The organism is Paraburkholderia domus (assembly GCF_905220705.1).
Classification (GTDB): domain Bacteria; phylum Pseudomonadota; class Gammaproteobacteria; order Burkholderiales; family Burkholderiaceae; genus Paraburkholderia; species Paraburkholderia domus.
On sequence record NZ_CAJNAT010000024.1, the window covers coordinates 56,431 to 112,813 of the forward strand.

The window sequence follows — 56,383 nt, forward strand, 5'->3', positions numbered from 1 at the left end:
AAGGTCCGTGGGGTGGTTGGCGGAAGACCGGAAGCGGCTGTGAAGCTGGCTTTGAAGCCCTGCTGCTACCGCTCTGCATTGCGTCTATTCTTGACGCTTGCCCCGCGCGCCAATTTACGAATTCAGACGCGTTCTTTGCCTTTTCCGCCATGAGCGTCCTTTTTCGACAAGTCGCCATGACCGTTTTAGAACGGTCGTTAGCCTTTCGCGTTTTTGCTGCACTGCAGCTGATCGTTGTGCGCAGTTCGGGTGCGTATCCGCGTGCCGGTAGCTCCGTTCTGGTGCCGGATGTTTAGCTATCCAACTTTATTGATGGGCAACCGAGGGTTTAGCCTGATGGCATGGTAGTTGCCCTAGTCCTCAGAATTACAGGAGTCGCCGCCCCCCACGGCGACGCGACATTACAGATTCGAAGGAATCATTTCCCCCATGTCCACCGATCGCACGGCGTCGCTGTCGCATTTCGCATTCATGCCGGTTCCGAACTTCACGATGATCGCGTTCACCAACGCGATCGAAGTCCTCCGCATGGCGAACTACCTGACGGGACAAACGCTTTACCGCTGGTCGATCGTGAGCCCCGAAGGTGGCCCGGTGACGGCGAGCAACGGTCTCGCCGTCGATACAGGTCCAGTCGAATGTGTCGGGCAGCCGGATATTGTGTTCGTGGTCGGCGGTATCGACGTGCAGCGCGCCACGACCCCGGCCCATCTCTCCGCCTTGCGCCGCTTCGCCCGCACGGGCAGCGTGCTCGGCAGCCTGTGCACCGGCACCTATGCGCTGGCGCGCGCCGGTTTGCTGGCCGGCTATGCGTGTGCGATTCACTGGGAGAACATGTCAGCACTCAAAGAAGAGTTTCCCGACACGCGCTTTCTGAAAGAACTGTTCGTGATCGATCGCGATCGCGTCACCTGTACGGGCGGCGTCGCGCCGCTCGACATGATGCTCAACCTGATCGCGCCGCGTGTCGGCACGGCACGGGTCACGCAGATCGCCGAGCAGTTCATCGTCGAACATGTGCGCGATACGAGCGCCCAACAGAAAATGCCGCTGGTGGCGCGGCTCGGGTCGGCCAACAAGTCGCTCTTCGAAGTGATCTCGCTGATGGAGAACAACATCGAAGAGCCGCTTTCACGCGAAGAGCTATCGCGGCTCGCCGGCATGTCGCAACGGCAATTGCAGCGCCTGTTCCGCGAACATCTGGGCATGACGCCGACGCATTACTATCTGACGCTGCGCCTGCGGCGCGCCCGCGAGTTGCTGCTGCAAACCGACATGTCGATCATGCATATCACGATGGCTTGCGGCTTCCAGTCGGCTTGCCACTTCTCGAAGAGTTATCGCGACGCGTTCGGCACCGCGCCGACGCGAGAACGGCGCAAGCAGGCGCCGTCGCTGGCTGCGATGCCGGTGCTGGCGGCCTGATTCGGTTGTCCCACCGATACACTTTGCGGCCCGAAAACATGACGCGTTGAGCAGGTGTCCGCTCAACGCGTACGCCTTGGCTGCGCTGCGCAGCCCGGCGCGACAAAGTCGGGCGAGACCGCGAACGCGATCCCGCCGCCTGCCAGCTTCAGGCCGCCTTCAACAGCCCGTGCGGGTCGATCACAAACTTCCTCGGCGCGCCGCCATCGAACTGCCGGTAGCCCTCAGGTGCCTCGTCGAGCGATACGACCGTCACGTTCACAATGTCCGCAATCGGCAACCGGTCCCACAAGATCGCCTGCATCAGATTGTGGTTGTACTTCATCACCGGCGTCTGTCCGGTATGGAACGAGTGTGACTTGGCCCAGCCGAGACCGAAGCGTATGCTCAGGCTGCCTTTACGGGCAGCGGCATCGGTAGCACCCGGATCATCCGTCACGTAGAGCCCTGGAATGCCGATCGCGCCGGCCGCGCGGGTGATTTCCATCAGCGAATTGAGTACCGTGGCCGGCGCCTCCTCATGCGAGCCGCTGCTGCCGTGACCGTGCGCCTCGAAACCGACGCAGTCCACCGCGCAATCCACCTCGGGTTTGCCGAGAATCTGCTCGATCTGCTCGCCCAATGTGGCGTCCTTCGACAGATCGATAGTCTGGAAACCCATCTTGCGTGCATGCGCGAGACGCGCCTCATTCATATCGCCCACGATGGTGCAGGCCGCGCCCAGCAGACGCGCCGAAGCGGCCGCCGCCATCCCCACCGGCCCTGCGCCCGCAATATAGACGGTCGCGCCGGGTTTCACGCCCGCCATCACCGCGCCGTGATAACCAGTCGGCAGAATGTCGGACAGGCACGTCAGGTCGCGAATTTTGGACATCGCCTGGGCATGGTCGGGGAATTTCAGCAGGTTGAAGTCCGCGTACGGCACCAGCACGTACTCAGCCTGCCCGCCGATCCAGCCGCCCATGTCGACGTAGCCATAAGCCCCGCCTGCGCGCGACGGATTCACGTTCAGACACACACCGGTATGCTGCGCCTTGCAGGTCGGGCAGCGTCCGCAAGCGACGTTGAACGGCACCGACACCAGGTCGCCGATCTTCAACGTTTCAACGTCGCGGCCCACCTCGATCACCTCGCCGGTGATCTCGTGGCCGAGTACCAGGCCGACCTCGGCGGTCGTGCGGCCGCGCACCATGTGCTGATCGGAGCCGCAAATATTCGTGCTGACCACCTTCAGGATCACGCCGTGGCCGATTGACCGGCCACGCGGATCGACCATCTTCGGAAAGTCGATCGACTGCACTTCCACCTTGCCCTGCCCTAGATACACGACACCGCGATTGCTGCTCATTTGCCTGTCTCCATGTCTTGTGAGCGGCGCGCCCGACTCGATGTGGCGCGCCGTTCAACGAGCGTAGCGCCCACTGAAACAAAGGACATGCACCGAACGCGACACCGGTTTGGCAGGAACCGACACACCAGTTGCAGCCGTGTGATCTGCTATTCTCACTTTCACCCATTGGCAACGCGTTTCGAGAATGCCATTGGCCCCGCTATTGCGTGCAGGCGACACGCTGGTCGCCTGGAAATTCGATCGCCTGGATCGTAGCGTCAAGGGCGATAGGTGCCCGCATCCGCGCGACCTTAATTGCCAGAGCCCAAATACGCATTTCCCACGAGGATCCCTTCATGCGTTTTCCATCAAGACGAGCGCTCGTATCCGTCATGTTGCTCATCGCCACGCAGACCGTGTGTGCTCAAACCCCGAAAACCGTACTCCTTGAGGACCTGACCTGGACCGAACTGCGCGACCAGATTCAGGCGGGCAAGACCACCATCCTCATCCCCATCGGCGGAACCGAGCAAAGCGGCCCCGACGTCGCGCTCGGCAAACACAATGCACGCGTCAAGGTGCTGTCGCAGCGTATCGCCGAGGGCCTCGGCAACGCGATCGTCGCACCGGTCATCGCCTACGTGCCGGAGGGCGGGTATGCTCCGCCAACGTCGCACATGCGCTTTCCCGGCACGATCACCGTGCCGGACGACGTGTTCGAAAAGACGCTGGAATCCGCCGCCAACAGCTTCAAGGTTCACGGTTTCACCAACGTCGTCTTTCTCGGCGACCACGGCGGCTACCAGAACGATGTCCGGCGCGTCGTAGCCCAGCTCAACAAGAGCTGGGCCGGCTCCAGCGCCCGCGCATTCGTGCCTCCCGCGTACTACGGCACCAGCTCGGACGGCTACGCGCAGATCTTGCGGCAGCACGGCGTCAGCGATGCCGAGATCGGCACGCATGCAGGACTCGCGGATACCTCGCTGCTGCTGGCGGTCGCGCCGCAGATGGTGCGGCTCGAGCGCCTGCGAAACGGTCCGAAACTGGGACCGGCCGACGGCGTCTATGGCGGCGACCCGCGGCGCTCGAGCGTTGAACTCGGTCAATTGGGCATTGACGCGATCGTGTCACGGACTATCGACGACATCAGGAAAGAGACCGCAAGCCGTTAAAGCAGTCGACAGCCCCCTGCTTCCGTCCCCGATCTCCCACTCACTCGATAACGGAATTCACCATGCAATTGTGCTCTCCCCGCTTCTCGCGCGTTGCAACGGCCGTCGCCCTCGCGCTGGCCGGTTTCTGCGCCGCCGGCGCTGCATCGGCTGCATCGGCTGTCGCAACGGTGGCCGGCATGCCGCCCGTGGTGAACCCCGACAACCTGTACAGCGAAACGGCCGCCGGCCATATGAGCGCCGCGGTCGCCGGCGCGTTGCCGCGCGTCTATGTGCCGAACCTGCGTTCGAACGACGTCTACGTGATCGATCCGGCCACGCTCAAAGTGGTCGACAGATTTCACGTCGGCTTCAGTCCGCAGCACGTCGTCCCTGCATGGGACCTGCAAACGCTGTGGGTGGCCAACAACGCCGAAGGCCGCCCCGACGGCAGCCTGACCCCGATCGATCCGAAGACCGGCAAGCCCGGTAAGGCGATCATGGTCGACGATCCCTACAACATGTACTTCACGCCGGACGGCAAAGAAGCGATCGTGGTGGCCGAAGCGCACGCGCGACTGGACTTTCGCGATGCGCACACGATGGCGCTGAAATCGAGTCTCGAAGCGCCGCAGTGCAAGGGCATCAATCACGCCGATTTCTCGATCGACGGCAAGTACGCGATCTTCACCTGCGAATTCGGCGGCAAGCTGGCCAAGATCGATCTCGTCAACCGCAAGGTCGTGGGCTACCTCGAACTCGACAGGAAGGGCATGCCCCAGGACATCCGCATCTCGCCGGACGGCAAGGTGTTCTATGTTGCCGACATGATGGCCGACGGCGTCCACGTGGTCGACGGCGACAGCTTCACGAAGATCGGCTTCATCAAGACCGGCGTCGGTACGCACGGCCTGTACCCGAGCCGCGACGGCACCCGGCTCTATGTATCCAATCGCGGTTCCAATCGCGTGCACGGACCGAGACATGGCAAGGGCAGCATATCGGTGATCGACTTCGCAACGCGCAAGGTCGTCGCAAACTGGCCGATTCCAGGCGGCGGCAGTCCCGACATGGGTAATGTCAGCGCGGATGGCAAGATGCTGTGGCTGTCCGGCCGCTTCGATGACGTTGTCTACGCGATCGATACGACGACCGGCTCCGTCAAATCGATTCCGGTTGGCGCGGAACCGCACGGGCTCACGGTCTGGCCGCAGCCTGGGCGTTATTCACTCGGCCACACTGGCAATATGCGTTGACCCAGTGATCGGCAACCGGGCCGCGCGGCCACGGTGAAATGCATTCCATCGATGCATAGCGAAGAGCGACGGCGCGTTAGGCGCCGTCCTTCCATAGCGCCCACGATTTCACCGATGCGCCCCGTTTTTTATTGATTGACCGTTCAATATAAAAAAACTAATATGGCCCATCGAATACTTGGGTGGCCGGCCTGCGCCTGTCACCTCTAGCACCATGCCCAAACTCGGAATGCGCGAAATCCGCCGCGCCCAACTGATCGACGCAACACTGCTGACCATCGACCAGACCGGTCTCGCCGGTGCGACGCTCGCCTCGGTCGCACAGCGCGCGAGCATTTCCACCGGCATCGTCAGCCACTATTTCGGCGACAAGGACGGTTTGCTCGAAGCCACCATGCGGCACGTGCTGCGCGACCTGTGGCAAGCCACGTCGAAACGGCGCCGCGCGGCAAAGGCAGATCCCCGCTCGAAACTGCGCGCGGTCGTCGCGGCGAATTTCGACGCGGAGCAGACCAGCAGCCCCGTGATGAAAACGTGGCTCGCGTTCTGGTCCGAGAGCATGCACAAGCCGCAATTGCGGCGGCTTCAGTACGTGAACACGCGCCGCCTGAACTCGAACCTGTGCGCGGACTTTTCCAAAGCACTGCCGCGCCCTGCGGCACGCCGTGCGGCGAGCGGTCTGGCGGCGTTGATCGACGGACTATGGCTGCGCGGCGCTTTGTCCGGTGAGCCGTTCGATACGAAGGCTGCACTGCGTGTGGCAAATGAGTACATCGACCTGGTGCTGGAAGCACGCAACTAGATCGGCGACATTTTCGAAAAAAGGAGCAAGTCATGGCGGTATTCGCAACGCAACGTCTCTATATAGGCGGCGCCTACGTCGACGCGACCAGTGGCGAGACCTTCGACACGCTCGACCCCGCCACCGGCGAAACGCTCGCGGCCGTGCAACAAGCCTCGGCGGCCGACGTCGATCGCGCGGTGCAATCCGCGCGTGACGGCCAACGCGAGTGGGCCGCGCTCACGGCGATGCAGCGCTCGCGCATCCTGCGTCGCGCGGTTGAGATCCTGCGCGAGCGCAATGACGAACTCGCGGCGCTCGAAACACGCGACACGGGCAAGGCGATTGCAGAAACACGGGCCGTCGATATCGTCACCGGTGCGGACGTGATCGAGTACTACGCAGGGCTTGCCACCGCAATTGAAGGGCAGCAGATTCCGTTGCGACCGTCGTCGTTTGTTTATACGCGGCGTGAACCGCTGGGTGTATGCGCGGGCATCGGCGCATGGAATTACCCGATCCAGATTGCGTGCTGGAAATCGGCGCCTGCTTTGGCGGCCGGCAACGCGATGATCTTCAAGCCGAGCGAAATCACGCCGCTGTCCGCGTTGAAGCTCGCCGAGATTTATACCGAAGCCGGTGTGCCGGCTGGTGTGTTCAACGTCGTACAAGGCGACGGACGCGTTGGTGCGATGCTCGCGGCGCATCCGGATATCGAGAAGATTTCGTTCACTGGCGGCGTGGAAACGGGCAAGAAGGTGATGTCGCTGGCGGGCGCATCGTCGCTGAAAGAAGTGACGATGGAGCTGGGCGGCAAGTCGCCCCTGCTCGTTTTCGACGATGCCAACCCCGAACGCGCAGCCGACATCGCGATGAGCGCCAACTTCTTCAGCTCCGGTCAGGTTTGTACAAACGGCACACGTGTATTCGTGCAGCGTAGCGTGCTGGAACGGTTCGAAGCGCTGGTGCTGGAGCGTGTCAAGCGGATTCGCGTCGGCGCGCCGACCGACGCCGACACCAACTTCGGTCCGCTGGTCAGCGCCGCGCAATTGCAGAAAGTGCTGGGCTACATCGAAAGCGGTGTGCAGGAAGGCGCGCGGCTCATTGCCGGCGGCAAGCGGCTAACCGAAGGCCACTTCCGCAACGGGCAGTACGTCGAGCCGACTGTTTTCACCGGCTGCCATGACGACATGCGTATCGTGCGCGAAGAGATCTTCGGTCCGGTGATGAGCATTCTCGTTTTCGACGACGAAGACGAAGCGATCTCGCGTGCAAATAACACCGCCTACGGTCTGGCCGCAGGTGTGGTCACCGAAAATCTGGCGCGCGCGCATCGCGTGATTCATCGACTCGAGGCGGGTATTTGCTGGATCAACACCTGGGGCGAGTCACCCGCGGAAATGCCGGTGGGCGGTTACAAGCAATCGGGCGTCGGCCGTGAGAACGGCATCACCACGCTCGAACACTACACGCGCATCAAGTCGGTGCAGGTCGAACTCGGCCCGTATCAACCGGTGTTCTAAGGAGTGTTGCAATGGCTTCGAACGAATACGACTACATCATCGTCGGCGCGGGTTCAGCGGGCAACGTGCTCGCCTCGCGTCTGACCGAAGACGCGGACGTGACCGTGCTGCTGCTCGAAGCAGGCGGTCCCGACTACCGTTTTGATTTTCGCACGCAGATGCCGGCGACCCTCGCCTATCCCTTGCAGGGGCGGCGCTATAACTGGGCCTACGAAACCGATCCCGAACCGCATATGAACAACCGTCGCATGGAGTGCGGGCGCGGCAAGGGGCTCGGCGGTTCGTCGCTGATCAACGGCATGTGCTACATCCGCGGCAACGCGCTCGATTACGACGGCTGGGCCGGGCGCGCCGGGCTGGAAAACTGGACCTATCTGGATTGCCTGCCGTATTTCCGCAAAGCCGAAACGCGCGATGTGGGTGCGAACGCGTATCACGGTGGCGACGGCCCGGTCCATGTAACGACCAGCAAGCCCGGTAACAATCCCCTGTTCGCTGCGATGGTCGAGGCCGGCGTGCAAGCGGGCTTTCCGCGGACCGACGATCTGAACGGCTATCAGCAGGAAGGCTTCGGTCCGATGGATCGCACGGTCACGGCGAACGGCAGACGCGCCAGCACCGCGCGCGGTTATCTCGATCGCGCGAAGACGCGTCCGAATCTGACCATCGTCACGCATGCCGTGACCGATCGCGTGCTGTTCCTCGGCAAACGTGCGATTGGCGTTGCGTATCTGCACCATGGCAACGCAGTGACTGCGCATGCACGCCGCGAAGTGCTGGTGTGCAGCGGTGCGATTGCCTCGCCGCAATTGCTGCAACGCTCGGGGGTGGGCCGCTCGACGTGGCTGCGCGAACTCGACGTGCCGCTCGTGCACGATCTGCCGGGTGTCGGAGAAAACCTGCAGGACCATCTGGAGATGTATATCCAGTACGAATGCAAGGAGCCGGTTTCGCTATACCCCGCCTTGCAATGGTGGAATCAGCCTGCCATTGGACTTGAATGGATGCTTAACGGCACGGGTATTGGCGCGAGCAACCAGTTCGAAGCGGGCGGCTTCATCCGTACTCGCGACGATGATCTGTGGCCGAACATCCAGTATCACTTCCTGCCCGTCGCGATCAATTACAACGGCTCGAACGCGATCAAGATGCACGGCTTCCAGGCGCATGTCGGGTCGATGCGTTCACCGAGTCGCGGGCGCGTGAAGCTTACGTCACGCGATCCGAACGCGCATCCGAGTATCCTGTTCAACTACATGGCCGATCCGCTCGACTGGCGTGAATTCCGCGACGGAATCCGCATTACGCGCGAGATCATGCGTCAGCCGGCGCTCGATCGTTATCGCGGTCGGGAATTGAATCCGGGCGCCGAGTTGACCACGGACGAGCAACTCGATACGTTCGTGCGGATGCGTGCGGAGACGGCGTTTCATCCGTCGTGCTCGTGCAAGATGGGTTATGACGATATGGCAGTCGTGGACAACGAGGGGCGCGTGCATGGGCTCGATGCGCTGCGCGTCGTCGATGCGTCCATCATGCCGCAGATCACAACCGGCAATCTGAACGCGCCGACGATCATGCTTGCGGAGAAGATCGCCGATCGGATTCGGGGGCGGGATGCGTTGGCGCGGGTGGAGACGCCTTACTTCGTGGCCCACGGTGTGGCGTCGAGGAAGCGGGAAGCGGCGGCGGTTTAGTCCGCGCCGGATCGAACCAGGTGCCAACGACAAAGCCGCGATAGATTCGCGGCTTTTTTACGCCTTGGTCAACTAGTAAGCGGTCAATCTGCGCGGTACTTAACACACCAGAAGCGACTTGCCCGCACGAGATCCGACCATCGCCTGGGCATTCACTCCCGCGCAGGACTCAACACGCCACGCGCGTCCGGTTCAACCGCTTCAGACACCAAGGTCTCCAGCGCCAGCCCACGGGTCTCGATGCCCATGATCCACACCGCCGCCGCCGCGATCACAAAACACATCGCGCCGAGTGAAAAAACACCACCTTGCCCGAACATCGGCAGCACCAAACCGACCACATAAGGGCCGATCAGCGAGCCCACGCGGCCGATCGCCGATGCAAAGCCTGATCCTGTAGCCCGCGCCCCTGTGCCATAAAGCTCCGGCGTATACGTGTAAAGCACCGCCCACATCGCAAACATAAAAAACTGCATCGCGAGCCCCGCGCAGATCAGCAGCGTCGGCGTCTGCGCGTGCAGCGCGGTTTGTCCATAGACATAGGCCATCACCGCGCTACCGGCCAGTGACGCGATACAGGTCGGCTTACGTCCCCATCGTTCGACCAACCACGCCGCGCAGATAAAGCCTGGAATCCCGCCGAGCGAGATCAACACCGTATACAACACTGACTTCGTCACCGCAAAGCCCGCTTGCTGCATCAACGCGCCGAGCCACGACGTCAACCCATAAAATCCAAGCAACGCAAAGAACCAGAGCGTCCACACCATGATCGTGCGGCGCCGGTAAGCCATGCTCCAGATCTCGCGAAACGCACTCGTGCCCTTCGCCGCCGGCGGTTCCTGCAACATCACCGGCGCGCGCAACTGGCTCAGGCCGGCCGCTTTCATCACCTTCACTTCGACTTCGGCGAGGATCTTGTCCGCTTCGGCGATACGTCCGCGATGTTCCAGCCAGCGCGGCGATTCCGGCACGACGCGGCGAACGATCAGCACGAACACAGCGGGAATCGCCAGCAGCGCGAACTCCGTGCGCCACCCGAACGTCGGCAACACGAAATACGACACCACACCCGCCGTGATGAAACCGAGCGGCCAGAAGCCGTCCATCAGCGCAATCAATCGTCCGCGCGACGCTGCGGGCACGAATTCGGACAAGAGCGTCTGCGCGATGGGAAACTCCATGCCCATGCCGAAACCGAGCAGCACGCGATAGAAAATCAACGCTTCGACACTCTGCGCGGTCGAGCACAGATACGACGCGAGTCCCCACAGCACCATGCTCCACTGAAATACGGGGCGCCGTCCGAAGCGATCAGCCAGTAGTCCGGCGACGGCCGCGCCGATCACCATGCCGAAGAAGCTCGCACTTGCAACGAGCCCCGCCGTCGCGGTCGATAAATGGAATTCAGTCTTGATCGAGCCGAGTACGAAGGTCATCGTGCCGAGATCGACCGAGTCGAAGAAAAATGCGATCGCGATGATGATAAAGATGGTCCGGTGATATCCGGAAAACGGCAGTCGCTCGAGTCTGGCGGCTGCGCTCGCGCGTGGCTGAAAAGCGGTAGACATGTGATCCCCTCGTTGGTGCGGCGACGGCCGCGTGGACGTTCCGATCAGTGCATTTCAGTAGACGCCGACATAAATCGGCCACATAGAAGAAATGCGTCATGGGGATGGGATGGGAGCGTCGTCCCAGTGCTTTGGGTTCACCACCGCGCACCGACGAATGCGAGTCCTACGGTCGCAACCGCGCACGCGCAGCGCCGGCGATACGCGCGAGCGCATCCGCACTCAAGCGAGCGGCGATTTTTTCAACGTATTCGTGATGCCGCGACTGCAGCGGTGCGCCCAGCTGCTGCGCGAGGAGATAGCGGATCAGCGCGATGCGCCGGTGCCGCAACACGATGCTCTGATCGAGCAGCGCGAGCGCGGCATGGGCATCGCCCTGGTGGCACGCACGCTCGGTGAGACGCGCGGTGGCTAGACGTGTCGATGTCATGTCAGTCAGCGGCCGGGAAAGCCACGAGAGGTGCCTTGCTGAGGCACCGCTCGCCGCGCTTCACGACATCAGCGGCGCAGCCGCATCGAGCATGATCTTGACGAAGTAGTCCGCAAAACTACGGCGCACGACGATATCGAAACTGTCCGCGCCGGTGGGCAACAGCGTCATCGATGCCTTGAAGAAGTGACTCTGTGCGCACTGCCCTTCCCCGAACAATTTCGGATGCAGATCGAGCGGGCAACCCCGCGCCAGCACGTCACGTGTGTGCGTACCGCTAATTTCGAGCACCGTATAGCCACTGCCGATATCCACCGCCGACGCGAACACACCGGCAAACGCTGCACCGAGTTTCGCCTGCAGCGGCGCAGTACGTGTCGCGTCGTGCGCCATTGCCGAGCGCACCAGCCACTCGTCCGGACCGAGCCACAGCATGTCGTAGCCGTTGCCGCGGGCGATGGTGTTCGCTTTCTCCGGTGGCCGGCAGCCGATCACTGTCTCTATCGCCTTCACGAATGCCGCATCGCGCGTATCGCCACGCACGTTCACGAGTTCGAGAAACGGCCGCTCGCTCAGCCTGAAGAGCGCCGACGCCGTCGTCTGATGCTTTTTCAGCAGCGCATCCGTACCGACCAGCGGGGATTCCTGCCACACGCCCGTTTGCTTTCCGACAGCGCGATCCACCGCCGACACCGTCCCTCTTGTTTCATTCCACATGTTGACGTGCTCCTTCGCTGTCGTAGAACACCGAGCTGGTGACCTTGGCTGCAATCTGCTTGCCGCTCGCGAGCGGAATCGTGACCGTTTCGCCGATCTTGTCGAGACCGCCCTTTACGACGGCCATTGCAATCGATCGCTTCAGGATCGGGCTGTAATAGCTCGATGTGACGTGGCCGAGCATCGGCGCGGTATCGCCCTGGAAAGGACCGGCGACGATCTGCGAGCCTTCGGGAATCACGAACGAGGGATCGTCCGAGAGCAGCCCGACCAGTTGCTTGCGCCCCGCCTTCGCGGTGTCCGTTCGCGTCAAGGAACGTTTGCCGAGAAAGTCTTTCGACTTCGCGACCAGGCCGCCCATGCCGAGGTCGTACGGTGTCATCGAGCCGTCCGTATCCTGACCGACGATGATGTAGCCCTTCTCAGCACGCAGCACGTGCATGGTTTCCGTGCCGTACGGTGTGATGTCGAACTCCGCGCCTGCGGCCATCAGCGCTTCCCACACCGCGCGTCCGACGTTCGCGGGCACGTTCACTTCATAAGCGAGTTCGCCTGAGAAGCTGATCCGCATCACGCGCGATGCCGCACCCGCCACAGTGCCTTCGCGATAGCTCATGAACGGAAACGCCGCGTTCGCAAAGTCGATGTCCTGGCAGACCTTCTGCAAGACCTTGCGGCTGTTCGGACCGACCACGGCGAAGGTCGCCCAGTGATCCGTCACGGAAGCAAGCCGCACGCGCATGTCCGGCCATTCGGTTTGCAGCCAGCGTTCGAGCCACGTGAGCACGCGTGCCGCGCCGCCCGTGGTGGTCGTCATCATGTAGTGCTGGTCGGCGAGACGCACGGTCACGCCGTCGTCGAAAATCATGCCGTTTTCGTCGAGCATCAGGCCATAGCGGCACTTGCCGACTTCCAGCTTGCTCCACGGATTCGTGTAAACCCAGTTCAGCAGCTTCGCCGAGTCGGGGCCCTGAATGTCGATCTTGCCGAGCGTCGAGGCGTCGAGAATGCCAACGCTCGTACGCACCGCGAGCGACTCGCGCGCGACTGCGGCGTGCATGTCCTCACCTGGTTTCGCGAAGTACCACGGACGTTTCCAGTTGCCCACGTCCTCGAAGGCCGCGCCGTTTTCCACGTGCCATTCGTGCACCGCTGTCTTGCGCACCGGATCGAGAAACTCGCCCAGCTCGCGGCCCGCAAACGTGCCGAACGTGACAGGCGTGTAGTTCGGACGGAACGTCGTCGTGCCGGTTTCGGGAATCGTCTTGCCCAGCGCCTGCGCGAGAATCGCCATGCCGTTGATGTTGCCGAGCTTGCCCTGATCGGTGCCGAAACCCATCGCCGTGTAACGCTTTACGTGCTCCACCGATTCGAAGCCTTCGCGCGCCGCCAGGAAAATATCGGCCGCCGAGACGTCGTTCTGGAAGTCGACGAACTGCTTCGGCCCGCGCGTCGCGAGTTCGCGGCCACCGACGAGCCACAGCGGTTGCATCTTCGCTTCGGCGATCTCGGCGACCTGCACCGGATTCGGCCGCGCCACGATGTGGCCAGCCGCACGCGCCGCCTCGATACCGGCGTCGACCGCGAAGCGAATGCCCTGTCCCAGCGTGAAGTCGCCGGCACACGCGCCGATGCTCGTCTCCGCCTGCATCGCCTTACCCGGCACGAAACAGGCCTTGCCGTCATGCCAATGCGCCTTGCCGCCCGACTGCGCGAACAGATGCAGTACCGGGCTCCAGCCGCCGGACATCGCCAGTAGATCGCAGGGCAGCTCGCTCTGTTTCGCACCGACCTGTCCATTGGAATACGACGCTATATCTACAGAAGACACGCGCAGCTTGCCATGCGCGGCCGTAATGGCCACGCCGTTCATCACCTTGACGCCGTAGCGCCGTGCCAGCGCGGGCAAGGTGCCCTTCGATTCGCTCGCGCGCGGATCGACGACCGTCACCTGCGCGCCGGCCGCTTTCAGATCGAGCGCGCATTGATAACCGTCGTCATTGTTCGTGAACACTACAGCATTACGTCCCGGCAACACCGCATAGCGATGCAGGTACGTCGACACAGCCGAAGCCATCATTACACCCGGCAGATCGTTGTTACCGAACACGATCGGCCGCTCATGCGCCCCCGTTGCGAGAATTACGCGTTTTGCGCGAATCTTCCACATCAGCTCGCGCGTGCCCTTTCTCTGCGATACCGGCAGATGCTCGGTGAGCCGCTGCGTGACGGTGATGAGGTTATGGTCCTGGTAACCGAATGCGGTGCTGCGGCACAGGATTTTCACGTCGGGCATCTGCCGGAGCTCGTCCTCGATCTTGTGAACCCATTGCAGCGCCGGTTTGCCGTCGATCTCCGCGCGGCATGACAGCAGCGAGCCGCCGAGTTCGGGCTGATCGTCGATCAACGTCACGCGAGCGCCGGACAACGCCGCCGCATGCGCGGCCGCCAGCCCCGTCGGGCCACCGCCGACCACCAGCACGTCGCAATGCGCAAAGCACTTGTCGTAGCGATCCGCATCGGTTTGCTCGGGCGCCTTGCCGAGACCGGCCGCATCGCGGATCACTTCTTCATACTTCGGCCAGAACTTGCGCGGCCACATGAAGGTCTTGTAATAGAAGCCCGCCGGAATGAAGCGCGCGAACTTCTGGTTGATCGCCATGCGGTCTTTCTCGATGCTCGGCTTGGCGTTCACGCTGGTCGCGACGAGCCCCTGATACAACTCCACTTCAGTTGCACGCGCATTGGGCACGGTGTACGCGCCGGTTTCGAGTTGCACGATCGCATTCGGTTCTTCCACACCCGCCGTCACGATGCCGCGCGGGCGGTGGTACTTCCAGCTGCGCGCCACGAAGTGCTCGCCGTTCGCAAGCAGCGCGGAGGCGAGCGTGTCGCCCTGATAGCCCTGATACTTGCGCCCGTTGAACGTGAAGTTCAGAACGATCGCGCGGTTGATGCGCCCACCGCTAGGGAGTCGGTCTTTCTGGCTCATGATGCCTTGCCCTCGTGTGCCTGGTCTTGTGCTTTAGCCTCGTTGCTGTCCATCGCGAGCAGCGGACGTTCGAACTCCTCGTAGCCCTGAATCTCGTAGCTCACCGTATCGCGCTGCGCCTTGAACCAGCGGCGGCATCCTTGCGTGTGCAACCATTGCTCACGATGCACGCCGCGCGGATTCTTGCGCATGAACAGGTAGTCGCCCCATTCCTTGTCGGAAAGCTTGTCGGTGTCCAGCGGACGCGCAATATCCGCTTCCCCGCCGCAAGAAAATTCGGTTTCGGCGCGTGGCCCGCACCACGGGCATTCGATCAGCAGCATCTGGGTTTCCTCTGTGGTGGTGAGCGTTAGTGGGCAACCGCGGCGGCGCCGTGCTCGTCGATCAGGTGACCGGTGTAGAAGCGGTCCAGCGAGAACGGCGCGTTCAGCGGATGCGGCTCGTCCCTCGCGATCGTGTGCGCATAGGCCCAGCCCGAACCGGGCGTCGCCTTGAAGCCGCCCGTGCCCCAGCCGCAATTGAAATAAAGCCCCTTTACATCGGTCTTGCTGATGATCGGGCACGCATCCGGCGACACGTCGACAATGCCGCCCCACTGGCGGTTCATCCGCACGCGCGAGAACACCGGGAACATTTCGACGATCGCTTCGAGCGTGCCTTCGATGATGTGGAAACTGCCGCGCTGACCAAAGCCCGTGTACTGATCCACACCAGCGCCGATCACCAGATCGCCCTTGTCGGACTGGCTGATGTAGGCATGCACCGCGTTCGACATCACCACCGTGTTGACCACGGGCTTGATCGGCTCAGAGACCAACGCCTGCAAAGGATGGCTCTCCAAAGGCAAGCGAATGCCGGCCATATCAGCGAGCGTCGACGTGTTGCCCGCCGCCACCACCGCGACCTTCTTTGCCTTGATGAAGCCCTTCGTGGTATCCACGCCGACCACCTGGCTGCCGTCGCGGCGAATACCGGTCACCTGACAGTTCTGCACGATATCGACGCCGGCCTGATCCGCACCACGCGCGAACCCCCACGCAACCGCATCATGCCGGGCCACACCGCCGCGCCGCTGAATCGACGCGCCGAGCACCGGATAGCGGCTGTTCAGATTGATGGTCGGCTCGATTTCCTTGATCTGCTCCGGCGTGAGGAATTCGGCATCCACACCGTTCAGCCGGTTCGCATTCACACGGCGCTCGGTGTCGCGCACGTCCTGTAGCGTGTGCGCGAGGTTCATCACGCCGCGCTGGCTGAACATCACGTTGTAGTTGAGGTCCTGCGACAGACCTTCCCACAGCTTCATCGCTTTTTCATAAAGCGCGGCCGATTCGTCCCACAGATAATTCGAGCGGACGATGGTCGTATTGCGCGCGGTATTGCCGCCGCCGATCCAGCCCTTCTCCAGCACGGCGATATTGCGTACGCCATGTTCTTTCGCGAGGTAGTAGGCCGTGGCGAGACCATGCCCGCCGCCGCCGACGATCACGACGTCGTATTCACGCTTAGGCTCCGGGCTCTTCCATTGACGCTCCCAGTTTTCGTGATACGACATCCCGTTGCGCAACAGGCTGAATATCGAATAGCGGCTCATTGTGGGTCCTTGGGTTCCTGTTGATACTTTCTGCTTCTTAACTCGTTCAGTTCAGCACTCGATGACGTTCACGGCGAGTCCGCCGCGCGACGTCTCCTTGTATTTGGTCTTCATGTCCGCGCCGGTTTCGCGCATCGTCTTGATGACGTTATCGAGCGACACGTAATGCTGGCCGTCGCCCTTCATCGCCATGCGCGCGGCGTTCAGCGCCTTGATCGCGCCCATCGCGTTACGTTCGATGCAGGGAATCTGCACGAGGCCGCCAACTGGGTCGCAGGTCATGCCGAGGTTGTGTTCCATGCCGATTTCGGCAGCGTTTTCGACTTGCGTCGGCGTGCCGCCCATCACGGCGGCAAGCGCCGCTGCGGCCATCGAGCACGCGACACCTACTTCGCCCTGGCAGCCCACTTCGGCGCCCGAGATCGAGGCCGTTTCCTTGTAGATGATGCCGATCGCGGCAGCCGTCAGCAGAAAGGTGACGATGCCCTCGTCGTTCGACGCATGCATGAACTTCACGTAGTAATGCAGCACGGCGGGAATCACGCCTGCTGCGCCGTTGGTCGGCGCGGTGACGACACGCCCACCCGCGGCGTTTTCTTCATTCACGGCCATCGCGTAGAGATTGACCCAGTCGAGCATCGACAGCGGATCGCGCAGCGACTCTTCCGAGCGCGAACGCAATTGCGCGCACAGGTCGGCGGCGCGGCGCTTCACATGCATCGGGCCGGGCAACTCGCCACGCACCTTGCAGCCGCGTTCGACGCAGGCGGACATGACGCGCCAGATCGCCAGCAAGCCTTCGCGCACTTCCTGTTCGCTGCGCGACGCGCATTCGTTGCGCAGCGTGATCTCGGCGATCGACAAACCGGTTTCGCGGCACACGCGCATCAGATCGTCGCCGGTGCGAAACGGAAACGGCACTTCCGCGCCGGCACGCAAACCGTTGACGCGGTCGCCTTCGCGATTGATCACAAAGCCGCCGCCGACCGAGTAATACTCTTTCTCCACCAACAGCTGGCCGTTTTCGTCGAAGGCCTGAAAACGCATGCCGTTCGGATGCACGATGCTCGAACCCGGTGCGCCCGGCATTAGTTTGCGAAAGAAGCCGAGGTACTCGCGCTCCTCGAATTTGACCGGATGCTTGCCGAGCAGCACCAGTTGCTTCGTCTCGCGGATCGCCTGCAGGCGCGGTTCGATCACGTCCGGGTCGATCAGATCGGGCAGATTGCCTTCGAGGCCGAGCAACACCGCCTTGTCCGTGCCATGCCCTTTCCCGGTCGCGCCGAGCGAGCCAAACAGGTCGACCTTGACGCGGCGTACGAAGCCGAGCAGGTTGGCGTCTTCGATATGCGAAGCGAAACGGCATGCGGCGATCATCGGCCCGACCGTGTGCGAGCTGGAGGGACCGATGCCGATCTTGAACAGATCGAAGACGCTGACGTTCATGGCGTGCCTTATACGTTGCGGTGCTTAGGTTGCCGGGTTTGGCTTGAACTAGCCCCTATTGCACCGCAGGTCAATTTGGACCGATAGAATAAAAACGGCATGCCAGTGGGATAGTGGCGTCAAGCGGGCCGCCGGCCAAGCGCGGCGGCGTATTTGCGATGACTTCTGACGCATTTGCGACAGGCGCGGACGTTGCCGCTGGCGATGCTGATGAAGCGCCCCGATTCCCGGTGCTATGCTTGATTTCAACCCTTTCCCTTGCTGGCTGCATGCATGAATTCCGCTGAACCGCTTCCCCTTCAATCGATCGACGGCCCCTCGAAGCAGCGCATCCGCTTCGGCATCATCCTGCTGCCGAACTTCACGCTGACGGCGTTCTCGGGGTTCGTCGACCTGCTGCGCCTGTCCGCGGATGAAGGCGACTTCAGCAAGCCCGTGCGCTGTTCGTGGAGCGTAATAGGGGAAACCCTCGCTCCGGTGCGCGCGAGTTGCGGGATCCAGATCACGCCGTGGGAAACGTTCGACAACGCTGAACCGTTTGACTACGTCGTTGTGGTGGGCGGCCTGCTGCATTCCGGGCCGGCCGCGAACGATGCGACGCTGGCCTTCATCCGCCGTGCCGCCGCCACCGATGCGACGCTGGTCGGCATGTGCACCGGCGTGTTTTCGCTGATGCGCGCGGGCGTGCTGGACGGCCACCGCATTTGCGTGAGCTGGTTTCACTACTGGGATTTCATCGAACGCTTTCCGGCGGTCAATGAGGACGCGTTGGTGGCGGACCGGCTATTCGTGATCGACCGTCGACGTATTACGTGTTCCGGTGGGCGGGCATCGATCGACGTGGCTGCGGCGATTCTGCTGCGGCACTTTGAGACGGCCACGGTGCAAAAGGCGCTGCGGATTCTGCTGGTCGACGATATGCAGAAGGGCAACGCGCCGCAGCCGCACCCGCCAGGATTGGCACCCGCCTCGCATCCGAAGGTGAAGCGCGCAATTCTGCTGATGGAGCAGCACGTGGGGCGTTCCTTGTCGCTCGATGAACTGGCACGCAAGCTGGACCTCTCGCCGCGTCAACTCGAGCGGCTCTTCAAGGCGGAAACCGGCAAGGCGCCGCAGGCCTACGCGAAGCAGGTGCGTTTGCGCACTGCGGCGTGGCTGCTGACGAGTTCGGATAAGACGGTGGCGGATATCGCGTCGAGTTGTGGCTTCTCCGATGCCTCGCATCTGGGTCGCGAATTCCGCAAGCAGTTCGGCTTACCGCCGATGATGTACCGTGAGCAACGTGGTACGGCGGCGGAAGTGGATGAGGGCTCGGGATATGACGAAACGTTCCCGGGCCGGGCTCAGGCGATTTGAGCGCGGTGTTTGTTGCCCACGTCGTTTTGCAGACCTGGATTCCCGGCTAAATCGGCGGGTCAGGTTTTGCAGTTCCGCTTTCGCGCCGCCGGAACGGCGCGAAAGCCCAAGCTAAACCCTCACGCCTCACTGCCCCGCGACATAAGCCTTCACCGCCGGCAAACCGTCCTTGCCATCGAACGTCTTGACGCCCGCTAGCCACTTGTCGAGCACAGCCGGATTCGCCTTGAGCCAATCCTTTGCCGCCTTGTTCGGATCGGTCTTGTTCATGATCGGCAGCATCACATGGTTCTCGATATCGGTCGTGAAGTGCAGGTTCGACACCAGCTTCGCGACGTTCGGGCAACGCGTCGAGTAATCGTTCGGGACGACCGTCAGGACTTTGGCTTCGCCGTAGTTCGGGCCGAACACGTCGTCGCCACCGGACAGATAATCGATCTTCATCTGCACGTTCATCGGATGCGGTTCCCAGCCGAGAAACACGATCGGTTTCTTGTCGCGAACCGCGCGATTCACTTCGACCAGCATGCCCGCCTCGCTCGACTCCACCAGCTTGAACTTGCCAAGGCCGTACTGGTTGCTGTCGATCATCTTCTTGATCAGCGCATTGCCGTCGTTACCCGGCTCGATGCCATAGATCTTGCCGTCGAGCTTGTCGTAGTTCTTCGCGATGTCAGCGAACGTCTTGATGCCCGCCTGGTACGCATAGTCCGGCACAGCCAGCGTGTATTTCGCCCCAGTCAGGTTCGGCGTGGGTAGCACGGTGAGCTGACCGGCCTTTTTGAACGGATCGATCATCGGGTCCATGGTCGGCGACCAGTAGCCGAGGAACACGTCGATCTGCTTGCTCTTCACCCCCGCGAAGGTGATCGGCACCGAGGCAATAGTCTTGGTCGGCTTATAGCCGAGCCCTTCCAGCACCGTCGAGGCAAGACCGGTCGTCGCGGCGATATCGGTCCAACCGACGTCGGCGAACCGGACGTCCCGGCAGGTGGCAGGTTCCGCGGCAAAGACAGACGACACCGACAGCGCGCACAACGACGCAGCCCACAAACGTTTCATGGCGTTCCCTCAGGGTGATTGATGCTTTACTGGTTTTACTAATCGGATTTTCCGGGCGCGATTCTTTACTGCAACTACATTGATGCCAACTCATGTACGTAGACTCATCTACGCCGACAGCCGCCGCTCGACACTCGGCGCGTGACCGAACTGCGCGCGGTAAGCCTTGCTGAAATGACACGGCGAATGAAAACCACATACGGCCGTCACTCGCGCAATCGACGCATCCGTATTGCGCAACAGTTCGCGCGCACGACGCAAACGCAGCGTCAGGTAATAGTGCGTCGGCGACACGCTCAAAAACATCTTGAACATGCGCTGCAAATGACGTTGCGACAACTGCACTAGCCGCGCGAGTTCATCCAGCGATAACGGCTCTTCGATATTGGCTTCCATCAACCGCACCACTTCGATCAACTCCGCGCGCGAGAAGCCGACCCGCGCGTCGACGGGAATATGCTGATAATCGGTCGAACCGCGAATCCGCTCGACAATAAACTGCTCGGACACCTGCGCCGCGACTGCCTGACCGAGGCGCATACCGACCAGGTTCAGCATCAGATCGAGCGGCGCGGTGCCGCCGGTGCAGGTCATCCGGTCACGGTCGATCACGAACAGTTCATCCGCGAAACGCACGTGCGGGTAGCTTTTGTGCAACGGCGACATGTCTTCCCAGTGCACGGTACAGCGATATCCGTCGAGCAGGTTTGCAGCCAGCAACGCGTACGGCCCCGTGCAAATGCCGCCAAGCGGAATGCCTTTCGACGCAACGTCCTGCAGCAACGCGACGATCGTCTCGTCGACGTAATCGCGCACATGCCAGCCGGCGCAGACGATCAGCACATCCGGCATGCCCGCTTCGGCCAGCGTGGTGGTCGGCTTCACGGTGATGCCGTTGCTCGCTCGCGCCGGCTCGCCGTCAGGCGTAATCACGGACCACGTGTAGTGCTGCGCGCGGCCCACGTAGTTGGCCATACGCAGCACTTCGACCGCGCTCGTAAATGCGATCATCGAAAAGTTTGGCAGCGTCAGAAAGCCGAAGTGCGCGAGCCCGGCCAGCGGGGAATCGGATGGGGCCTCAACAACAGGTGAGATCGCGTCGCGCTTCATAGGCGGCTCAGCTGTGCTGCGCCGTCGGCGCGCGGCGCACCTTCATGACGCTGCGCAAGCCCGACAGCAGCGGCGCCCGCGCCGTACCCGGCGACCGGCCGAAGCTTTCCGTGATGCGATCGAGAATGATCGCAAGCATCACCACCGAGAGGCCGCTTTCGAAGCCGAGGCCGATATCGAGCCGCTGAATACTCGCCAGCACGTCGTTGCCCAGACCGCCCGCGCCCACCATCGAGGCGATGATCACCATCGAGAGCGCCATCATGATCGTCTGATTCACGCCGGTCATGATCGACGGCAGTGCGTTCGGAAACTGCACCTTGTAGAGCAATTGCAAGGGCGTACAGCCGAACGCCTGCCCTGCTTCGACGATTTCGCGATTCACATGCTTGATGCCGAGCGACGTGAGGCGCACAGCAGGCGGCATCGCGAAGATCACCGTGGAGAGAATCCCCGGCACACGGCCGAGACCGAACAGCATCGCCGCCGGAATCAGGTAGACGAACGCGGGCATGGTCTGCATCAGATCGAGCACGGGGCGCACCATCATTTCGACAGTGCGGCTCTTCGCGGTCCAGATGCCAAGCGGCACGCCGAGCAGCAGGCTGATCAAGGTCGATGAGAGCGTTAGACCGAGCGTGATCACCATCTGATCCCAGAAGCCGGTGCCGTAGATCAGCAGCATCGCCAGCAACGTGAACAGCGCGAAACGCCAGCCCACCCGCCATAAACCGACGCCCACGAAAAATGCCATCAGCGCCCACATCGGCACCGCTTGCAGACCATGTTCGATCAGCGCGGCAAAACTCTCGATGACCTTGCCGATGGAGTCGAAGGTTTTTGCGTCGTGGTCGAGCAGGTAGTGAACGCCGTGATCGACCCAGGCGCCAAGTGGAATGACTTCAGACATGAGAACCTCGATGGCGCGTGAGAACGTTCAGTACGTTCGTCTTGTTGACCGAACCGCAGTAGGAGCCGTCCGCTTCGACGACCGGCAGTGGCGCACGGCTCGCGACCACGCGCTCGACGACGTCGTCCAAAGGCGTAGTGCGGCGGATGCACTCGATTTGATTGAGCTTCGGCGACGCGCTGCCCATCGCATCGCGGCACACGAAGCCGCGGATCTTGCGCTCGGCGTCGAGCACGAACGCGTAGTCAGCGCTGCCGTTGAGCGTCGCGGCCACACTCGAGGCGTCGATCTGCGGCGAATGCTGCATGAGCGGCACCGCGTCGGTCTGCATCAGGTCGCCAGCTGTCAGATAGCGGCTGGTGTCGATACCTTCGAAGAACGCGCGCACATAGTCGTCGGCGGGATTGGTGATGATTTGCTGGGGCGTGCCGACCTGCACCACCTTGCCGCCTTCCATGATTGCGATCCGCGTGCCGATGCGCATGGCCTCTTCGAGATCGTGCGAGACGAACAGGATGGTGCGCTGCTGCTCGCGTTGCAGATCGAGCAGCACGTTCTGCATTTCCTTGCGTTTGAGCGGATCGAGCGCGGAGAACGCCTCGTCCATGATCATCAAGGAAGGATTGACCGCCAGCGCCCGCGCAAGACCCACGCGCTGCTGCATGCCGCCTGAAAGCTGAGCCGGCAGCTTTTCCGCGAAGGGCGCGAGGCCGACCTGTTCGAGCACGGTCATGGCGCGCTTCTCGCGCTCCTTCTTGCCGATGCCCGCCACTTCCAGCCCGAACGCCGCATTGGACAGCACCGTGCGTTGCGGCATCAGCGCGAAGGACTGGAACACCATGCTCATGTCCTTGCGGCGCAGCGCCGTGAGTTCCGAGCGCGGTACGCTGGCCACATCGCGGCCGTCGATCAGTACTTTGCCGGCCGTCGGCTCGACGAGACGATTGATCAGGCGAATCAGCGTCGACTTGCCGGAGCCGGACAGGCCCATCAGCACGAAGATCTCGCCTTCCTTGACTTCGAACGACACGTTATGGACACCGACTATCTGACCGGTGCGCGCGAACACTTCCTCTTTCGTCGCGCCGCCTGCCAGCATGCCGATCGCCTGTTTCGGGTTGGTGCCGAACACTTTGCACAGCCCTTCGACCACGACCTTGGGGGAATTCATTGAACGTTCTCCTAGCGTGGCGGACGTCCGTCCGCGCTGTGCATACATAGTTGCCAGAAAAAAGTATGCCTAGCCGACTATTTCCGACAACCACATGTGGAAATGCGACACCGCTGCCGTACGAGAACGGGCGGACGGCCGGCGAAGCCCTGTTGGACAAGGGTTTGCGAGGTGTTGGGGTGATCGGTCGGGCGTGTCGCGCCAGAGCAAGTCAGGGCGGTCCCGGCGGAAAAAACGGCTGTGGGGGACGTGACAGGTACGCTTGCCGCGGTGCAGCACGCGCACGTTGACTCAACGGACGCCGCTGCGCGTCCGCGAGATGGACATCAAGATCAACGATCGATGCTCAATGACGGGTCCGAACAACCTGCAGCAAACGGTCCGCGCGCGAAAAATACCAGATCGCAAGACAGCCCAGTACCGGGTACATGCAGCACATGCGCGCGAGCGCCCAAATCTCAGCAGAAAAGCTCATTGCGTCCCCCGGTCCAGCGTGGATGCCTGTCGGCAAAATTTGAAACGGCACGACCTGGCTATCGATTGCCGGTTCGTGCCGAAAGCAGTGTCGCTCCTTGCATGCAGCGGAGGAAAACCGGAGGTCTAGCCGGCTCATGACGCACGGGAATCATTAGGGCAACCTTAAGGCTGCGCACCGTTACTCTGTGTTACCAATCTCGCATCCCTCTTGCACCTGCAAACCGCGGCCCTGCCTAAACTGCGCACCATCTTCACTGTCATCGCCTGCAACCATCAGGCGAAAAGAAAAACATGCGCAAGAACCTATTATCAGTGATTCTCGGCGGCGCGATATTAGTGGCTTCCACAGCCGCTTCCGCCCACGTCGACGTGGGCATCGGCATTGGCATTCCCGGGCCGGTCTTCGTGCCTGCCCAGCCGGCCTACATTGCGCCTCCGCCGGTCGTCTACGCGCCCGCGCCGGTGGTGGGATATGGCTACGGCGACGACTGGCGCGCCCGCGAATGGCATGAGCGGCAGGAATGGCGTGAACGGCAGTGGCGCCATCACGAGCATGAGGAGCACGAGCGCGAATGGCACGAGCGCCATGGCTGGGATGGGGATTGAGGCAAACGGAGTAGCGGCGGCATCGGCCGACGCCACGATCGCGGTCACGAGATCGACACGCCAAGCAGCTTGCCGATTCCGAACGTGAACCCCGCGGCAATCAGGCCGATGACGACCTGCCGCATGGCGGAGAACCCCGCGCCGCGTCCGTTGAATAGCGAGGTAAAGACCCCAATGGACGCGAGCGCAAGCGTGCTAAGTACGATGCATTGCACGATCGCATTAAGCCCGTGCGTCCACAGGAACGGCATCACCGGAAAAATCGCGCCGACTGAGAACAGGCAAAAGGAGACCCCCGCAGCGGACCACGGATTACCGCCCAATTCAGCGGGATCGAGTCCGAGTTCCTCACGGGTCAAGGTATCGAGCGCCTTGTCCTTGTCACGCATCATCTGCGATGCCACCCGTTTGGCCTCGACTGCGTCCAGACCCTTGGCACGATAGATCAGCGCCAGCTCGTGCTCCTCCGCTTCCGGCGACATCTCCAGTTCTTCCGCTTCTTTAGCAATCTGGGTACTGGCCAACTCGCGCGCATTGGTCACTGACAGCCATTCACCCAACGCCATCGAACACGCGCCGGCGATCAGGCCGGCGAGCCCCGTGAGCAGGATCGCCTTGTTGCCGGTTCCCGCACCGGCCACACCCATGATCAGGCAGAAGTTCGAGACGAGACCGTCGTTCGCGCCGAGCACGGCCGCGCGCAAATCGTTACCCGACGAAACGCCCTTATGCCACGACTCCGCTGCGGCGATGCGCGCCCCTTGCGACGTATCCGGGTCGCCGCCGCCGTGAGCCAGGGTCTGGACCACCGCCGCGTGGTGATGTTCATCGGCCGACATGCGGCCCGCGTCCGGCTGCCCGCGGTATTTGTTGCGGTCGGCGTATTCGGCCGCAGCGAGTGTGGGTAACACGAAACCCGCGCCGAACACACGTACCAGCGCTTTCATCAGGCGTGTTTTCACGGCCTGGCCGGTGCCCTTCGGCTGGATGCCGTTAGCTCTCAGCTTGTCGGCCCATACCTGCGCATGATCGCGCTCCGACTTTGCGAGGTCACTGTAGACCTGCTTACGCGTGTCGTCCCGCTCGACTTTCGCGAGCGTTTCATAGAGCGCGGCGCTATGGAGCTCATCGGAGAGATTGGCTCTGTACCGCTTGACTTCGTGTTTGGATGCCATGGTGACGTGTCTGCATATCGGGTCGATCACAACGAAGCGTAATCGATTCAGACACGGAAATCACAAAACCCCTAAAACGCATCTTTAGCGAGAACACCAACGGTTCTCATCCCCATTCGGTTCTGCACGATTTTCTCTTAAGACAGGCTTATGCGTGCCCTGATCGGGCATAGGTTTTCGCCACTGTCGTCTAGCATTTTCCGCGCTTCGAAATATGGAAAAAAGGTGTTTTGGCTCGCCTAAGGAGAAGTTAAGGAAAGCTGCTTATTCTGTGGACACGCATCGACCAGCACGGTCGGCGCGGCACTATCACACTATTGGAGAACCATCATGAAAGCACTCAAACACATCATGCTCATTGCTTCGGTTGTCGCCATCCCGACCCTGTCGTTTGCCCAGCAGATGAACACACCGATGAATGACACAAGCACAGCGCCCGCCGTCTCGATGCACGACACGCAGAACAATCAGCCCAGTACGCAATCTCAGCAGCCTTCGCACAAGATGTCGGGCTACGGCGACAGTTCTGGTTACGGCGCGCCTGCCAGCAGCCTTTCGCAATCTTCAACGATGCATTTCGCGGGTAAGAACTCGCGAGTGTTCAATCATTGAAACCACGCGATGAAGCGATGCACCTCCGCGCTGTCCGTTACTCGCAGCAAGTCAGCGGACAAAAATCGGCGCGGGAGCGAGGTGCATCTTCAATCAGAAAGCCGGCCAGAAACACGCGAGATCATTGCGGCGCGGGAGCCGCCCGATATCCTCGCCGACCGACAAGCAAAGCGAGCATGGCGGATACCGCGAGACTCGCCGCCACCACGTAAAGTCCGGCAGCATATCCACCCGTCACGCTCTTCAGCCAGCCAATAGCAAATGGGCCGACGAAACCGCCAAGATTGCCGATCGAGTTGATCATGGCAATGCCGGCCGCCGCACCGGCGCCCGAGAGAAAGGTACTCGGCATGGCCCACAACGGCGCCTTGGCCGCGCTGATGCCCACGTTCACGACGATCAATGCGAGCACCACCGCAACGATGGTATCTGCAAAGCCTGCCCATGCGAGTCCAACGCCTGCCGCAACGCACGGAATCACCACGTGCCAGGTGCGCTCGCCAGTGCGATCCGAATGGCGAGCCCACAGCACCATGCCGATCACGGCCAGCACGCTGGGGATCGCATTCAACGCGCCAGTGCCAAGCGCGCTAAAGCCGAATTGACGAATGATCAGCGGCGCCCATAGCCCGAGCGTATAGAGGCCCGCGGACGTGCCGAAGTAAATCATCGACATGATCCACACGCGCGGATCGCGCAGTGCCGCGAGCGCGCCTGCCGCATGGCCTGCCTGCGATTCACGTCCCGCACGTTCCTCGCGCAAGGTCGCGACAAGCCACGCTTTCTCATCCGCGGCAAGCCACGTCGCCTTTTCGGGCGAATCGGTGAGTGCTTTCAACACCACGAATCCGAGTACGACAGCGGGAATCGCTTCGACGATGAACAGCCATTGCCAGTCTTTCAATCCGAACAGGGCCGGCATCTGCATGATCGCGCCTGAAATGGGCGAGCCGATTGCCGTCGACAACGGTGCGGCCGCCATGAATGCGGCGGCCGCAACCGCGCGTTGCCGCGCGGGAAACCACTGGCTGAGATAAAGAATGATGCCAGGGAAGAAGCCGGCTTCGGCCACACCGAGCAAAAAGCGCAGCGTATAGAACGAGTTCGGCCCGACGACAAACGCGGAAGCCGCCGACACCAGCCCCCACGTCACCATCACGCGTGCAATCCAGATGCGCGCGCCGACCTTGTTCAGAATGAGGTTTGAGGGCACTTCGAATAGAAAGTATCCAAGAAAGAAGATGCCGCCGCCGAGCCCGAACATGGTCGGCGAAAGACCGAGGTCCTTGTTCATCGTCAGCGCAGCGAAACCGACGTTCACGCGGTCGAGAAAGCTGACAAAGTAAAGCAGCATCACGAAGGGCAAAATGCGCCACGTCAGCTTGCGAACCACACGGGCTTGCAATTCATTGGTCATGCCTGTCTCCGAACTTTAAGCCGCCCGTGACGTGTTCGTCCGGGCGTTATGTTTTTGTGTCACGCACGTTGTGTGTTGCGAGGTCAGGCCGCCTTGAACTGCGCCGCCGGTTCCGCTGCGAGGATCGCGCAGACGGCGTCGGTCACCTGCGCTGTCGTAGCCGTGCCGCCGAGGTCGCCAGTGTGCAGCGCCGGGTCAGCCGTGATGCGTTCGATCGCGTTCATCAGTTGCCGGGCAGCGCCCGTTTCGCCAAGATGCTCGAGCATCATCACGACCGACCAGAACGTGCCGACCGGATTGGCGAGGCCTTTCCCCATGATGTCGAAAGCGGAGCCGTGAATCGGCTCGAACATCGAGGGATAGCGGCGCTCAGGGTCGAGATTCGCAGTCGGCGCAATGCCGAGACTGCCGGCAAGTGCCGCTGCCAGATCGCTGAGAATGTCCGCGTGAAGATTCGTTGCGACGATCGTGTCGAGCGTTGCAGGACGGTTGACCATGCGGGCCGTTGCGGCGTCGACGAGTTCCTTGTCCCATTCGACGTCGGGAAACTCTTTCGATACCTCAAGCGCTATTTCGTCCCACATGACCATTGCGTGCCGCTGCGCATTGCTCTTGGTGATCACCGTCAGCAGCTTGCGCGGCCGCGACTGTGCAAGTCGGAACGCGAAACGAAGAATGCGCTCGACGCCCGCACGGGTCATCATCGAGACATCGGTTGCCACTTCGATCGGATGGCCTTGGTGAGCGCGCCCGCCTACGCCGGAGTACTCACCCTCGGAGTTCTCACGCACGATCACCCAGTCGAGATCTTTCGGGCCACAGCGCTTTAGCGGCGCGTCGATGCCGGGCAGGATGCGGGTGGGACGCACGTTCGCATATTGATCGAAGCCCTGGCAGATTTTCAGGCGCAAACCCCACAGCGTCACGTGATCGGGAATATGCGGGTCGCCCGCCGAGCCGAACAGAATCGCGTCCTTGTTGCGGATCGCATCGAGCCCATCGGCCGGCATCATCGCACCATGCTCACGGTAAAAGTCGCCGCCCCAATCGAAATTCTCGAACTCGAAATTGAAGGCGTCGTTTCGCGCGGCGATGGCCTCGAGAACCCGTTGGCCCGCGGGCACGACTTCCTTGCCGATGCCGTCGCCGGGAATGGTTGCGATGCGGTAGGTCTTCACTTGCGTCTCCATGATGTTGAACATATGGCTGCATCCTAGAACGAGGACCGCCGGCGAAAACGCTGCTAGACTCAAAGCATCCTTAACCTGAGGTTAATAATGAATCGCTCATCGGTTTGTTCATTGGCCCACTCAACATGACCTCGTCGATACAACCGGACGACCTCGCGTTCTTCTCCACGCTTGCCGCAAGCGGCAGTCTGACGGCGGCTGCGCGCGAACTCGGCTTGAGTACCGCGGCCGTGAGCAAGCATCTGTCGCAAATGGAATCGCGTGCGGGCGTGTCGCTCGTCAATCGCACGACACGGCGCATGAGCCTCACGCCGGAGGGCGAACTCTATCTGACGCGCGCGAGACGAATCCTGAGCGAAATGGACGACCTGGCGCAGTTGCTCGGCGGCTCGCAAGCGGCGCCGAAAGGCCTGCTGCGCGTGAACGCGACGCTCGGCTTCGGCCGCAGTCACGTGGCGCCGCTGATTTCCCGGTTTGTGCGGCGCTTTCCCGAAGTGGACGTGCAATTGCAACTCTCCGTCGACCCGCCGCCGATCAGCGACGATGCCTTCGACGTGTGCGTGCGCTTTGGCGAACCGCCGGATGCGCGTGTGATTGCACGGCGGGTCGCGTCCAATCGGCGACTGCTTTGCGCATCGCCTGCGTATTTCGCCAAACGACGCGCGCCACGAAGTCCGGCGGAACTATCGCAGCACAACTGCATCGGCATTCGCCAGGGCGACGACGGCTACGGGCTATGGCGTCTGACCAGCGGACGCGGCGCGGCTGAAAAGACCGAGACGGTCCGCGTGCGCGGCAACCTCACCACCAATGACGGCGAGATCGCGGTGAAGTGGGCGCTGGACGGTCACGGCATTCTGATGCGGGCGGAATGGGACATCGCGGAGTATCTCGCCGACGGCCGCCTGATCCATGTGCTGCCCGAATATCGCACGCCGGGTGCGGATATTTACGCGGTGTACCCGCAACAGTTACAGATGACGGCGCGGGTCAAGGCATTCGTCGACATGCTGATAGAGACGCTTGGGGCACGCTGAATCAGGTTTCCTTCAGTTCTGCATTGCAGAACTTCAACGGCAACAGGCCGGCTGGTAATTCAAACCAGATAATTTCGCCAAACTCCTTGCATTACATAGCCTTACGGCGGAAATCAAGCGCACCCGCCATGCCAGGTGTTTTCCCTATTTTGGCCTGCATTGCAGGTCAAACGAGCGATTCCCCCCGTTGACACAGAACGAACGGTCGTGCCAAATTGCGCTTGCATCCTGTGCGCAAGCACGCGATCAATGAGTTCATAGCAGCGCCACGCCGCCCCAGCATTCAGGAGACGACCCAGCAGGCAACCGGACGCAAGGCGCGCACCAGCAGACCCACTATTTCGCATCCCTTATCAGATTGCGACGGCTCCTTATCGCCCATTGAAATCGCATCGCGCAACAGATCGCCAGAACCTTGCAGCACAAGCATTACTTCGCCAGTTCAATCGATTCCAATAAACAAGGAGACACGAAGCATGCCGGCAAGTCATCGCAATCGGTTTGGAGCCATTCTCGGTTTAGCAGGCGCGTGCGCATTGGGCGCGGCCCAGAGCGCTCACGCGCAAAGCAGCGTCACGTTGTACGGTATCGTCGACGGTTCTCTCCTCTACACCAGCAAAACACTTAACCCGACGACCGGCCAGAGCGCGGGTCATCAATACTCGTTCACCGACAGCGGTCTCTCCGGCTCGCGCTTCGGCATGCGTGGCGCCGAAGATCTTGGCGGCGGCATGCGCGCGATCTTCGAACTCGAAAGCGGTATCAGCATTGCCAATGGCGCGCTCAGCAATTCGAATGGCAACGAGTTCGGACGGCAAGCATGGGTCGGGGTGGACAGCCGCTACGGTACGGTCAAAGCCGGTTTGCAGTTCTCGCCCTTCTTTCTCGCGGTGTACGACTTCGATCCACGCGAGATGTCGTACTTCGGCAGCGGTCTCGTCACCTACCTCAATAACGTCTACGTGACGGGCCTGTTCAACCCGAACGCCATTTCCTACACGTCGCCGGAAATCGCCGGGCTGCAAGCCAGCGCGATGATGGCATTGGGCGGCACGGCCGGGGATTTTCAGGCAGGCCGCCAGTACTCGGCGAGCCTGCGTTATCACCTTGGCTCGCTGACCGTCGATGCCGCGCTCTATAGCGGCAACGCAGGCGGCAGCGCTGCATCGATTGCGATTCCGAGCGTGGTTGAATTCGACGGCCGTGCGCTCGGCGCCAGCTACGTGTTCAACAATCTGACCGTGAAGGCTTCATACGTACAGTACAAGGTGGCAGGCTCGTTCAACGATCGTGTCTATTCCGGCGGCGCCAGCTATCGCATCACACCGGCGCTGAACGTCGACGCCGGCGTATGGGTCACGCGCGATGGGAACAACTCGTCGAACAATTCGATCCTGGCCTCCACCGGGCTCGACTATTCGCTGTCGAAGGCCACCGTGGTGTATGGGCAAGCCGGCTTCGTCACCAACCACGGCGCGATGCACACCGGCCTGTCTGTCAACAACGCACTGAACGAAGCCACCGGCACAACCGCTGGCGTGAATGTCGGCATCCGGCATATGTTCTAGCCGGTGCACAGCGCGAGATGCCGGCGTGCCGCGCGGGCGGTACGCCGGATCATCAGTGACTTCCCTAATAATCTGCAATGCAGAACAATCAAATGGAAAAACCTGTTGACGCAAAGTGAACGCTCGTGCCAAATTTCTCTCGCGCCACCGCAACTCACTTTCGTAGTCTGCGCCGGTGCGTGCTCGTTTCAAACCGTCGACAACCGTCGATAACGGTCGCCGGATTCGAGAGAGCGGCTGTTGTCCCGTCCGTAGTCAGGCGTGCGGCGATGCGTCCCCAGAAGCCTGGTGTGACGATCGCGCCGCGTGCCCTGTTGGAGGGTGTAAAAGCGTGGATATGTTTTTGCAGCAGTTTCTCAACGGGTTGACGCTGGGCGGCATCTACAGCCTCGTTGCGCTCGGACTGACGCTGGTCTACGGCATTCTCGCGGTGCCGAATTTCGCCCACGGCGCGTTCTACATGGTCGGCGCATTCGTGTCGTTCTACCTGATGAGCCGGCTCGGCTGGAACTACTGGCTTGCCATGATCGGCTCCGGCGTCGCGGTAGCGTTGCTCGCCATTCTCGCCGAGCGGCTCGTGTTCAATCCGTTGCGCAAATCTTCCGAATTGCATCCGATGATCGCCGCGATCGGCCTTCTGCTGTTTCTCGAAGCCGGTGCGCAAGCGATCTGGGGCGCGGACTTTCATCGCACGGCCACGCCCTATGCGGGGATCATCGATCTGGGCGGCGTCACCGCGCCGTTGCAGCGCCTGCTGATCATCGGCGCCGCATTCACGTTGGTGGTGCTGCTGCAACTCTTCCTCAAATACACGGTGATCGGCTCAAGCATTATCGCGATGGCGCAGGATCGTGAAGGCGCCTCGCTGATGGGCATCGACGCCAACAAGGTGACGATGCTGACCTTCGGCATTTCCGGCCTCCTCGCCGCCGTCGCGGCCACGCTGTACGCACCGATCAACCTCGTCTATCCGGCGATGGGCCAACTGGTGATCCTGAAGGCTTTCGTGATCATCATTCTCGGCGGCATGGGCAGCGTGCCGGGCGCGATCGTGGGCGGCCTGATCATCGGCATGGCGGAGAGCTTCGGCGCCTTCTACATTTCGACCGACTACAAGGACATCATCGCCTTCGTGCTGCTGGTGGTGATTCTGTCGGTTCGTCCTCAGGGGCTGTTCACCAGGGAACTGCGCGCATCGTGAAACCAGTCATGAAATTATTCGAGGGCAAGCTGGGGTGGGCGCTGCTATTCGTGCTCGGTCTCGTGTTTCCGTTTCTCGCCGCCAACGACTACATGCTCACCGTGATGTCCACCGCGTATATCTTCGCGCTGGCCACCGTCGGGTTGAATCTCATCACCGGCTATACGGGGCAGTTCAATCTCGCGCACGGCAGCTTCATGGCGGTGGGCGCGTACACGGTAGGCATTCTGACGGTCGATCATCAGGTGCCGTTCTGGCTCGCGTTCATTGCCTCCGGCGTCGTCGTCGCGATACTGGGCGCGCTGGTCGGCCTCGTGTCATTGCGCTTGCGCGGCCACTACTTTTCGATCTTCACGCTGTGCGTCGGCTACATCATGTTTCTCGTGATCGAGAAATGGGACAGCCTCACGCACGGCGTCTCGGACGTCGTCGGCATCCCGGCGCCTTCGGGATTCGGCATCGTCTCGTTTGAGAATCCGCGGCCGCTGTATTACCTCGTGTTCGCGTTCCTCGTGCTCGGCGTGTGGCTGATGCATCGCATCGTCAACTCGCTGCTCGGCCGGACCTTCATGGCAATCCGCAATAGCGACGGCCTCGCGCAATCGCTTGGCATCAACCTGATGCGCAACAAGGTGCTGGCCTTCGTGCTGTCGGTCGTCTATGCGGGGCTCGCGGGCGGTCTGTATGCCGGCTCCGTGCGTTTTCTCGGACCGGATCTGGCCGGCGTCGAGCATACCTTCGACATGACGATGTATATGCTCGTGGGCGGCATCGGCACCCTCGCCGGCCCGCTGCTCGGCGCGCTCGCTATTCCATGGCTCACACAGTATCTGCAGTTTCTGCAGGAGTACCGCTTCGTCGTGTTCGGCCCGATCCTGATTCTGCTGGTGATCTTTCTGCCGAACGGTATCGTCGGTTTGTATATGGCGAGAAAAACCCCGAGCGCGACACTTGCAACGCCGAAAAGCGGTACCGCCGCGCGTCAGTCGCAGCCTGCACGCGGGGACCGTCATGCTTGAAATCGACTCGCTCAGCAAGCACTTCGGCGGCCTCCTCGCAGTGGACGACGTCAGCACGCATATCGAAGCCGGCAAGATCAACGCGATCATCGGACCGAACGGCGCGGGCAAAACCACCTTCTTCAATCTGATCAGCGGCACCCATCTGCCAAGTTCTGGACGCATCCGCTTCAAAGGCCAGGACGTGACAAAGCTGGGCGCCGATCAGATGGCGCGCCTGGGCGTCGCGCGCACATTCCAATCCACCGCGCTGTTCGACCGGGCCAGCGTGCTCGACAACCTGATCGTCGGCCATCGGCTGCGCACGCGCTCCGGGCTGTGGGACGTGCTGACGCATTCAGCGCGGCTCAAGCAGGAAGAACGCATCTGCCGCGAGAAGGCGCGTGAGGCGTTGGACTTCGTCGGCCTGTCGGCGATGGCGGAACGGATGGCCGGCGACATTTCGCAGGAAGAGCGCAAACGCGCCGCTGTGGCGCTCGCGCTCGCCACCGAGCCGAGCCTGATGCTGCTCGACGAACCCGCGGGCGGCGTGAATCCCGAAGAAACCGAAGGCCTCGCCGAACTGATCCGCAAGCTGGTCAAGCACGGCGTGACGGTGTGCCTTGTCGAACACAAGATGAACATGATCATGAAGCTCGCCGACCGCATCATGGTGCTGAACTACGGCAAGAAAATCGCCGAAGGCACGCCTGCCGAGATTCGCGCGAACCCGGCCGTGATCGACGCCTATCTCGGGAGCGAGCATGCTGAAGTTTGAAAACGTTGCACTCGATTACGGCAGTTTCCGCGCACTGGACGGCATCACGCTGCACGCGGACGACGGCGAACTGGTGGTGCTGCTCGGCGCCAACGGCGCGGGCAAGAGTTCGATCTTCCTCGCGACAAGCGGCCTGCGCCGCGCGGCGAGCGGCAGTTTGCGCCTGGGCACGCGCGAACTGCTCGGCATGACGCCCGCGCAGATCGTGCGCAACGGCGTGATTCAGTGTCCCGAGGGCCGCAAGTTGTTCCCGGGCATGTCGGTACTGAAGAACCTCACGCTCGGCGCCTATGTGCATCGCGGTGACAAGGCCGGCAATCAGCGCAATCTCGAGCAGGTGTTCGCACTGTTCCCGCTTCTTGCCGAACGCAAGGACCATCCGGCGGGCTCGCTCTCAGGCGGCCAGCAGCAGATGGTGGCGATCGGCCGCGCGATGATGGCCCGGCCCAAGGTGCTGCTACTCGACGAACCGTCGCTCGGCCTCGCGCCGTTGGTGGTCAAGCAGGTATTCGAGGTGATCCAGCAGATCAATCGCGCGGGTACGACGGTGTTGCTCGCCGAACAGAACGCGTTCGCGGCGCTCAAAATCGCGCACCGGGCCTACGTCATCGAGAACGGCCGCATCGTGCTCGAAGGTGATCACGCGAGTCTGATGAACAATGAAGCGATCCGGCGCGCTTACGTCGGCGGTTGAACGAATTTGATGCACAGCCTGACGCATGACCTTAAGCCTCAGGCCATTCGAACAATTCCAAAGGAGACACGTATGACGATCAAACGCTTGTGCGGCCGTGCTGGAGTGGTTGCGGCTGTCGCCACGACTGCGCTGCTGGGCTCTGGCGCCGCGATGGCGCAGCAGGTGGTGCATATCGGCTACTCCGGTCCGCTAAGCGGCGGTGCGGCGAAGTACGGCCAGGAAGTGCTCGAAGGCATGCAGATGGCGGCCGCCGACGTCAATCAGGCCGGCATTGAAGTGGCCGGCAAGAAGATCAAGCTTGAGATCGTGCCGCTCGACGACAAGTACAACCCCGCCGAAACCGCGATCAACGCACGGCGTCTCGCGCAGGAACAGCAGGCCGCCGTGGTGCTCGTGCCGCATTCGGGCGGCGGCTTCGCGGTGCAGACCAGCAACGAACAGCAGAAACTGCTGCTGCTCTCGTACACCAGCGTGCCGCAGATTACCGAGCGCGGCAACAAGCTCACAGTGCGCATTCCTCCTTCGTTCACGTCGTATCTGAACTCCTTCGTCAAGTACGAAATGGCGACCTACGGGAAGAAGGTTGCGCTCGCCGCGACGGATACCGATTACGGCAAGATCTGGGTCGCCGCATTCAAACCTGCATGGGAAGCGGCCGGCGGCACGATCGTCGCGGACAATGCGATGTCGTATAACCGCGCCACCGATTTCTACAGCGGCGTGAGCCGCGTGCTGGCGGCCAAACCCGATGTGATGTTCATCGGCGGCCCGTCCGAGCCGACCGGGCTGATTGCGCAGCAGGCGCGCGAGTTGGGCTTCAAGGGCGGCTTTATCGTCATGGACCAGGCCAAGCTCGACGAAGTGGCTAAAGTCACTGGCGGATATGCGCCCCTGAACGGCGCGATCGGCGTATTGCCGTTGGCCAACGACACCACGCCGAACGCCAAAATGTTTGTGGATCGCTTCCGCAAGAGTCACGACGGGCGGGATCCGAGCCAGGAAGTTTCGCTGAACTACACCGCGGTCTACGCGACGGCACTCGCGATGAAGCTGGCCGGCAGCGTCAGCGACGCGACTGCGATCCGCAATCAGTTCGATAAGGCCGTGAAGGCGTTGCCGCCGCAGGCCAATCCGCAAAGCGTGACGGGTGTCGACGATCACGGCGGCTTCGTGATCGGCAATCCGCTTGCGGCGGTGGTTCAGGGTGGGCAGTTGAAGTCGGCGGAGTTGAACTCGCTTGCTGCGGCCAAGTGACGGCGTGATACAGGCGTAAAAAAGGCGCCGTGATTTTCACGGCGCCTTGTGGTTTTGAGATCTTGTGTATCTGAAGCTTCCCGTTGTTGGAGCCGGCGCTTCCGCCGACTCCCGACTATCCCTTCAACGCCTCGATAATTTGACCGCGCACTTCGGGCCGCTCGGCAAACGGATCGGTCGGATTACGCGGCGCGCGATTGCCGGCGCGCCCGCTGCGCTCACCTCGGCGAATGTTTCGTCGAGTGCGTCCTGTTGCACGTCGGCGAGTACGAGGCGCATGCCCAGCTTCGTGCCGAGCCGTGCGAATTCACGGCCGAATCCGGAGCCGGCGCCGGTGATCACCGCAACCTTGCCTTCAAAATTGTCCATGCCTTGTCCCATTTCCAGTTGGTGTGTCCAGTCAGGTGTCGTGGCGCGCTTTTACATCGCGTTGCTGCAACGCGACGTTCACCGCATTAACGCGCGGCAGGATAGTACTGATCGCGCAATTCCCGTTTCAACACTTTGCCGATCGGACTGCGCGGCAAGGTATCGATGAAAGTCAGCGCGGAGAGCCGCTGCATTTTTCCCAGCCGCGCATTGGCCCACGCAAGCAGTGTGTCGGCGTCGATCGGTGCATGGGCCCGGCGCACCACGAACGCCACCGGCGTCTCGCCCCACTGCTCCGACTGCGCGCCCACCACGGCGACATCCGCGACGTCGGGATGTATGCGCAGTTCAGCCTCCAGGTCGCTCGGATAAACGTTGAAGCCGCCGGAAATGATCATGTCCTTCTTGCGATCGAGCAACGTCAAAAACCCGTCTGCATCGAAGCGGCCCATGTCCCCCGTGCGGATGAAGCGCTTGCCGCTCGGGTCGTACCACTCCGCCTCGGCAGTCTTGTCCGGTTGACGGTAGTAGCCGGTCATCATCGCCGGCGAATGGCCAACGATCTCACCCACCTCGCCTGCTGCCACCTCGTTGCCGAGTTCGTCGATCAGACGGATATCGTGGCCTTCCATCGGTTTGCCGACCGTATGCAGCTTGGTCGGACATTCGTCCGCCTCCAGCTGGCACGAGCCGCCGCCTTCGGTCATGCCGTAGTACTCGGTGAGCTTGCCGGGCCAGCGGCGCACCACGTCCGCCTTCACGCTCGCCGCGAACGGTGCGCTGGTGCAGAACTTGGCCCGAAAGCTGGAAAGATCGTAACGGTCGAAGTCAGGATGCGCCATTAAGCGCTGATACTGGACCGGCACCAGCATCGTGTGCGTGACGCGGTACCGTTGCGCCAGCTCGAGATAGCGGGTGGCATCAAATTTCGGCATCAACACCACCGTCCCGCCGAATGTCAGCGTCGGCATGAAACTCACGAGCGTCGTGTTCGAATACAGCGGCGTGGAGATCAGCGTCGTGGCGTCAGGGCCATAGCCGCGCTGAATGCTGCGCACCGCGTAGGCCCAGCGCATGCCGTGCGACTGTACGATGCCTTTCGGCGTCCCCGTGGTGCCTGACGAATAGATGATGTTGAACGGCCACGCCGGATCGATCGTCACGGGTTCAGGCGCGGCTCCCCCGCGCTCCAGCCACGCTTCTAGCGCGATGCTGCCTGCGTGCACATCGAGCGCCACAGGGGTTGCGCTGATCTCTGCCGCCACGGGTCCGAGCAAACGATGAACATCGGCATCGAGGAACAGCAAGCGTGCGCCCGAATTGCCGATCATGCTGACGAGACTCGCCGCGCTCGACGAAGGTGCGAGCGGCGCAACCACCGCCCCCGCACGCAGGCCGCCGAGAAACGCCACGGCGTATTCCACCGAGGCGCCTGCGCACAACGCAATCGCATCGCAAGGCTTGATGCCGTCGCGCTGCAATGCGGCGGCAAAGCGATCGACTCGTGCGTCCAGCACGGCGTAAGTCACGACCTCGCCGTCGCAGATCAGCGCGGCGTGTTCGCCGCGCTCCCTGGCGAAGCGGCGAAGCATGTCGGTGATGCAGACGAACGGTTCGTCCAGTGACGCGTCGAGCCATCTCATGACGAGGCGCCTCCGGTGCTGCCGCTGTTCTCCCTGGCCGCGGCCGTGCGTGCTGCATCCTCTTCCTGCAACTTGCGCCACAGAATCTTGCCGCTACCCGACTTGGGCAGCGACGTCACAAACTCGACAATGCGCGGCGCCTTGTAAGCCGCCATCTGCTCATGGGACCAGTCGATGATTTCCTGCTCGCTGATCGTGCCGGCATGCGCCGCAGCGGGCACCACCAGCGCCTTGACAGTCTCACCGCGCTTCGCGTCCTTCACGCCGATCACGCACACCTCCTGAATCGCGGGATGCCTGTACATCAGCGCCTCGACTTCAGCGGGCCAGACCTTGTAGCCCGATGCGTTGATCATGCGTTTGAGACGATCGGTCATGAAGAAATACCCGTCTTCGTCGATATGAGCGAGGTCGCCGGTACGCAGAAAACGCTTGCCGTCGAGTTGGATAAACGCTTCCTCATTCGCCTTGGGATTGCGCCAGTAGCCTTGCATCACCTGCGGCGCGTTCACGACGATCTCACCGGTCTCGCCTTGCGGAAGTTCCTGCAGCGTGACCGGGTCGATCACGCGCGAGTCCACGTCGAACACCGGAATGCCCAGGCACTGTGGCTTCGGCCGATGCGGCGGATTGATGTGCGTGCCTGCAATCGTCTCGGACATGCCATAGCCTTCGACGTAATCGAGCCCTGTCAGCGACTTGAGCTTTCTGGCAATCGCATCCGGCATCGCCGCGCCGCCGCCACGCGCGCCCGTCAGGCTCGACAGGTCGTATTCGCCGAGCTTGGGGTTCGACAGGAAGTCGACCATCATCGCTGTGATCGACTGCCACGCGGTCACGCGATATTTCTGCATGCACAGCGCCGCCGCTTCCCGATCCCAACGTGGCAACAAGACGATCGTGGCGCCCGAGAACACGGCGCTGTTCATGCCGCCCTGCATGCCGGTCACGTGAAAGAACGGCAATATCGATAGAAAGACGCCGTCCGAGGGCGCCGAAAACCAGACGCAGCCGCCGAGCAGCGTGCTCATCACGCTGCGGTGGGTATGCATGCAGCCCTTCGGCTTGCCGGTGGTGCCGGACGTGTACGGCATCACGCACAGATCGTCGGGACCGGTGGTGAGCGGACCGGGTGCGATACGCCGCTCGAGCACCTTGTACCAGGGCGTGACGCCGGGAATATCGAAGGTCTTGCGCGGCGCCGCCACGAATTCCGGCACCGTGAATGGCGATGGCCGCTTCAGGTAGTCGCTATACGTCGCGACGATTGCGTGCTCGATGCCCTGACCGGGACCCGTGCCGATCAGCGGCTCGACGTTTGCGAACAGGCATTGCGGCGCGATGATCGTGGTCGCCCCGCTGTCCTCGATGTAATGAGCCAATTCCCCGCTCATGTTCATCGGATTGACCGGCACCACGACGGCATTCGCACGCAGAATTCCGTAGTAAGCGATGATCCATTGCGGGCTGTTCTGCATGTACAGCAGCACACGATCGCCCGCCTTGACATGGCATTCCTGCTGAAGAAATCCCGCTATGCGCTCAGCTTCGTCCTTGAACTCGCCGAACGTAACCGGCGTGTCGTAGAAGACGATGAACGGCTTATGCGGAAAGCGCGCCGCCGACACCTCGGCGTTATAGAAAATGTTGGTTTCCGGCAGCGTCAGATGCATTGGCACCTGCGGCGGCCAATTCGGGTGATGGCGTTCGTTCATAGGCGTCTCCTGCCTTACGGTCTGTGCGCGTTTCACACGGATGGTGCGCGCTTCGTCTACATCCGCCGCGTGAAGAAGGCGGCTGGTTAATGAACCAAGGGAATCAGCGAAATCAGGCGATTCATGAACGCCCGAGGTAGCGCCCAAGCTCCATCTTTGCGATGGCGTTACGGTGCACTTCATCCGGCCCGTCCGCAAAACGCAGCGTGCGCGAACTTGCATACGCGCGGGCGAGGCCAAAGTCGTCGCTGACCGCGCCGCCGCCGTGCACCTGCATGGCCCAGTCGATCACCTGGCACGCCATATTCGGTGCGGCCACCTTGATCATGGCGATCTCCTGACGCGCATCCTTGTTGCCGACCGTATCCATCTTGTGCGCCGCGTTCAGCACCAGAAAACGCGTCTGGTCGATCATGATGCGCGCATTGGCGATCCGTTCACGCGTGACGCCCTGATCCGCAATCGGCCTGCCAAACGCTACGCGGTCCAGCGAGCGGCGGCACATCGCTTCGAGCGCGCGCTCAGCGCGTCCGATTAAACGCATGCAGTGATGGATGCGCCCCGGTCCGAGCCGCCCTTGTGCGATCTCGAAACCACGGCCCTCACCGAGCAGCATGTTGCTGGCCGGCACGCGCACGTTTTCAAAGGAGATTTCGGCGTGGCCGTGCGGCGCATCGTCATAGCCGAATACCGGAAGGTGACGCAGCACCTTCACGCCCGGCGTATCAATCGGCACCAGAATCATCGACTGCTGCTGATGCCGGTTGGTGTGATCGGTATTGGACTTGCCCATGAAGATGAGGACTTTGCAGCGCGGATCGTTCGCGCCTGAGGTCCACCATTTGCGGCCGTTCAGAATGTAATCGTCGCCGTCGCGTTCAATGCGCGCTTCGATATTGGTCGCATCCGACGAGGCCACTTCCGGCTCTGTCATCGCAAAGGCCGAGCGGATCGTGCCGTCGAGCAAGGGCAGCAGCCATTGCTGTTGCTGTTCGGGCGTGGCATAACGCACCAGCGTTTCCATGTTGCCGGTGTCCGGCGCCGAGCAGTTGAACGGCTCCGCGCCGATATGCGAGCGTCCCATGATTTCGCACAGCGGCGCATATTCGAGGTTGGTGAGCCCCGCACCGTATTTCGACTCGGGCAGAAACAGGTTCCACAAGCCAACGGCCTTCGCCTTCTGTTTCAACTCCTCGATCACCGGCGCGGGCTGCCAGCGGTTGCCGGATTCTCGCGCGGCGTCCATCTGTGCTTCGAAAACCGCCTCGGCCGGATACACGTACTCGTCCATGAAAGCATTCAGGCGTTGCTGCAAACTCTTGACCTTGTCCGAGTGCTGAAAATCCATGCGGTGTCTCTCTATTTTTTGTGCGTGAACGCAGCGCGCCTGTGACCTCGCGCAGCGCCTCGAAACCGCTCAGTCAGACGATGATCGAGCCGCCGTCTACCGCGAAATACTGGCCCGTGATGTGGCGCGACGCTTCACTCGCGAGGAACACGACCGGGCCTTTGAGATCCTCATCACCGCCGAGACGCTGCAAAGGCGTGCGCGAGACGATGGTGTCTTCGAGTTTGTCGAGCAGTCCTGCCGACATCTTCGAAGGAAAAAATCCTGGGCAGATCGCATTGACGTTGATGTTGTACTTGCCCCATTCCGCCGCGAGCGCCCGCGTGAAGTTGATCGCCGCGGCCTTCGACGTGTTGTACGCAATCGTGTTCATGCCCGGCGGCGAACCCTTCAGCCCCGCCACCGACGCAATGTTGATGATCTTGCCGGCACGGCGCGGAATCATGCTGCGCTTGCCGACTTCGCGAGCGACGAAAAACGGCGCGTGGACGTTCAGGTTCATTACCTTGTGCCACGCTTCGTCGGGATAATCTTCAGCCGGTGCGCCCCATGTCGCGCCCGCGTTGTTCACGAGAATGTCGACGCAGCCATGCACGCCGAGCACTTCCTCCACGAGGCCGGGAATACCCTCGAAGCGCTGCAGATCGTTGACCACCGTCTGCACCTCGATACCCCGGCTTTGCAGATGCGCTTTTGCTTCGGCGAGTTCGTCGGCCTTGCGCGCGGTGATCGCCACGCGGCAGCCCATTTCTCCCAGCGCCTCGGCCATTTGCAGGCCTAGCCCGCGCGAGCCTCCGGTGATCAGTGCAACCTTGCCGTCCAGCTGAAACAGGTCTTTCACGGACATTACGACGCCCCTCCAAGTTGTTCTGCAATGCAGACTTATGTTCCGGATTTCTCACCCATCATACGTGCCGAAATTCGGCGTGTAAATAAAAGCACGCTCATTCACTTTTGATTTAAACTGACACGCATCGCCGATGGGCGGATCATCGGGACTTACCCGAATACCGCACTTCTTAATCGAGCCGCGACCGTGCAAGGTCGCGTATTTCTGCGCTTGTTGCGTAGTCGTTCTGCATGGCGGCTCACCTTTAGACGGGTCTTCTCCGATGCAAGATGCGCTGATCATCAACTCGCGTGATCTGGAATTCCAGTTGTTCGAAGTGCTCGAGGCCGAGACGCTTACGCAGCGCGCGCGCCATGCTGACCACAGTCACGAGACCTTCAACGCGGCGCTCGACACGGCTCATGCCGTTGCCGCCGAAAAGTTCGCGACGCACAACCGCCTCTCGGACGAGCACGAACCGCAATTCGACGGCCAACGCGTCACCATGCCCGCCGAGGTAAAAGACGCACTCGACGCCTTCCGCTCCGCCGGCTTCCTCGCCGCCGGCAAAGACTACGAATGGGGCGGCATGCAGTTGCCCTCGGTGATTTCCTTTGCGTGCCTGTCGCTCTTCAAGAGCGCGAACATCGCCACCTCGTCTTACGCGATGCTGACCACGGCGAACGCGAATGTGATCGAACGTTTCGGCAGTGCCGCGCAAAAGCGCAAGTATCTGCAGGCGCTATTCGAAGGCCGCGCGTTCGGCACGATGGCGCTGACGGAGCCGCAAGCGGGCTCGAGCCTATCGGATCTCGTCACCAGTGCAACGCCCAACGAAGACGGCACCTATTCGATCCGCGGCAACAAGATTTTCATCTCGGGCGGCGATCACGAACTGAGCGAGAACATCGTTCACCTGGTGCTGGCGCGCATTCCCGGCGGGCCGCCGGGTGTCAAAGGCATCTCGCTCTTCACGGTGCCGAAGTTCCACGTGAATGACGACGGCAGCCTCGGCGCGCGCAACGACGTCGCGCTCGCGGGCTTGATTCACAAGATGGGCTGGCGCGGCACGACGTCGACGATGCTGTCGTTCGGCGAACGCGGCGAATGCATCGGCGAGCTGGTGGGCGAACCGCATCACGGTCTCGCTTACATGTTCCACATGATGAACGAGGCGCGTATCGGTGTCGGCCTCGGCGCGGTCATGCTCGGCTATCGTGGCTATCTCGCGTCGCTCGATTACGCACGCGAGCGTCCACAGGGGCGGCGACCGGACAACAAGAATCCCCTGGATCCGCAATTGCCGCTGATCGAACATGCCGACGTGCGCCGCATGCTGCTTGCACAAAAAGCCTATGTGGAAGGTGCTTACGCGCTGTGCCTGTATGCGGCGCGCCTCGTCGACGAACAGAACACCGGCGAGAGCGACACCGCACGCGCCGAAGCGGGCCTGCTGCTCGATCTGCTGACACCGGTGGTGAAGTCGTGGCCGTCGCAGTGGTGTCTCGAAGCGAATAGCCTGGCGATCCAGATTCACGGCGGTTACGGCTATACGCGCGAATATCCGGTCGAGCAGTTCTACCGCGACAACCGCCTGAACATGATTCACGAAGGCACGCACGGTATTCAGGCGCTCGACCTGCTCGGCCGCAAAGTGGTGATGAAACAGGGTGCCGCGCTCAAGCAGCTGGGGCGCGAAATACAACGCAGTGTCGATGCAGCGCGCGCTCATCCGGCACTGCAAGCGCATGCTGATTCGCTCGGCAAGGCATGGAGCGAATTGATCGGCACGGTTGAAGCGCTACTGCCCACGCTGGCCAGCGAAAGCGAGCGCGCGCTCGCCAACGCGAATGCGTTTCTCGAAGCGTTCGGCCATATCGTGATTGCGTGGACGTGGCTGCGGCAGGCGATCGTTGCGAGCGCCGCGTTACCAGGAGCGACGAGCGAAGCCGACGGCGACTTCTATCGTGGCAAGCTGCACGCCTGCCAGTGGTTCTTCCGGTGGGAGTTGCCGCGCGTCTCGCTCATGCTTTCGACATTGCGCGGCCTGGACGATACGACGCTCACGATGGCGCCCAAGTGGTTCTGAACGTCTGAACGCCATCGCTCGCTCAATGCCTCAATGCATCAATGCGAAAGCGCTCTTTCCAGCTGCGTCACCACGTCGATCAGGCGGGGCCGCACTTCTTCGAGCAGGAATTCCTTCGAGAGCTTGAATGCGGGGCCACCGACATTGATCGCCATGATCGGCAGCTCGCCGCCCGGCTGGAAAGCGCGCGCGATGCCGTTCACCTCTTTCTGCCAGTCCCCGAACGAAGTCGTCACGCCGAGCGTGCGGTAATCTTCGAGCGCATTCTCAATGCCGCGGCGGGTTTTCGGCCACGCCACGTGATCGAGCTCACGTACCTGCTCCATGAAGCTGAGACGATCGTGTTCCGGGATCGCCGCGAGCCACGCGCGACCAATCGCCGAGGTGGCGACCGGAATGCGCGAACCGACTTCCAGCGTCAGCGTGAGCGCAACCGAGGCTCGGCAATTTTCCACGTAGATCATCGAGAGCCGGTCGCGCGTACCTAAGGACACGGTTGCGCCGACGACGTCGGCCAATTCCTGCATCACCGGCCTCGCGATCTTGCGCACATCGAGCCGCGCCAGCATCGCGCTGCCCAGCGCGAGCGAAGCCGTGCCAAGCCGGTATTTGCCGCTCTCTTTCAAGTGAATCAGATAGCCGAGCAGCGTGAGCGTATGGGTCAGGCGCGATACCGTCGATTTCGGCAGCTTGCAACGTAACGCGAGTTCCTGATTGCTCAGCGATTTGTCGCCTGAGCGAAAACACGCCAGTACTTCGAGCCCGCGCGCGAGTGCGGTGACGAAATGCCGGTCGTCCTTGTGCGCCTCGTGCGCCGTCCGGCTCGCGAGGTCCGCGTTTGCCCTGACGGATGCAGCGGGTGTTTGCGCAGCTTCGCCGGTGCTCGGACCGTCGGCCGGATTATCGATCGAGCTGTGATTGGTTTTGCTCAAAATGAAACGCGCTCCTGCGAAACGGCACCATCCGAAGGACAAACCGTGCCCCGGATCGAGGGTGATCCGGGCTGCGGAATTATAGACAAACGCAAACAGCCGCTCAGACTTCTTCTTTCTGCGCAGCCACCACCGGGCTGAAAAAATAAATGGCCGCGCCGATTGCAAGCGGCACGACGGTCACGGCGAATAGCGCCGAGTAGATCCCCGAGTTCGATAGATGCGCCTGTTTTGCAGCACCCGCGATCCAGCCGAAACAACTGCTGGTCAGCGCCACACCGAGAAAAACGAGGCTGTTGAGCAGGCCCAAACCGAGGCCGAGCCGGCGCGGCGCAATGATGGCGCGCGCTTGCGACATCACGAGTGGATGAATCGAGCCGACCGAGAACAACACGCATATCAGCGCGACACTGACGACCCAGTTGCCGTCCGGACTGACAGCGAGCACGAGTGCCGCCAGCACGCCGGCGACCAGCCACAGCAGCGAAATGAGCTTGGGCGCGCAGAAGCGCACGACCACAGGAATACAGAACGATGCGGCGATCCCGATCACACTGGTGACGGTCATCGCATTGCCGCGCGCGATGACGTCGAAGCCGTAGATGTCGGCAAGGTATGGGCCGCCCCATGAGGTACGGAACGTGCTGCCGACCGAGAGCGCGAGGCAGGCCGGCATCAAGGTCCAGAAACCGGTGCGCCGTTTCGCAGCGCCTGCCGCGCGTTGTGACGCAGCGAGGCTTTGCTCATGCGCGGCGGCATCGCGCCGGCGCACAAAGCATATGACGCCAAGCGTCGCGCATAGCATGGCGAGCGCAGCGGTGACCATGACTGGACGCCAGCCGAAGCTGGCCGTTGCCCGGCTCAGCGGAAACGCGGCCAGCAATGCGCCAGCCATGCCGACCGCACTCGCCGTCGTGACCGCGCGCACATTGCGCGTGCCGTGGCCGGTGTGCAATACGTAATTGAGCAGCCCCATGAAAATGGGCGCGCAACCGAGTCCGATGCCCGCTTGCGCGACGAGCGCAACGGTTGCGCTCGTTGTCATCGACAGGATGCCGGCGCACGCGGCGCCGATGCCCATCAGAAGCGCGGTGGGTCCGCGCACGCCGTAGCGGTCGAACATGATGCCGACCGGCAGTTGCGCGATCGCGAAGACGAGAAAGAACGAGCCCGCGAACCAGCCGAACATTTGCGGGGAGAAGTGGAAATCGCCGATCAGTTGCGTGGAGATCACAGCGATATAGCTGCGGAAAAACTGGCTGAGCACGTAGCTGAAGGTCAGTGCCCACAAGCCATAATCGATCGACGATACAGCCGCATCCGTGCGTGGTTCGTGTAGTTGTTGCTGTACGCCATCAGACATCTTCGCTGCGCCTTTGATGATCGAAGCCGTCATGATAGGCGAATCTCGCAACGGGCGGCCTGGTCAGTTTTTTCAACACTCGCGCGTTTGCTGGAGTATTGTTTAAGCGCGCTGGGAGTTTCACGGCGTCACTCTTCTACAAGACAGGGTGCTCCATGCAAGCGGAAAAGTGCTTGCAGGCGCGTGGTTTATTGCATGCAACGATTCGAAATCAACTTTTCGAGGAATGGAGAAAACGTGAAAACAGTCAATCTATTGAAGGCGCTCGGCATCGCATTGTGTGTGGCGACTGTATCCAGTGCCTATGCCCAGTCGAGCGATGCGATGGCGTCGGGCAGCATGGCGGCGCCGGAGACCAATCCTAAAGTCGTCAAGAAAGTAGACCGCAAGTTGGGTCTGGACGTGCGCAAGGCTTTGTCGAAAGCGCAGGGTTTTGATGTGTCGAACGTGTTCGTCCGGGCCCGCGGCGGTGCAGTGACGTTGACCGGAACGGTGCCCGATGGCGCGCAGATCCCGCAAGCCGAGGAAGTGGCCAAGGGCGTTGCAGGCGTGAAATCGGTGAACAACAAGCTGACGCTAGGCACGCAAGGCGGCGGCGGGGGCTGATCGCGCTTAGCGGTTAATCAATGACGACAGGTTGCGATGGGTAGCGCCGCACGAGCCAATCTGCGGCGGTGCCTATCGTCCTGATATTGTCTTGGTATTTGAAACAGTTACCGCCGAACCAGGCCGACGACATAGCAACATACCGCGTCCCCGCCATTGAAGAACTCACACTCTGCCGGCGCGCCAAGCTGCAAACAATCTCCTTCGGCAAGCCGATACACCTGCTGGCCTTCACGAAAAGTGAGAACCCCTTTCGTCACCCAGATCTGCTGATGCTGAAACACAAAAGCATCCGGCGGATACGGCACCCGCACCCCCACAGGTAACTCGATCTCCAGCAACTCGAGCACGCCGCCCGTAGGGGGCGAAATCCGCCGCCGCGTATAACCCGTTTCAGGGTCCTGCCACACCGGTTGCCCGGCATGCCGCGCCAATCGCTCACCGGTCTGCTCCGCCAGCGCCAGCAAGGTCGACAAGGTCAAACCGAAAGCCCCCGAAAGACGCCCAAGCACCGTGGCGGTCGGACTCGCCTCGCCCCTTTCGACCTTGCTGATCATCGCCTTCGATACGCCCGAGCGCTCCGCCAGTTCGCTCAGCGACCAGTTGCGCGCTTCGCGCTCGGTCTTCACGCGCGAAGAAATCGCCTCGGTCAAATCGATAGCAGAGGATTCGGACATAAAAAGATCGGAATCGATAAAAGGTGAAGACCCATTAAAGGCCAAAATCATTGTCTTGCATAGTGATTTTTCGTCCACTATATTAAACGAACGATCGCAATGCAGTCATGCAACTAGGCGCGAGATCCGCGCGCCAACCGTAAGCATTCGTCCACCCCAGCCGGAAGACACCATGCCGAAGGAAATCGTTCTCAACGCTTTTGACATGAACTGCGTCGGCCACATCCAGCAAGGCATGTGGACCCATCCGCGCGATCAGTCGGCCCGCTATACCGATCTTCAGTACTGGACCGACTACGCGCGCACGCTTGAGGCGGGTCTGTTCGACGGCATCTTTTTCGCAGACGTGGCGGGCGTCTACGACGTCTACGGCGGCAGTCCCGACGCGGCGATCCGCGGCGCCGTGCAGGTGCCCGTGAACGACCCGACGTTGCTGATTCCGGCCATGGCCGCCGTCACGCGTCATCTGTCGTTCGGCGTCACGTCCAATCTCACGGTCGAGCAGCCCTACCTGTTCGCACGGCGCATGTCGACGCTCGATCATCTGACGCGCGGCCGGGTCGGCTGGAACATCGTGACGGGCTATCTGGACAGCGCATCGCGCGCGATCGGACTGACAGGCCAAATGGCCCACGACGATCGCTACGATCTCGCCGACGAATATATGGAACTGGTCTACAAACTGTGGGAAAGCAGTTGGGAAGACGGCGCGGTGCTGCGCGACAAAACGCAAGGCATCTATGCGGATGCATCGAAAGTCCACGTGATTCATCATCACGGCAAGCAGTATCGCGTGGACGCCATGCACCTGAGCGAACCGTCTCCGCAGCGCACGCCGGTGCTCTATCAGGCGGGTTCGTCGGCGCGTGGCAAACAGTTCGCGGCGGCGCACGCGGAATGCGTGTTCGTCAACGGCCAGGCGAAGCCCGCCGTGAAAGCCATCGTCGACGATATTCGCGCTCACGCCGTGGCACGCGGGCGCGATGCGGACGATATCAAGGTTCTGCTCGGTCAAACCGTCATCACGGGCCGCACGGATCGCGAAGCGCAGGAGAAATACGCCGAGTACCGGCAGTACGTGAGCACCGAGGCGGCGCTCGTGCATGCGGCGGCATCGCTCGGTATCGACTTCGCGCGCTATGACCTCGACGAGCCCATCGAGACCGGCAAGAGCCAGGCCATCGTGTCGAACGTCGAAGCCATGACACGCGCGGCCGGCCCGCAATGGACCAAACGCAAACTGCTCGAACAGATGGTGCTCGGCAGCCGTCAGGCGCCGCTGGTCGGCTCGGCTGAGCGCATCGCGGATGAACTCATCGCATGGACTGAGGAAACCGACGTGGACGGTTTCAATCTGTCGCGCACCGTCGCGCCAGAGTGCTTCGACGATTTCATCACGCTAGTGGTACCGATTCTGCAGGAACGCGGCGCTTATAAGCGAGCGTATCGCGACGGCACTTTGCGCGAAAAACTGTTCGGTCATGCGCGCTTGCCCGCAAGCCACACCGCAGCCCAGTTCCGCAGAGGCGCCGATCCCCATGCTTGACAAGAGCACCTTCCGCGACGCAATGGCCGGCCTTGGCGCCGCCGTCAACATCATCACCAGCGACGGCGCCGCAGGCCTCGCCGGCTGCACAGCCTCGGCGGTATGCGGGGTGACGGACGAGCCGCCTACCCTGCTCGTCTGCATCAATCGCAGCAGCCGCAACAACGCGGCCTTCCGCGCAAACGGCACGCTCTGCGTCAATGTACTGAGCGCGGATCAGCAGGCTCTTGCAGCGCATTTCGCCACGGGCTCGCTACCGATGACTGAGCGCTTCGCCGCCGCACAATGGGACACGCTCGTGACAGGCGCGCCGGTCCTGCATGGCGCACTCGCCTCGCTCGACTGTGAGATCGAATCGGTGACCGAAGTCGGAACACATACGGTGTTCTTTTGCGCGGTGAAGGCCGCGCACACCCACGTCGGCGGCGATGCGCTGATCTACTACGGCCGCCATTATCATCGGGTTGGCGCGAGGTCCGTGCATGCGCAGTGTCGTGATCAGCCCACCCAGTGTCCCGGTACCCATGCCCAATGACTACCTTCCCAGCGATAGTGGCCCTTTACCCAGTGATAGCCTGGCGCGGGCGCGGCCGGCACCACCTCGACGAGCGGCGCTGGCTGCGGCGGCCGGCCCGGTTCGACCACGCAGGCTGACAACAGCGCGGCACACAGACCCGCAAGCGAAGCGGCGCGGATAGTCGATTGGATTTTCATTTGTTCTCCCTGGTGATTTTTCAGGTTATGCGCGCACGAGCCCCGTCATCGGGCGCATTGCCCCGGTCTGGCCGAACAGCGTGCCCGCCGTGCGCTGCGGATCGAGTCCGAGGCTTTCGCTTGCGACACCGGCGATCAATGCATCCAGCGACATGGTCGGCTTGAGGTCGCGAGCTTCGTAAAGGTCGCCCGGTTTCAGGCCGGGCCAGTCGGCGAGCACACGTCCGCCTGCCACCGAGCCGCCCAGCACCATCGCCACCGAGCCGGTGCCGTGATCGGTGCCGCCCGTGCCGTTGGCGGCGGCGGTTCTGCCGAACTCCGTTGCCACTACCACGGTGGTCTTGCTCCACAACGGGCCCATGCCGTCGCGAAACGCCGCGAGCATCGTGTCGAGTGCTTTCAACTGATTGGCAAGGCGCGCGTTCTGCGCGGTGTGCGTGTCCCAGCCGCCGGTTTCGATCATCGCGATACGCGGACCGTCATTGCGTGACAAAAAACCCGCGGCGAGCTTGCCGAGGCTCGCCGGATCCTGACGCGCGCCGGCGTCGCCCGCGAGCCCGCGAGCCCGCGCGCGTTCATTGCCGATTCCCATAGCGGCCGCAATTGCGCATCCTGGTCGTACAGTTGCGAGACCCGCGTGAGCAGATCGTCAGGCGCTTGCGGCAACCCCGAGGGCGCGTACGACGTCACCGCCGCCTTGCCGCGCAGCGCCATCGGCACGGTCGGCGCGAAGGCGATCGCGTTCTCGCGCGTGGCGGGCAGCGATGCGACGAGCCGGTTCAGCCAGCCGTCCTTCATCTGATAGGGCGACGTGCCACCGGTCTCCAGCACGTTCTGCCCGTCGAAGTGCGAGCGGTCGCGATACGGCGACGCCACGGCGTGCACAAACAGCGCCTGGTGGTCCGCATACATTGCGGTTGTCTGCACGAGCGAAGGATGCAACGCGAAGGTGCCGTCGAGCCGGGTCGCGTTGGATGTGTCGATCGCGAGCGCGCCGCGCAATGTCGCGTACGCAGGTTCGGCATACGGCACGACGATGTTCAGGCCATCGGCCGCGCCGCGCTGGATCACGAACACGAAGCGGCGATCGGTTGCGACGCTGGCAAAGGCGATCTGCGGCGACACGAGAATCGCCCCCGCGCCTGCAGCGGCGACGCCCAGAAACTTGCGACGTGAAAGCATGGCATTCATCTCCGTTGAAAATCCGGCGAGACCAGCAGCAGCGCAATGGCCGTCGATGCGCTTTCGGCACGCGACACAGCCGTAGCGGTCGGCGCACTGAGCGAGCCGGCCAGCAAGGTCTGCCCAAGCGAGCGCGCGTCGAGCCGGTCGCCGACGCGCGAGGCGAAGCGCTGTGCCACTTCGACCCGGCGCACGAGCGCATCGGGCGCCGCCCAGCTCGCGGCAATGTCGTCGTAACCGGCTGGCGAGCCCGGGCGCCATACCGGCTGGCCGAGTTGCGTAAGGATGGGCGCGGCCTGCATGTTGCCCAGGTCCTGCCAGCCAAGCCCGCGCATCGAAGAAATGGTCCATTCCCACGGCGTCTTGAACTTCACGGCGACCGGCGACCACGCCTGCGGCATGTCGAGCAGCGTCCGGTACACGGTCGGCAGATCGCCGCCGCTGCGCTCGAACGCATTCGCCAGCCGCTCGCTCACGTCCGGCGGCGGATTGTCCGCGACGAAGTGACGGGCGAGCTTGCCGCCGATGTGCTGCGCCGTCGCGGGCGCGCTGGCGAGGTCGTGCAGGATCGCCAGCGCCTGCTCTTCGCCCGGCTGGTCATAGCGGCGGCCCATGATGGTTCTCGCGCCCGGCTCGTGCAGCGCGACACGAAACACGAAGGTGCCTGGGGCGGCGTCCGGCTGCATGCCCGGCCGACGCGGGTTGCCAGGATTGCCGGCCAGACTCCAGCCGGTCAGCGCACGGGCGAATTCGGTGACGTCTTCCTGGCTATAGCCGCTGCGCACGCCGAGCGTGTGCAACTCCATGATTTCGCGCGCCAGGTTCTCGTTCAGCCCGCGTTTGATGTCCGGATTGCGCTGCGTGGCACGCATGATCGCCATGCTGTCCGGCCCGACCGAACGCGGCTGATCAAGAAACAACTGCATGGCCGGATGACGTTCGACCGCGACCAGCATGTCTTCGAAACGGCCGAGCACGTGCGGGCGGATCGCTTCCGCTTCGAATGAGCCGGCCAGCGCCGCGACGGCGGGCTTTTCGCTGGATACCGCGAAGTGATTCGCCCAGAAATGGACCAGCCGCTCAATGAAAGGTGTCTGCGTGGTCAGCGCGCTTACAACCCGCGCGTTCACCGACGAACGGTACATGTCTAAAATTTCACCGCGCAACGCTTTTCGTTCGGCTTGCTTAGCAGTTTGCGCTGTGGTTTCTGACGTACCTTGGCCAGTGGATTGCGCGTTGGCTTGCCCGTTAGATTGGGTGTTGACCTGCGCATTCGTCTGATTGGCCGACGCGCCTTCGTTGACGTTCTGCTTACTCTGCTGATTCTGCCGGTTCAACTGGTTCAGTTGCATGCGCTGCTGCACCAGCTCAGTGGACAGCGCCACCGAATCCGGCTGGTTCGCCCACGCGGCAGGCCGCGGCTGATATTGCTCGAACTGCGCGAGCAGCCACCCCTTCGGGTCGGCGGGCGGCGTGTCGTCGGCACGCGCGCCAAGGCCGAAGCGGTTCAGCGCAATCGCCGCGGCATTGATGTTCGGTGATGTAGCCATACCGTCCTCTTCGGCGTTGGATATGTCTTTAAACGGCCTCCGCGATCAAATCCGTCGCACCCGCTCAGAATTCTTTTACTCGCCCGAAGCGTCACTCGAAGGCTCACTCGCGGCCGGCTTCGCCGGCTGCTTCGCATTGGCGGCCGGCTGCGGTTCACGCCACTGTCCGCGCAGCTTCAGGCTCTCGGCGAATTCGACGCGCTCCTCGGGCGACAGCGTTGCCGCAAAATCCGCCACACTGCCCTCCACCTGCGCACGCAAGCTGCTATCGGCCGCACGCGTGCGGGCCAGTGCGGCGTCCAGTGCCGCGCGATCGAACTGCGGCGCGGCGAGCAGGCGCAACACTTCGCGACGCCCTTCGCGGCCCTCGCGAGCAAACTGCTTACCCTCGCGGCGCGCATTCTTCAAACCGTCGATGAAGGCCTGCTGACGCTCGGCGGGCAGCGGCTCGGCAGCGAAACGCAACGCCGTGCGCTGCTGCGCCAGCAACGGCACGGTCGCGCCATGCACCGCAAACCATTGATAAGCACCACCGACAATCGCGCCCACTAGAAACACATTGAGCACCAGCGAGGCCACCAGCACGAATTTCCACGACCGGCCGTTCATTCGCCGCTCCAATCGGCGGATGACCCGCCGAAGCTCGAAGTTAAATAAGAGGACTCATGGACCGGCTGCACCGTCCCGGTCAACACGAAGAATGAGACCGCAAAAGCGCCGGCCGCCCCGCCCAGCAGCCCGACGCCCGCCACCGCCGCGCCCGACCACCACAAGCGCCTGCGTGGTGCTGCCGGCCGTCGCACCGGCGCGCTGCCGATGATGCGCTGCTGCAACGCCGCGCCAGGCGGATCGACCTTGTCGGCCGCCAGCCACGCATCGATGCCGGCCGCGTCCGCCAGCAGCGCATCGGCTTCGGCGCGATGCGACGCCGCCCATGTCTGCGCGGCTGCGCGTTCCTGTTGCGGCCAGCGGTGCGGATCGGCGCCGTAGGCTTCGACGATCTGTTGGAATCTTTCGGGCGTCATGACTTGTCCTTGCTAAGGCCGCTGCCGGCCAGTTGGGCGCGCAAATTGCGGCGCGCGCGTGCCAGCAGACTTTCCAACGCATCGACCGTGATACCCATCAGGGCAGCAGCGTCGATGTTCGACATCTCCTGGTAGTAATTGAGCACCAGCGCCTCACGCTGACGTGCCGGCAATGCGGCGAGCGCTTCGCGAACGCGTTCGTCCTGGGCGCGCGCTTCGAGGGTGGCGTCGGGCAATGCGGCAGGGTCGATCTCATCGGGCATGTCGTCGTGCGGGACTTCGCGGCGGCCGCGCAACCGGTCATAGCAAAGATTGAGCGCGACGCGATGCACCCACGTATCGACCTTCGCCTCGCCTTCCCGCCAGCGCGAAGCCTGTTTCCAGATCCGCACGAAGACCTCCTGCGCCACGTCTTCCGCTTCCATGCGATCTCCCAGCATGCGCGTGGCGAGCGCGAGCAGACGCGGCAGCTTGCGTGCGACAAGCGAGCGGACCGCAGCCGGGTCTTGCCGGGCAACCCCCTCCAGCAGTTCCGCATCGGGATCGCGTTCGCTCAAGACGTGCGGCTCCCCGGTTCGCGCCGCAGACATTGCACGGATCGCCTGGCCCATAGCCGGCTGGGCCATAGCGGCCTGAGGCATATCGGCTGGCGCCATGGCAGCCTGAGCCAGACCGATTCGGCCCATGCCTGCCAGGCGGATCGCGTCGTCGGACGAGCGCCATTCACTTGCCGTCACTCCCTCTGATGCCTCTCACGTTTGCCTCACCTCGAATAAATCGTTGTGCGTGCACCGGTTTGAACGGCGCGCGCGACCGGCGGATTGCAACGCGCAGTGCAATCAATATACGACGACCGCCGGGCGATAATAGGCCGGCCGCGCCGGATAAACGACACAACCGGCGAGCGCGGACGCCAGCAACATGATGACGAGCGTTTTCATCGGAACCTGTCTGGTTGGATTACAGAAAGCACCGCAGCGCGCCAGAGGGCGCCACGGCGCTCCGCTTTCAGGCCCAATGGCCTTCGATCCAGCGCCAGTTAGGGCCACGCTGCACCCAATGCCCCGGCACCCAGTGATAGCCGACGCGAACTGGCTGCCAGTGCCCCGGCACCCATACATAGGCACCGTGCTGCCAACGCCAGCGGCCTTGATCCCACACGTAGCCGGCACGCGGCGCCGGCACGACTTCGACACGCGGCGGCGGCGGCGCCATGGGCGCGACGATCACCGCCTGCGCGGAGGCCGGCGCCGCGGTCAGCGCGGCGGCGCAAGTAATCGCAGCAACAAGCGCGGACGCCAAAAGGCGGCCCGGTTTGATCGATGTCATTTGCTTTTCTCCGATAAGAGCCGGAGCCAGGGCGACTCCGTTTCTTCTTGAACGCAGCAGCGGGAAAAATCTGTCGCTTTGATTTGCATTGACAGGAACGCGTTAGGACAGGCGGGATACAGCGGTCAGAATTGCCCGCGCATCACTGGGGACGTTGGCAAAAAGACAGGCAATGTCATGCAAATGAATGGCAATCGATGGGCGACGTCATGTTCGCGCCCCGAAATCTCAATCAGCAGATGTTTTCAATGCGCGCAATATGCAGCACGCGATAGCGTGAACTCGCCAACTCCGACCCTGTCGTCTGCATTGCCACGGACGGCGTCGCGCGAGCCGGTGAGGTATCCTTTCGGGCTCCGCGAACTCTATCCCTACCCTGCCCGATGGCTGATTTCCCTTTCGACGCCGTACTCTTCGACTGCGACGGCGTGCTCGTCGACTCCGAACCCATCACCAACCGTGTGCTGACCGAGATGCTCGGCGAGTTGGGCTGGCAATTGAGGGTAGAAGAGACGATGCGCATTTTTGTCGGCAAGGCCGTCAGGGATGAAGCCGCACTCATCGAAGCGCGCACCGGCTTCGCGATTACGACGGATTGGCTCATGCAGTTTCGCGCACGCCGTAATGAGGCGCTGGATCGCGAGCTGATGGCGATTGACGGCGCGGCGTCCGCAGTGCGCGCGCTTTACGCGACACTCGACGGACGCATCGCTGTCGCGTCGGGCGCCGATCGCATCAAAGTGGAATTGCAACTGGCGAAGGCCGGCATTCTCGACTGCTTCGAAGGGCGTATCGCCAGCGGCCACGAAACACCGCGCAATAAGCCGTATCCCGATGTCTACCTCGCCGCAGCCGCGGGGTTGGGCGTGGAGCCACAGCGTTGCGCGGTGGTGGATGATACCGTCACGGGCGTGACAGCAGGCGTGGCCGCCGG

Annotated in this window: 51 protein-coding genes and 1 pseudogene (2 of these 52 running past the window's edge); 22 read left to right on the forward strand and 30 right to left on the reverse strand. The window is 62.2% G+C overall.

What is annotated here, in order from left to right:
- Positions 1 to 296, forward strand: the 3' portion of a protein-coding gene (locus tag KHO31_RS29440) for a hypothetical protein (RefSeq protein WP_211624725.1). 4 nt of this gene lie to the left of the window's left edge; the window shows 296 of its 300 coding nt (coding positions 5-300); the start codon falls outside the window, past its left edge; it ends in the stop codon at positions 294 to 296.
- Between the two features lie 133 nt (positions 297 to 429).
- The gene (locus KHO31_RS29445) at positions 430 to 1,425 is read left to right on the forward strand and encodes a GlxA family transcriptional regulator (RefSeq protein ID WP_201080682.1); all 996 of its coding nucleotides are present in this window, start codon (positions 430 to 432) and stop codon (positions 1,423 to 1,425) included.
- 148 nt (positions 1,426 to 1,573) lie between these two features.
- Here KHO31_RS29445 and fdhA read toward each other — a convergent pair whose 3' ends face one another.
- Complete coding sequence (fdhA, locus tag KHO31_RS29450; protein ID WP_201080680.1) at positions 1,574 to 2,773, reverse strand: formaldehyde dehydrogenase, glutathione-independent; 1,200 nt, start codon at positions 2,771 to 2,773, stop codon at positions 1,574 to 1,576.
- 338 nt (positions 2,774 to 3,111) lie between these two features.
- Between fdhA and KHO31_RS29455 the strand changes: the two genes are divergently transcribed.
- From KHO31_RS29455 to betA, 5 genes are all read left to right on the forward strand, one after another.
- On the forward strand, positions 3,112 to 3,927 hold the full coding sequence (locus tag KHO31_RS29455; RefSeq protein ID WP_201080678.1) for a creatininase family protein: 816 nt from the start codon (positions 3,112 to 3,114) through the stop codon (positions 3,925 to 3,927).
- Positions 3,928 to 3,989: 62 nt separating this feature from the next.
- Entirely contained in the window at positions 3,990 to 5,162 is a 1,173-nt protein-coding gene (locus KHO31_RS29460) for a YncE family protein (RefSeq protein ID WP_201086303.1), read from the forward strand.
- 214 nt (positions 5,163 to 5,376) lie between these two features.
- A complete protein-coding gene (gene betI, locus KHO31_RS29465) occupies positions 5,377 to 5,964 on the forward strand; it encodes a transcriptional regulator BetI (RefSeq protein WP_211624727.1) in 588 nt (195 codons plus the stop codon).
- A gap of 32 nt (positions 5,965 to 5,996) precedes the next feature.
- Entirely contained in the window at positions 5,997 to 7,466 is a 1,470-nt protein-coding gene (gene betB / locus KHO31_RS29470) for a betaine-aldehyde dehydrogenase (protein WP_211624729.1), read from the forward strand.
- 11 nt (positions 7,467 to 7,477) lie between these two features.
- Positions 7,478 to 9,163 (forward strand): choline dehydrogenase, encoded by a 1,686-nt coding sequence (betA, locus tag KHO31_RS29475; RefSeq protein WP_211624731.1) that lies wholly within the window; start codon positions 7,478 to 7,480, stop codon positions 9,161 to 9,163.
- Positions 9,164 to 9,315: 152 nt separating this feature from the next.
- Here betA and KHO31_RS29480 read toward each other — a convergent pair whose 3' ends face one another.
- The 7 genes from KHO31_RS29480 to KHO31_RS29510 all read right to left on the reverse strand — a co-directional run bounded on the left by KHO31_RS29480 (position 9,316) and on the right by KHO31_RS29510 (position 17,913).
- Positions 9,316 to 10,734 carry an MFS transporter gene (locus KHO31_RS29480; protein WP_201080668.1) on the reverse strand — a complete coding sequence of 473 codons (1,419 nt, stop codon included), beginning with the start codon at positions 10,732 to 10,734 and terminating at the stop codon, positions 9,316 to 9,318.
- Positions 10,735 to 10,900: 166 nt separating this feature from the next.
- Positions 10,901 to 11,164: a hypothetical protein gene (locus KHO31_RS29485; protein WP_169488824.1), complete on the reverse strand. Its 264-nt coding sequence runs from the start codon at positions 11,162 to 11,164 to the stop codon at positions 10,901 to 10,903.
- A 60-nt stretch (positions 11,165 to 11,224) separates the two neighbouring features.
- A complete protein-coding gene (locus KHO31_RS29490; RefSeq protein ID WP_211624733.1) occupies positions 11,225 to 11,881 on the reverse strand; it encodes a sarcosine oxidase subunit gamma in 657 nt (218 codons plus the stop codon).
- On the reverse strand, positions 11,871 to 14,873 hold the full coding sequence (locus KHO31_RS29495) for a sarcosine oxidase subunit alpha family protein (RefSeq protein ID WP_201086301.1): 3,003 nt from the start codon (positions 14,871 to 14,873) through the stop codon (positions 11,871 to 11,873). The genes KHO31_RS29490 and KHO31_RS29495 overlap by 11 nt, the downstream gene beginning before the upstream one ends.
- On the reverse strand, positions 14,870 to 15,196 hold the full coding sequence (locus KHO31_RS29500) for a sarcosine oxidase subunit delta (RefSeq protein ID WP_201086300.1): 327 nt from the start codon (positions 15,194 to 15,196) through the stop codon (positions 14,870 to 14,872). Before KHO31_RS29500 ends, KHO31_RS29495 begins: the two co-directional genes overlap by 4 nt.
- 26 nt (positions 15,197 to 15,222) lie before the next feature.
- Entirely contained in the window at positions 15,223 to 16,467 is a 1,245-nt protein-coding gene (locus tag KHO31_RS29505; RefSeq protein ID WP_115777505.1) for a sarcosine oxidase subunit beta family protein, read from the reverse strand.
- Between the two features lie 51 nt (positions 16,468 to 16,518).
- Positions 16,519 to 17,913 (reverse strand): L-serine ammonia-lyase, encoded by a 1,395-nt coding sequence (locus tag KHO31_RS29510; RefSeq protein WP_211624735.1) that lies wholly within the window; start codon positions 17,911 to 17,913, stop codon positions 16,519 to 16,521.
- Between the two features lie 273 nt (positions 17,914 to 18,186).
- On the opposite strand from KHO31_RS29510, the gene KHO31_RS29515 reads away from it, so the two are divergent.
- Entirely contained in the window at positions 18,187 to 19,269 is a 1,083-nt protein-coding gene (locus tag KHO31_RS29515) for a GlxA family transcriptional regulator (protein WP_201080656.1), read from the forward strand.
- Between the two features lie 126 nt (positions 19,270 to 19,395).
- Here the strand turns inward: KHO31_RS29515 and KHO31_RS29520 are convergent, their stop codons facing one another.
- The 4 genes from KHO31_RS29520 to KHO31_RS29535 form a co-directional block, all read right to left on the reverse strand.
- Positions 19,396 to 20,331, reverse strand: a complete 936-nt coding sequence (locus KHO31_RS29520) for a choline ABC transporter substrate-binding protein (protein WP_201080654.1) — start codon at positions 20,329 to 20,331, stop codon at positions 19,396 to 19,398.
- A 108-nt stretch (positions 20,332 to 20,439) separates the two neighbouring features.
- Entirely contained in the window at positions 20,440 to 21,441 is a 1,002-nt protein-coding gene (locus KHO31_RS29525; RefSeq protein ID WP_201080652.1) for a GlxA family transcriptional regulator, read from the reverse strand.
- 7 nt (positions 21,442 to 21,448) lie between these two features.
- On the reverse strand, positions 21,449 to 22,351 hold the full coding sequence (gene choW, locus KHO31_RS29530; RefSeq protein WP_201080650.1) for a choline ABC transporter permease subunit: 903 nt from the start codon (positions 22,349 to 22,351) through the stop codon (positions 21,449 to 21,451).
- The gene (locus tag KHO31_RS29535) at positions 22,344 to 23,522 is read right to left on the reverse strand and encodes a quaternary amine ABC transporter ATP-binding protein (protein WP_201086297.1); all 1,179 of its coding nucleotides are present in this window, start codon (positions 23,520 to 23,522) and stop codon (positions 22,344 to 22,346) included. The genes choW and KHO31_RS29535 overlap by 8 nt, the downstream gene beginning before the upstream one ends.
- 768 nt (positions 23,523 to 24,290) lie before the next feature.
- Between KHO31_RS29535 and KHO31_RS29540 the strand changes: the two genes are divergently transcribed.
- Positions 24,291 to 24,605, forward strand: coding sequence for a hypothetical protein (locus KHO31_RS29540; protein WP_201080646.1), 315 nt, complete (start codon positions 24,291 to 24,293; stop codon positions 24,603 to 24,605).
- A gap of 44 nt (positions 24,606 to 24,649) precedes the next feature.
- Here KHO31_RS29540 and KHO31_RS29545 read toward each other — a convergent pair whose 3' ends face one another.
- Complete coding sequence (locus KHO31_RS29545) at positions 24,650 to 25,780, reverse strand: VIT1/CCC1 transporter family protein (RefSeq protein ID WP_201080644.1); 1,131 nt, start codon at positions 25,778 to 25,780, stop codon at positions 24,650 to 24,652.
- Positions 25,781 to 26,110: 330 nt separating this feature from the next.
- On the opposite strand from KHO31_RS29545, the gene KHO31_RS29550 reads away from it, so the two are divergent.
- On the forward strand, positions 26,111 to 26,392 hold the full coding sequence (locus KHO31_RS29550) for a hypothetical protein (RefSeq protein ID WP_201086295.1): 282 nt from the start codon (positions 26,111 to 26,113) through the stop codon (positions 26,390 to 26,392).
- A 121-nt stretch (positions 26,393 to 26,513) separates the two neighbouring features.
- Here KHO31_RS29550 and KHO31_RS29555 read toward each other — a convergent pair whose 3' ends face one another.
- Positions 26,514 to 27,809, reverse strand: a complete 1,296-nt coding sequence (locus KHO31_RS29555) for an MFS transporter (protein WP_201080640.1) — start codon at positions 27,807 to 27,809, stop codon at positions 26,514 to 26,516.
- Between the two features lie 83 nt (positions 27,810 to 27,892).
- The gene (locus KHO31_RS29560; protein ID WP_211624768.1) at positions 27,893 to 28,987 is read right to left on the reverse strand and encodes a tartrate dehydrogenase; all 1,095 of its coding nucleotides are present in this window, start codon (positions 28,985 to 28,987) and stop codon (positions 27,893 to 27,895) included.
- A 137-nt stretch (positions 28,988 to 29,124) separates the two neighbouring features.
- Between KHO31_RS29560 and KHO31_RS29565 the strand changes: the two genes are divergently transcribed.
- The 7 genes from KHO31_RS29565 to KHO31_RS29595 all read left to right on the forward strand — a co-directional run bounded on the left by KHO31_RS29565 (position 29,125) and on the right by KHO31_RS29595 (position 36,532).
- On the forward strand, positions 29,125 to 30,036 hold the full coding sequence (locus tag KHO31_RS29565; RefSeq protein ID WP_201086294.1) for a LysR family transcriptional regulator: 912 nt from the start codon (positions 29,125 to 29,127) through the stop codon (positions 30,034 to 30,036).
- A 476-nt stretch (positions 30,037 to 30,512) separates the two neighbouring features.
- The gene (locus tag KHO31_RS29570) at positions 30,513 to 31,604 is read left to right on the forward strand and encodes a porin (protein ID WP_201080634.1); all 1,092 of its coding nucleotides are present in this window, start codon (positions 30,513 to 30,515) and stop codon (positions 31,602 to 31,604) included.
- Between the two features lie 331 nt (positions 31,605 to 31,935).
- The gene (locus tag KHO31_RS29575) at positions 31,936 to 32,805 is read left to right on the forward strand and encodes a branched-chain amino acid ABC transporter permease (protein WP_211624738.1); all 870 of its coding nucleotides are present in this window, start codon (positions 31,936 to 31,938) and stop codon (positions 32,803 to 32,805) included.
- Between the two features lie 8 nt (positions 32,806 to 32,813).
- Positions 32,814 to 33,824, forward strand: a complete 1,011-nt coding sequence (locus KHO31_RS29580; protein ID WP_201080630.1) for a branched-chain amino acid ABC transporter permease — start codon at positions 32,814 to 32,816, stop codon at positions 33,822 to 33,824.
- The gene (locus KHO31_RS29585; protein ID WP_201080628.1) at positions 33,817 to 34,581 is read left to right on the forward strand and encodes an ABC transporter ATP-binding protein; all 765 of its coding nucleotides are present in this window, start codon (positions 33,817 to 33,819) and stop codon (positions 34,579 to 34,581) included. The genes KHO31_RS29580 and KHO31_RS29585 overlap by 8 nt, the downstream gene beginning before the upstream one ends.
- Complete coding sequence (locus KHO31_RS29590; protein WP_201086291.1) at positions 34,568 to 35,275, forward strand: ABC transporter ATP-binding protein; 708 nt, start codon at positions 34,568 to 34,570, stop codon at positions 35,273 to 35,275. The genes KHO31_RS29585 and KHO31_RS29590 overlap by 14 nt, the downstream gene beginning before the upstream one ends.
- Before the next feature lie 72 nt (positions 35,276 to 35,347).
- Complete coding sequence (locus tag KHO31_RS29595) at positions 35,348 to 36,532, forward strand: ABC transporter substrate-binding protein (RefSeq protein ID WP_201080624.1); 1,185 nt, start codon at positions 35,348 to 35,350, stop codon at positions 36,530 to 36,532.
- Between the two features lie 123 nt (positions 36,533 to 36,655).
- Here KHO31_RS29595 and KHO31_RS29600 read toward each other — a convergent pair whose 3' ends face one another.
- From KHO31_RS29600 to KHO31_RS29620, 5 genes are all read right to left on the reverse strand, one after another.
- Complete coding sequence (locus tag KHO31_RS29600) at positions 36,656 to 36,901, reverse strand: SDR family NAD(P)-dependent oxidoreductase (RefSeq protein ID WP_201080622.1); 246 nt, start codon at positions 36,899 to 36,901, stop codon at positions 36,656 to 36,658.
- An 86-nt stretch (positions 36,902 to 36,987) separates the two neighbouring features.
- Positions 36,988 to 38,544 (reverse strand): class I adenylate-forming enzyme family protein, encoded by a 1,557-nt coding sequence (locus tag KHO31_RS29605; RefSeq protein WP_211624740.1) that lies wholly within the window; start codon positions 38,542 to 38,544, stop codon positions 36,988 to 36,990.
- Positions 38,541 to 40,259, reverse strand: a complete 1,719-nt coding sequence (locus KHO31_RS29610) for a long-chain fatty acid--CoA ligase (RefSeq protein ID WP_211624742.1) — start codon at positions 40,257 to 40,259, stop codon at positions 38,541 to 38,543. The genes KHO31_RS29605 and KHO31_RS29610 overlap by 4 nt, the downstream gene beginning before the upstream one ends.
- A 121-nt stretch (positions 40,260 to 40,380) precedes the next feature.
- Positions 40,381 to 41,607: an acyl-CoA dehydrogenase family protein gene (locus tag KHO31_RS29615; protein ID WP_201108462.1), complete on the reverse strand. Its 1,227-nt coding sequence runs from the start codon at positions 41,605 to 41,607 to the stop codon at positions 40,381 to 40,383.
- A gap of 73 nt (positions 41,608 to 41,680) precedes the next feature.
- Positions 41,681 to 42,454 carry an SDR family oxidoreductase gene (locus KHO31_RS29620; protein ID WP_201080612.1) on the reverse strand — a complete coding sequence of 258 codons (774 nt, stop codon included), beginning with the start codon at positions 42,452 to 42,454 and terminating at the stop codon, positions 41,681 to 41,683.
- A 265-nt stretch (positions 42,455 to 42,719) separates the two neighbouring features.
- Between KHO31_RS29620 and KHO31_RS29625 the strand changes: the two genes are divergently transcribed.
- A complete protein-coding gene (locus tag KHO31_RS29625) occupies positions 42,720 to 44,525 on the forward strand; it encodes an acyl-CoA dehydrogenase (RefSeq protein WP_201123718.1) in 1,806 nt (601 codons plus the stop codon).
- A gap of 38 nt (positions 44,526 to 44,563) precedes the next feature.
- On the opposite strand, the gene KHO31_RS29630 is transcribed toward KHO31_RS29625, so the two are convergent.
- Entirely contained in the window at positions 44,564 to 45,457 is an 894-nt protein-coding gene (locus tag KHO31_RS29630) for an IclR family transcriptional regulator (RefSeq protein WP_236071524.1), read from the reverse strand.
- A gap of 103 nt (positions 45,458 to 45,560) precedes the next feature.
- The gene (locus tag KHO31_RS29635; RefSeq protein ID WP_211624744.1) at positions 45,561 to 46,853 is read right to left on the reverse strand and encodes an MFS transporter; all 1,293 of its coding nucleotides are present in this window, start codon (positions 46,851 to 46,853) and stop codon (positions 45,561 to 45,563) included.
- Between the two features lie 204 nt (positions 46,854 to 47,057).
- On the opposite strand from KHO31_RS29635, the gene KHO31_RS29640 reads away from it, so the two are divergent.
- Entirely contained in the window at positions 47,058 to 47,426 is a 369-nt protein-coding gene (locus KHO31_RS29640; RefSeq protein ID WP_201080606.1) for a BON domain-containing protein, read from the forward strand.
- 107 nt (positions 47,427 to 47,533) lie between these two features.
- Here KHO31_RS29640 and KHO31_RS29645 read toward each other — a convergent pair whose 3' ends face one another.
- The gene (locus KHO31_RS29645) at positions 47,534 to 48,103 is read right to left on the reverse strand and encodes a helix-turn-helix domain-containing protein (RefSeq protein WP_201080780.1); all 570 of its coding nucleotides are present in this window, start codon (positions 48,101 to 48,103) and stop codon (positions 47,534 to 47,536) included.
- 172 nt (positions 48,104 to 48,275) lie between these two features.
- Between KHO31_RS29645 and KHO31_RS29650 the strand changes: the two genes are divergently transcribed.
- Both KHO31_RS29650 and KHO31_RS29655 read left to right on the forward strand, forming a co-directional pair.
- Entirely contained in the window at positions 48,276 to 49,649 is a 1,374-nt protein-coding gene (locus tag KHO31_RS29650; RefSeq protein ID WP_211624746.1) for an LLM class flavin-dependent oxidoreductase, read from the forward strand.
- Positions 49,642 to 50,184: a flavin reductase gene (locus tag KHO31_RS29655; RefSeq protein WP_201080602.1), complete on the forward strand. Its 543-nt coding sequence runs from the start codon at positions 49,642 to 49,644 to the stop codon at positions 50,182 to 50,184. The genes KHO31_RS29650 and KHO31_RS29655 overlap by 8 nt, the downstream gene beginning before the upstream one ends.
- On the opposite strand, the gene KHO31_RS29660 is transcribed toward KHO31_RS29655, so the two are convergent.
- From KHO31_RS29660 to KHO31_RS29690, 7 genes and pseudogenes are all read right to left on the reverse strand, one after another.
- On the reverse strand, positions 50,148 to 50,363 hold the full coding sequence (locus KHO31_RS29660) for a YXWGXW repeat-containing protein (RefSeq protein ID WP_211624748.1): 216 nt from the start codon (positions 50,361 to 50,363) through the stop codon (positions 50,148 to 50,150). The genes KHO31_RS29655 and KHO31_RS29660 overlap by 37 nt on opposite strands.
- 25 nt (positions 50,364 to 50,388) lie before the next feature.
- Positions 50,389 to 51,545: pseudogene (locus KHO31_RS29665) on the reverse strand (DUF1501 domain-containing protein).
- A gap of 5 nt (positions 51,546 to 51,550) precedes the next feature.
- On the reverse strand, positions 51,551 to 53,095 hold the full coding sequence (locus tag KHO31_RS29670; RefSeq protein ID WP_201080596.1) for a DUF1800 domain-containing protein: 1,545 nt from the start codon (positions 53,093 to 53,095) through the stop codon (positions 51,551 to 51,553).
- Between the two features lie 75 nt (positions 53,096 to 53,170).
- Positions 53,171 to 53,704, reverse strand: a complete 534-nt coding sequence (locus KHO31_RS29675) for a periplasmic heavy metal sensor (RefSeq protein WP_201080594.1) — start codon at positions 53,702 to 53,704, stop codon at positions 53,171 to 53,173.
- Positions 53,701 to 54,120: a hypothetical protein gene (locus KHO31_RS29680; protein WP_201080592.1), complete on the reverse strand. Its 420-nt coding sequence runs from the start codon at positions 54,118 to 54,120 to the stop codon at positions 53,701 to 53,703. Before KHO31_RS29680 ends, KHO31_RS29675 begins: the two co-directional genes overlap by 4 nt.
- A complete protein-coding gene (locus tag KHO31_RS29685) occupies positions 54,117 to 54,731 on the reverse strand; it encodes an RNA polymerase sigma factor (protein ID WP_201080778.1) in 615 nt (204 codons plus the stop codon). The genes KHO31_RS29680 and KHO31_RS29685 overlap by 4 nt, the downstream gene beginning before the upstream one ends.
- A gap of 397 nt (positions 54,732 to 55,128) precedes the next feature.
- Positions 55,129 to 55,449, reverse strand: coding sequence for a YXWGXW repeat-containing protein (locus KHO31_RS29690; protein WP_201080590.1), 321 nt, complete (start codon positions 55,447 to 55,449; stop codon positions 55,129 to 55,131).
- Positions 55,450 to 55,832: 383 nt separating this feature from the next.
- Here KHO31_RS29690 and KHO31_RS29695 point away from each other — a divergent pair, with 383 nt between their 5' ends.
- Positions 55,833 to 56,383, forward strand: the 5' portion of a protein-coding gene (locus KHO31_RS29695) for an HAD family hydrolase (RefSeq protein ID WP_211624750.1). The gene runs 142 nt beyond the window's last position; only the first 551 of its 693 coding nucleotides appear in the window; its start codon is at positions 55,833 to 55,835; its stop codon lies off the right edge, out of view.

What these genes read in the sequence shown, in the direction of transcription:
- betA (WP_211624731.1), top strand. Translation starts at nt 7,478, where the DNA reads ATGGCTTCGAACGAATACGACTACATCATCGTCGGCGCGGGTTCAGCG.
- betB (WP_211624729.1), top strand. Translation starts at nt 5,997, where the DNA reads ATGGCGGTATTCGCAACGCAACGTCTCTATATAGGCGGCGCCTACGTC.
- KHO31_RS29620 (WP_201080612.1), bottom strand. Translation starts at nt 42,454, where the DNA reads ATGTCCGTGAAAGACCTGTTTCAGCTGGACGGCAAGGTTGCACTGATC.
- choW (WP_201080650.1), bottom strand. Translation starts at nt 22,351, where the DNA reads ATGTCTGAAGTCATTCCACTTGGCGCCTGGGTCGATCACGGCGTTCAC.
- KHO31_RS29680 (WP_201080592.1), bottom strand. Translation starts at nt 54,120, where the DNA reads ATGACGCCCGAAAGATTCCAACAGATCGTCGAAGCCTACGGCGCCGAT.
- KHO31_RS29685 (WP_201080778.1), bottom strand. Translation starts at nt 54,731, where the DNA reads ATGGGCCAGGCGATCCGTGCAATGTCTGCGGCGCGAACCGGGGAGCCG.
- KHO31_RS29445 (WP_201080682.1), top strand. Translation starts at nt 430, where the DNA reads ATGTCCACCGATCGCACGGCGTCGCTGTCGCATTTCGCATTCATGCCG.
- KHO31_RS29615 (WP_201108462.1), bottom strand. Translation starts at nt 41,607, where the DNA reads ATGGATTTTCAGCACTCGGACAAGGTCAAGAGTTTGCAGCAACGCCTG.
- betI (WP_211624727.1), top strand. Translation starts at nt 5,377, where the DNA reads ATGCCCAAACTCGGAATGCGCGAAATCCGCCGCGCCCAACTGATCGAC.
- KHO31_RS29545 (WP_201080644.1), bottom strand. Translation starts at nt 25,780, where the DNA reads ATGGCATCCAAACACGAAGTCAAGCGGTACAGAGCCAATCTCTCCGAT.
- KHO31_RS29655 (WP_201080602.1), top strand. Translation starts at nt 49,642, where the DNA reads ATGCTTGACAAGAGCACCTTCCGCGACGCAATGGCCGGCCTTGGCGCC.
- KHO31_RS29645 (WP_201080780.1), bottom strand. Translation starts at nt 48,103, where the DNA reads ATGTCCGAATCCTCTGCTATCGATTTGACCGAGGCGATTTCTTCGCGC.
- KHO31_RS29570 (WP_201080634.1), top strand. Translation starts at nt 30,513, where the DNA reads ATGCCGGCAAGTCATCGCAATCGGTTTGGAGCCATTCTCGGTTTAGCA.
- KHO31_RS29485 (WP_169488824.1), bottom strand. Translation starts at nt 11,164, where the DNA reads ATGACATCGACACGTCTAGCCACCGCGCGTCTCACCGAGCGTGCGTGC.
- KHO31_RS29580 (WP_201080630.1), top strand. Translation starts at nt 32,814, where the DNA reads ATGAAATTATTCGAGGGCAAGCTGGGGTGGGCGCTGCTATTCGTGCTC.
- KHO31_RS29525 (WP_201080652.1), bottom strand. Translation starts at nt 21,441, where the DNA reads ATGAAGCGCGACGCGATCTCACCTGTTGTTGAGGCCCCATCCGATTCC.
- KHO31_RS29585 (WP_201080628.1), top strand. Translation starts at nt 33,817, where the DNA reads ATGCTTGAAATCGACTCGCTCAGCAAGCACTTCGGCGGCCTCCTCGCA.
- KHO31_RS29600 (WP_201080622.1), bottom strand. Translation starts at nt 36,901, where the DNA reads ATGGACAATTTTGAAGGCAAGGTTGCGGTGATCACCGGCGCCGGCTCC.
- KHO31_RS29520 (WP_201080654.1), bottom strand. Translation starts at nt 20,331, where the DNA reads ATGAAACGTTTGTGGGCTGCGTCGTTGTGCGCGCTGTCGGTGTCGTCT.
- KHO31_RS29565 (WP_201086294.1), top strand. Translation starts at nt 29,125, where the DNA reads ATGACCTCGTCGATACAACCGGACGACCTCGCGTTCTTCTCCACGCTT.
- fdhA (WP_201080680.1), bottom strand. Translation starts at nt 2,773, where the DNA reads ATGAGCAGCAATCGCGGTGTCGTGTATCTAGGGCAGGGCAAGGTGGAA.
- KHO31_RS29550 (WP_201086295.1), top strand. Translation starts at nt 26,111, where the DNA reads ATGAAAGCACTCAAACACATCATGCTCATTGCTTCGGTTGTCGCCATC.
- KHO31_RS29595 (WP_201080624.1), top strand. Translation starts at nt 35,348, where the DNA reads ATGACGATCAAACGCTTGTGCGGCCGTGCTGGAGTGGTTGCGGCTGTC.
- KHO31_RS29510 (WP_211624735.1), bottom strand. Translation starts at nt 17,913, where the DNA reads ATGAACGTCAGCGTCTTCGATCTGTTCAAGATCGGCATCGGTCCCTCC.
- KHO31_RS29500 (WP_201086300.1), bottom strand. Translation starts at nt 15,196, where the DNA reads ATGCTGCTGATCGAATGCCCGTGGTGCGGGCCACGCGCCGAAACCGAA.
- KHO31_RS29460 (WP_201086303.1), top strand. Translation starts at nt 3,990, where the DNA reads ATGCAATTGTGCTCTCCCCGCTTCTCGCGCGTTGCAACGGCCGTCGCC.
- KHO31_RS29650 (WP_211624746.1), top strand. Translation starts at nt 48,276, where the DNA reads ATGCCGAAGGAAATCGTTCTCAACGCTTTTGACATGAACTGCGTCGGC.
- KHO31_RS29490 (WP_211624733.1), bottom strand. Translation starts at nt 11,881, where the DNA reads ATGTGGAATGAAACAAGAGGGACGGTGTCGGCGGTGGATCGCGCTGTC.
- KHO31_RS29590 (WP_201086291.1), top strand. Translation starts at nt 34,568, where the DNA reads ATGCTGAAGTTTGAAAACGTTGCACTCGATTACGGCAGTTTCCGCGCA.
- KHO31_RS29535 (WP_201086297.1), bottom strand. Translation starts at nt 23,522, where the DNA reads ATGAATTCCCCCAAGGTCGTGGTCGAAGGGCTGTGCAAAGTGTTCGGC.
- KHO31_RS29605 (WP_211624740.1), bottom strand. Translation starts at nt 38,544, where the DNA reads ATGAGATGGCTCGACGCGTCACTGGACGAACCGTTCGTCTGCATCACC.
- KHO31_RS29625 (WP_201123718.1), top strand. Translation starts at nt 42,720, where the DNA reads ATGCAAGATGCGCTGATCATCAACTCGCGTGATCTGGAATTCCAGTTG.
- KHO31_RS29455 (WP_201080678.1), top strand. Translation starts at nt 3,112, where the DNA reads ATGCGTTTTCCATCAAGACGAGCGCTCGTATCCGTCATGTTGCTCATC.
- KHO31_RS29670 (WP_201080596.1), bottom strand. Translation starts at nt 53,095, where the DNA reads ATGGCTACATCACCGAACATCAATGCCGCGGCGATTGCGCTGAACCGC.
- KHO31_RS29555 (WP_201080640.1), bottom strand. Translation starts at nt 27,809, where the DNA reads ATGACCAATGAATTGCAAGCCCGTGTGGTTCGCAAGCTGACGTGGCGC.
- KHO31_RS29610 (WP_211624742.1), bottom strand. Translation starts at nt 40,259, where the DNA reads ATGAACGAACGCCATCACCCGAATTGGCCGCCGCAGGTGCCAATGCAT.
- KHO31_RS29635 (WP_211624744.1), bottom strand. Translation starts at nt 46,853, where the DNA reads ATGACGGCTTCGATCATCAAAGGCGCAGCGAAGATGTCTGATGGCGTA.
- KHO31_RS29660 (WP_211624748.1), bottom strand. Translation starts at nt 50,363, where the DNA reads ATGAAAATCCAATCGACTATCCGCGCCGCTTCGCTTGCGGGTCTGTGT.
- KHO31_RS29675 (WP_201080594.1), bottom strand. Translation starts at nt 53,704, where the DNA reads ATGAACGGCCGGTCGTGGAAATTCGTGCTGGTGGCCTCGCTGGTGCTC.
- KHO31_RS29505 (WP_115777505.1), bottom strand. Translation starts at nt 16,467, where the DNA reads ATGAGCCGCTATTCGATATTCAGCCTGTTGCGCAACGGGATGTCGTAT.
- KHO31_RS29540 (WP_201080646.1), top strand. Translation starts at nt 24,291, where the DNA reads ATGCGCAAGAACCTATTATCAGTGATTCTCGGCGGCGCGATATTAGTG.
- KHO31_RS29480 (WP_201080668.1), bottom strand. Translation starts at nt 10,734, where the DNA reads ATGTCTACCGCTTTTCAGCCACGCGCGAGCGCAGCCGCCAGACTCGAG.
- KHO31_RS29495 (WP_201086301.1), bottom strand. Translation starts at nt 14,873, where the DNA reads ATGAGCCAGAAAGACCGACTCCCTAGCGGTGGGCGCATCAACCGCGCG.
- KHO31_RS29515 (WP_201080656.1), top strand. Translation starts at nt 18,187, where the DNA reads ATGAATTCCGCTGAACCGCTTCCCCTTCAATCGATCGACGGCCCCTCG.
- KHO31_RS29690 (WP_201080590.1), bottom strand. Translation starts at nt 55,449, where the DNA reads ATGACATCGATCAAACCGGGCCGCCTTTTGGCGTCCGCGCTTGTTGCT.